Genomic DNA, 56,179 nt, shown 5'->3' with positions numbered 1-56,179 from the left:
GCCGTGCCGGTGGCCGGGATGCTCGAGATCGACCGCTACGCGATCGCCGCCATGGCCGAACTGCAGAAGGACATCGGCGCGCACTTCCAGCGCTACGAATTCCATCCGGTGGTGTCCCGCCTGCAGAACTACTGTTCGGAAGACCTGGGCGGCTTCTACCTCGACATCCTGAAGGACCGCCTGTACACCACCGGCATCGACTCCACCGCGCGCCGTTCGGCCCAGACCGCGCTGTGGCATATCGCCCAGTCGCTGCTGCGCGTGATGGCGCCGATCCTGTCGTTCACCGCCGAGGAAGCCTGGGCCGTGTTCGCGGACAGCCAAGCCTATGCGGACAGCGATGAGACCATCTTCACGCAGACCCAGTGGACCTTCCCGCCTCTAGCGGACGCCGAGGCGCTGCTGGCCAAGTACGCGGCCTTGCGCGACGTGCGTACCGACGTTACCAAGCAGCTCGAGGAAGTGCGTGCTTCCGGCGCCATCGGCTCCTCGCTGCAAGCGGAACTGAGCATCAAGGCGGCCGGCGACAAGTTCGCCCTGCTGTCGAGCCTCGATGACGACCTGAAGTTCGTCTTCATCACCTCTCAGGCCAGCGTCGAGCAGGTGGCAGACGCCGCCAACGAATCGGTTGCCGTGACCCCGTCTGAAGCGGCCAAGTGCGAGCGCTGCTGGCACTACCGCCGCGACGTCGGTCACGACCACGCGCACGCGGGCCTGTGCGGCCGCTGCACCAGCAATCTGTTCGGCAGCGGCGAGCAGCGCCGGTTCGCGTAACGAACCACCATCCCCTCACGGGGTCCACCGCCATGCCGCCTTTTGAAAGCGGCATGGCGGGTATCGACACATTTATCATGGCTACCAAAAAGAAAACCGCACCCCTGGGCGCCAAGCCCGTCTACAAGAGTTCGGCCAGCCTGCTGCCGTGGTTCGGCATCGCCCTGCTCGTCGTCCTCCTCGACCAGGTCACCAAGCTCACCGTCGAGCGCAGCTTCGCCTATGGCGAGACGCTGCCGATGACCAGCTTCTTCAACCTGATCAAGGTGTATAACCCGGGCGCGGCCTTCAGCTTCCTGGGCGACGCCGGCGGCTGGCAGCGCTATTTCTTCACCGGTATCGCGGTCGTCGCCGTCGGCTTCATGCTCTACCTGATGAAGAAGCACGCCAGCCAGCGCTTGTTCTGCTTCGCGCTGGCCCTGATCATGGGCGGCGCCATCGGCAACCTGATCGACCGCCTGGCCTATGGCCACGTGATCGATTTCCTCGATTTCTACTGGCAGGGCGTGGGCCACTTCCCGGCGTTTAACATCGCCGACATCGGCATTTCGATCGGCGCGGTGCTGTTCATCATGGATGAACTGCGGCGCGTGAACAAGTCGTAACCAGACCATTGTGAGCACGGAGGCAGCATGAACATGGACCTCAGGGGCACGAAGATCGTCCTCGGCCTGACCGGCGGCGTAGCCTGCTACAAGGCGGCGGAACTGTGCCGCGCCCTGGTCAAGCAGGGCGCGAGCGTGCAGGTGGTGATGAGCGAAGCGGCCACCCACTTCATCGGCGCGGTCACCATGCAGGCGCTGTCCGGCCAGCCGGTCTTCACCGACCAGTGGGACCCGAGGATAAGCAACAACATGGCCCACATCGACCTCACCCGCAACGCCGACGCGGTGCTGATCGCGCCCTGCTCGGCCGACTTCATGCGCAAACTCGCGCATGGGGCCTGCGACGACCTGCTCTCGACCCTGTGCGTGGCGCGCCCGCGCCACGTGCCGCTCCTGGTGGCGCCGGCGATGAACGTCGAGATGTGGGAGAATCCGGCCACGGCCCGCAACGTCGCCCGCCTGCGCGAGGACGGCATTTGCCTGTTCGGCCCCGCGGCGGGCTCGCAGGCCTGCGGCGAAACGGGCCTGGGGCGCATGCTCGAACCCGAGGAGCTGGTCGAAGAGCTGATCGCCTCCTTCCAGCACAAGGTGCTCGCCGGGCGGCGCGTCTTGATCACGGCCGGACCTACTTTCGAGCCGATCGATCCGGTGCGCGGCATTACCAATCTCTCGTCCGGGAAGATGGGCTATGCGGTAGCGCGCGCCGCGCGCGAAGCCGGCGCCGAAGTCACCCTGGTATCCGGCCCGACCGCTCTGCCGACGCCGCACGGCGTGCGCCGCATCGACGTGCTCACCGCGCAGCAGATGCACGATGCGGTCATGGCCGGGGTAGAGGGACAGCACGTCTTCATCGGCGTGGCGGCGGTAGCCGACTGGCGCGTGGCGAATGCCAGCGGCCAGAAAATGAAGAAGACGGAAGATGGCGCTGCGCCCCAACTGGAATTCGTCCAGAACGCCGACATCCTGGCCTCGGTGGCCGCCACCACCTCGCTCTCGGGCTGGCCGTATTGCGTGGGCTTTGCCGCCGAATCCGAGAACCTGGTGGAATTCGGCGCAGCCAAGCGCGAGAAAAAAGGTATTCCACTGCTGGTGGGCAATATCGGGCCGCAGACCTTCGGGCAGGATGAGAACACCATCATCCTGTTCGACGACACCGGCCACACCCTGTTAGAGCGCGCCGACAAGCTCACGCTGGCGCGCCAGCTGGTATCCGAAATCGCGAAGCGCCTGGAACGGCGCTCGCTCCTGACCTGAACGAACATAACAAGAACATGAAGAACATCGACCTCAAGATCCTCGACCCCCGCATGAAGGCGCTGCTCCCCAGCTACGGCACGCCCGGCAGCGCGGGCCTGGACCTGCGCGCCTGCGTCGACGCGCCGCTCACGATCGAGCCCGGCCAGACCGTGCTGGTGCCGACCGGCCTGGCCATCCACATCGGCGATCCGGGCTATGCCGCCATGATCCTGCCGCGAAGTGGACTCGGCCATAAGAACGGCATCGTTCTCGGCAATCTGGTAGGCTTGATCGACTCCGATTACCAGGGACAGCTGATGGTCTCGACCTGGAACCGCAGCCACTCCACCTTCACGCTGCAGCCGATGGACCGGCTTGCCCAGCTCGTGATCGTGCCGGTGCTGCAGGTAGGCTTCAACGTGGTAGACGAGTTCGCATCCAGCGAACGGGGCGCCGGAGGATTCGGCAGCACCGGCAAACAATAACAACATAGACGCACCAAGGAGGACCATGATCCGCATTCATCGCCTGCGCCAGGCTGCGTTGGGCGCCACGCTCGCCGCACTGCTGTCGGCCTGCGCCACGCAAGGCCCGACGGCCCCGGGCAGCCAGCCGGGCCCATTCGGCCCCGCTACCCCCGCTGCCACGCAGGTCACCCCGGAAATGACGGCGGCAGCCGAGACGCTGACCAAGATGGCGGCGCTACAAGACCGCCTGTACAAGGTCGCCGCTCCCCTGCTCATCGATAACGCGGAACTGTGCACCCGCCACGCGCGCAACCTGCTCGGCTTCACGGCCAAGAACCGCTACGCCTATCCGGGCCAGTACAACGAGGCCGCGCACACCGTGCTGGGCATGGGCGAGCGCCTGCAGGTCACCAGCGTGCTGGTGGGCAGCGGCGCGGCCAAGGCCGGCCTGCGCCAGGGCGATGAACTGCTGGCAGCGGGCGGCACGCCGCTGCCGCCCGGCCCCAACGCGCTGACCCAGGCGGGCGCCGTTTTCCGCCCGATCGTGGCCAAGCAGGCCACGCTGCCGCTGACGGTCGAACGCAACGGCAAGTCGCGCGACCTGAGCATCCCGGTCACCCGCGCCTGCGCCTTCGGCATCGAGCTGGGCAACGCGGACAACGTCAACGCCTACGCCGACGGCCAGCGCGTGATGCTCACCCGCGGCATGATGGGCTTTGCCCAGAACGACGACGAACTGGCCTATGTCACCGCGCGCACGATGGCGCATAACATGCTCGGCCACGCGGCCACGCAGCGCAATGCGGGCACCATCGGCGGCATTATCGAGAACCTCACGAACATCTCGCCGGATACCTCGATGCTGATCGGCAGCGGCGGCATCAAGCCAATGCCCACGGCGCTCGACGCGGCCGCCGACCGGCTGGCAATCTACCTGCTGGCGCGCGCCGACTACCGCATCGACGGCGCGGCCGCGTTCTGGAAGCGCTTCCTCGGCACCTATCCGGCCACGGTCCTGAACAGCCACACGGCGAACCATCCGGCGATGGCGCAGCGCATCGCGGCGATCGAGAAGGCGGTGGCCGAGGTCAAGGCCAAGAAGTCGGCGAAACAGCCACTGACGCCCTAAGTATCACCCTCGTGGACGCCTGCTACCGGCGTCCACGATCCCCTCTTGCCTCACCTCCCGCCGGCGCGCGTTCTGCCCGTCACCGGCAAGCATCCCCCATTTTTTGTATCATGGTCCATCTCACCACTGGCGCCGTGCATGCGGCCCGCAATCATGGACAGTATCGACCTCGACGTATTGAAGACCTGCGACGCCTGGCTCGCGCTGGGCCACCGGTGCCAGCTGGTCACGGTCGTCAAGACCTGGGGCTCGAGCCCGCGCCCGATCGGCGCGACCCTCGGCATCCGGGACGACGGCACAGTGGTCGGTTCGGTCTCCGGCGGCTGCATCGAGGACGACCTGATCGACCGCGTGCGCGCAAACGGCATCGAGCTGGCGGCGCCAAGGATCGTCAGCTACGGCATCAGCGCCGACGAGGCGCACCGCTTCGGCCTGCCCTGCGGCGGCACCATCGAGCTGGCCATCGAACCCCTATCGAGCGACAGCCGCATCCATGAACTCCTGGGGCGCCTGCGCGAGGGCGAACTGGTCGAACGGCGCGTGAACCTGGCTACCGGCGCGGTCACGTTAGAGCGCGCCGCGGGAAGCAGCATCCAGCGCGTCGAAGACGGCGTACTGGCCACCATCCACGGCCCGCGCTGGCGCCTGCTCATCATCGGCGCCGGGCCGCTGTCGCGCTTCCTGGCCCAGGTGGCCAGCGGCATGGATTACCGCGTCACCGTGTGCGACCCGCGTGAGGAATACCGCAGCGGCTGGAACCTGCCCGGCGTGGAGCTGGTGCACGCCATGCCGGACGACCTGGTGATCGAGGCACGCCTGGATGCGCGCAGCGCGGTGGTCGCCCTCACCCACGATCCAAAGCTGGATGACCTGGCGCTGATGGAAGCACTCAAGTCCGAGGCCTTTTATGTCGGCGCGATCGGCTCGCGCCTGAATAACGAGAAGCGGCGCGAGCGCCTCAAGCTGTTCGACCTCGACGACGCCCAGCTGGCGCGCCTGCACGGGCCGGTCGGCATCTACATCGGCAGCAAGACCCCGAGCGAGATCGCGATCTCGATTATGGCCGAGATGACCGCCGTGAAGAACGGCGTGCCGGCGGCGCTGCTGGTGCCGCATGCGGCGGCACTGGCGCCGCCCACAAACGCCGTCTGTGCGCGCGAGGCCTGAATCCGGCCATCGCGCCCGCCGCTAAAAAAATCGACCGCAAAAAACGGATGGCGTAGCGCGCGCCGCGCCCCCATAATCGCAGCTTCGCCCCGATTCCACCTTCCATGAACACCGTGAACATGTTGCGCCTCGTGGCGCTGGCCGCCATCTGGGGCGGCTCCTTCCTCTTCATGCGCATCGCCGCGCCCGTGCTCGGCCCGGCCGTGCTGATCGAATACCGGGTCCTGTTCGCGGCCCTGTTCCTGGCCGGCGTGGCTTGGTTCATGCGCCTGCGCGGCAAGGGCGCGCCGCTCGAGCTGCGCCGCAACTGGAAACACTACCTGATCCTGGGCTTCTTCAACTCGGCCCTGCCCTTCCTGCTGTTCGCCTTTGCCGCGCGCACCCTGAGCGCTTCGGTGCTGTCGGTGCTGAACGCCACCGCGCCGATGTGGGGCGCCCTGGTCGGCGCCGTGTGGGCGCGCCAGGCGGTACCTGGCCGGGCCGCGCTCGGCCTGCTGCTGGGGACCCTGGGGGTGGCGCTGCTGGTCGGCTTCGACCACGTGTCGGAGCGCCCGGGCGCCTTCCTCGCCATCGGCGCCGCATTGGTGGCGGCCTTCAGCTACAGCATCGCCAGCCAGTACGCGAAGTCGGCCAAGGCCGTAGCTCCCTTCGCCAATGCGCACGGCTCGATGTGGGCGGCGACCCTGTGCACCATCCCGGCGTTGGCCTTCTTCCCGTCTCCGGGCGAACCGACCGTCGGCATCATGGCCGCCGTGCTGGCGCTGGGCGTGGTGTGCAGCGGGATCGCCTACATCCTCTATTTCAAGCTGATCGAAGAGGTCGGCACCACCTCGGCGCTGACGGTTACTTTTCTCAACCCGATGTTCGGCATCCTGTGGGGCGCGCTCTTCCTGCATGAAACCATCGGCTGGCACACGCTGGTGGGTTCCGCCATCGTCCTGGCCGGCACGGCGCTGGTGACCGGCTACAAGCCCTCCTTCCTGCGCACACCTGCTACGGCCCAGGGCAAGTGATGCAAACGCAGTTCGGCATCGGCCTGCCCCCTGGCTACCGCACCCGGGACGTGCTGGCCTTCCACAGCCGCGATGCCGAAGGGCTCGCGGAACAGGTCGGGGCGCAGGGCTTGCGCAAGGGTGTGCTGTTCGATGGCGCGCCGGCCGTGCTGGACGTGGCCTTCGAGGCCGATAGCGCGCGCTGCACGGTCGACGCCGACGGAGCGCTCACGCCGGCGCGCTTGGGGCGCGTGCAGGAAGCGCTGCTCAACATCCTGGGCCTGCGCATCGACCCGACCGCGTTTGCCGCATTCGTGCGCGACGACCCGCTACTCGCGCCGCTGGTGGCGCGCCAGCCTGGCCTGCGCATCGTGCAATCTGCCACGGTCTTCGAAGCACTGACCTGGGCCATCATCGGCCAGCAGATCAATTTGCCCTTCGCCATTTCGCTGCGGCGAACCTTCATCCAGCTGGCCGGCCGGCCGCATGCGAGCGGCCTGTGGTGCTATCCGGAAGCGCAAGACGTGGCGCGCCTTGCCATGGAAGACCTGACTAGCCGCAAGTTCTCGCGCGCGAAAGCCGAGACCCTGCTGCGGCTGGCGCAGCTCGTTACTGAAGGCGCCGTCGTGCTCGATCGCGACCGCCCCGTCGCCGAGGTGGTTCAGGAGCTGCTGGCGGTCAAGGGCATCGGCCCCTGGACGGTCAACTACGCGCTGCTGCGCGGCTATGGCTACCCGGATTGCTCGCTGGAGGGCGACGTGGCCATCCGCACCGCCTTCCACCGCTTGCTGGGCGGCCAGGAACGTCCGGACATCCCGGCCACGCAGCGCCTGCTGGCACGCTATGCGCCGCACCGCACGATGGCGGCGGCCTACCTCTGGGCCAGCCTCAGCGACGAAGCGAGCTGAGCAAGCCGGGCAAGGTTCATCTGGCTAGTTCCACCGCGGCAGTCCATCGAACTGCTGCGCGCCCTCCCCTGAAAAACGAATCAGCTCCGGCAAGGGAACCGTCGCCAGGTTGTCGCGCCCATAGTGCCCGCCGAGGGCGCTGGGAATCTTGAGGCAATACTTGCGGTCGTCGGTCAGCGGCCCCAGCGTCGCTTCCGCAAGGTGCACGACTTCCGGCATATACCAGTCGTTCAGGAAATCCTGGTTATAGGAAAGTGCATCGAGTGCGTCGCGGCTGTCAGCCAATGGTTCGCAGCACAGGTCTTGCGGGCGCAGGCGCCAGTAGCGCCCTTCGTCGTCGCGGATGATGAGATTACCGAATGCATTGGCCCCAAGGACCTCGACGGCGGTCAAGCCGACCCAGCCCCAGGCCTCGTTGATGTCGTCTACGTTGATCATGCTTTGTCTGCCCCCTAGCGTCATCGGCCGGGATGACGCCGGCCGTCGTGTGTTCGACCGGGCTGATGGAGCAAGATTGCGGGCAGACGCCTCAGGTTTGACCTGCGTCGCAAGCAGTGGAAACAAGGGCGGGAAGCGCCAATGAAAAAAGCCGCTGGCTCTTGCGAACCAGCGGCTTCTTGAATGTGGTTGCGGGGACAGGATTTGAACCTGTGACCTTCGGGTTATGAGCCCGACGAGCTGCCAGACTGCTCCACCCCGCGGAATGAATTATACGCCGGCATGCCCGATTACGCAAATGCAATTCCTTAAAAGACTGAAATTGCAGTACAAGCCCGCTTCCGCCATGGGCGACGGGACGCTGCGCCAAGCTGCGCGGCATCTCATGTGAGCGGGATTTCAGTGTAAAGTAAGCACAATTCCAAGCTCCCGAGCCCCTATGAAATTCTGTTCCGAGTGCGCCCATCCCGTGGCCCTGGCCATCCCCGAAGGCGACAACCGGCCGCGCCATGTCTGCCCGCAATGCCAAACCATCCACTACCAGAACCCCAAGCTGGTGATCGGCACGCTTCCCGTCTGGGAACACGATGGCAAGCTGCAAGTGCTGCTGTGCAAGCGCGCGATCGAACCGCGCTACGGCTATTGGACCTTGCCGGCAGGCTTCATGGAAAACGAAGAGACGACCGAACAGGCCGCCATCCGCGAGACGGAAGAAGAAGCCGGCGCCGACATCGAACTCGGCCCGCTGTTTACCCTGCTGAACGTGGCCCATGTCCACCAAGTGCATCTGTTCTACCTGGCGCGCCTGCGCAGTCTCGACTTCGCGCCCGGCGAGGAAAGCCTGGATGTGCAGATGTTCACGCAGGACGAGATCCCATGGGATGACCTGGCCTTCCCCACGGTGCGCAACACGCTTGAACTGTTCTTCGCCGACCGCGTCAAAATCCGCGAGGGCGGCAGTTACGGATTCCATAGCCGGGACATCGTGCGCCCGATGCTGCCCCCCCGCGAACCCGACTGACCCATTGAAGGCCGCATGATCCCCTGGCTCGAGCCGACTTCGCCGTTTCCCGACGTATCCGAAGCCTTGACGGCGGACGCGCCGGGCCTGCTCGCGGCCGGCGCCGACCTGTCGCCCCAGCGCCTGCTGCTGGCCTACCAGAACGGCATCTTCCCGTGGTTCTCGGAAGGCCAGCCCATCCTCTGGTGGAGCACCGACCCGCGCATGGTGCTGCATACCGACCGCTTCAAGATCAGCGGCAGCCTCAGGAAAACGCTGAAACGCATCGAGCGCAGCCGCCTTAATGAAGTAACCAGCGGGCAGCGCTGGGACGTGCGCTTCGACAGCGCCTTCGAGGACGTGATGCGCGCCTGCGCCGCGCCGCGCCGGGATGGCCCGGGAACCTGGATCTCGGAAGAGATCATCGACGGCTATATCGGCCTGCACGCCATGGGCTATGCCCATTCGTCCGAAGTCTGGCTTGATGGCGAACTGGTGGGTGGCGCCTATGGGGTCTGCATCGGCCGCATGTTCTACGGCGAATCGATGTTCGCCCGGGTGCCGGACGCCTCCAAGGTAGCGCTCGCCTACCTCGTCGCCTTCCTGCGCCGGCACGGCGTGCGGATGATCGACTGCCAGCAGGAGACCGGCCACCTGGCCTCGCTTGGCGCGGCGCCGATCGCCAGGAGCGCCTTCCTGGCACACCTGGCAGAAGCCATTCGTGAGCCCGCCATCGCCCGCTGGGAGGTGGCGGCACCGTTGGCTGGGTAACGGTGGTGCGCTTTCCGAATTCGCTAAAATAGCTGCACCACGTCGTCCCGAGGCCTTTGCATGACGCATCTAAATGACCTGCCTTTTGCCACGCTGCAGTTCTACACGACGGCGCCCTACCCGTGCAGCTACCTCGATGCACGGCAGGCCCGTTCGCAGGTCGCGACGCCTTCGCACCTCATCAACGCCGACGTGTATTCCGAACTGGTGCGCAATGGCTTTCGCCGCAGCGGCATCTTCACCTACCGTCCCTACTGCGACGGCTGTCATGCCTGCATCCCGGTGCGGGTCAAATGCGACGATTTCACGCCCAACCGCACCCAGCGCCGCGCCTGGAAGCGCCATGGGGAACTGGTCGCGATGGTGGCCAACCTGGCCTTCTCGGACGAGCATTACGCGCTCTATCTGCGCTACCAGACCACGCGTCACGTCGGCGGCGGCATGGACCAGGACAGCCGCGACCAGTACGCCCAGTTCCTGCTGCAAAGCCGGGTCAACACCCGCCTGGTCGAATTCCGCGAGCCGGACGGCACCCTGCGCATGGTGTCGATCATCGACGTGCTGTCCGACGGCCTGTCCTCGGTCTACACCTTCTTCGACCCGGACCTGCCGGGCGCGTCCTTCGGCACCTATAACGTGATGTGGCAGGTGAGCCAGGCGCGCGAGCTGGGCCTGCAATACGTCTACCTGGGCTACTGGATCGAGCAGAGTCCCAAGATGGCCTACAAGATCAATTTCCGGCCGCTGGAAGCGCGCATCAAGGGCGAATGGGGCGTGCTCGACCGCTGAGGCCCGAGCCCCGCTACGCGCATTGTAAAATGGCGGGAGTCACATTCTTGAGTCCCCCATGTCCCTGTACACCATCGCCCGCCCGCTCCTCTTCTCGCTCGATGCCGAGACCGCTCACCACCTGACCCTGCCGCTGCTGCGCCGTGCCGCTTCGCTTGGCCTGACCAAACTGGCCAGCAAGCCCGCGCCAGACCCGCGCACGGTGATGGGCATCACCTTCCCGAACCCGGTGGGCCTGGCCGCCGGCCTCGACAAGGACGGGGCATATATCGACGGCCTCGCGTCGCTGGGTTTTGGCTCGATCGAAATCGGCACCGTGACCCCGCGGCCCCAAGGCGGCAACCCGAAGCCGCGCATCTTTCGCCTGCCGCAGGCACAGGGCATCATCAACCGCATGGGTTTCAATAACGGCGGCGTGGATGCCTTTGTCGCCAACGTACAGGCGTCCCGCTTCTACCAGGACAAACAGGGCGTGCTCGGCCTGAACATCGGCAAGAACGCCGACACCCCGATCGAGCGTGCGGCCGAGGACTACCTGCACTGCCTGCGCAAGGTCTACCCTTACGCCAGCTATGTGACGGTGAACATCTCCTCGCCGAACACGAAGAACCTGCGCCAGCTGCAGGGCGAATCCGAGCTAGACTCACTGCTGGCGCAACTCAAGCAGGAGCAGCTGCGCCTCGCCGATCAACACCGGCGCTACGTGCCGGTGACCCTGAAGATCGCCCCGGACATCGACGGCGATCAGGTGCGCAACATCGCCGGCGCCCTGCTGCGCCACCAGATCGACGGTGTCATTGCCACCAACACCACGCTCAGCCGCACGGCCGTACAAGGCATGCAGCATGGCGAGGAAGCCGGCGGCCTGTCGGGCGCGCCGGTGTTCGAGCTGTCCAATACCGTGATCCGCTTGCTGAAGGCGGAGCTGGGCGATGCGCTGCCGATCATCGGCGTGGGCGGCATCATGCGCGGCGAGGATGCGCGTGCCAAGATCGCGGCCGGCGCCCAGCTGGTGCAACTTTATAGTGGTTTGATCTACGCCGGCCCGGCGCTGGTGCGCGACTGCGCCGCCGCGCTGCGCCGCTAACAAGGAAGCCTCATGGACCGCAGGCAGCTGGGACAAAGCGATTTGATCGTGTCGAAGGTCTGCCTCGGCAGCATGACCTTCGGCGAGCAGAACACGGAGGCTGAGGCGCACAGCCAGCTCGACTACGCACTCGAGCGCGGCATCAATTTCATCGATACCGCCGAGATGTACCCGGTGATGGCACGCGCCGAGACCCAGGGCGCGACCGAGCGCTTCATCGGCAGCTGGCTCAAGGAAACCGGACGCCGCAGCGAGGTGGTGCTGGCCACCAAGGTCGCCGGGCCGAACACCAATATGCCGTGGATCCGCGGTGCCCGCCACAACCTCGATGCCACCAACATCCGCACCGCCGTCCAGGACAGCCTGCGCCGCCTGGACACGGATTACATCGACCTCTACCAGGTCCACTGGCCGAGCCGCAATTTGCCGATTTTCGGGGCCAACAGCTTCAATCCGCAAGCCGAGCGGCCGGCGGTGCCGATCGAGGACACGTTGGATGCGCTGGGCGAGATGGTCAAGGCCGGCACCATCCGCCACATCGGCATCTCGAACGAAAGCGCCTGGGGCGTGTGCGAGTACATCAAGCACGCGCAAGCGCGTGGGCTGCCGCGCATCGCGACGGTACAGAATTTATATAACCTGACGGCGCGGGCTTTCGAAACCAGTTTGATGGACGAAGCCTGCTATCGCGAAGGCGTGAGTTTGCTGGCTTACAGCCCGCTGGCCTTCGGGCAGCTCACGGCGAAATACCTGGATGATCCGCAAGCGCGCGGGCGGCTGACGGTGTTCCCGGCCGGCTGGAGCCCGCGTTATATGCGGCCGTCGGTGCTGGCCGCGGCCGCGGAGTATGCGGCGCTGGCACGTTCACATGGCTTGCTGCCGTCGCAGATGGCGCTGGCGTGGTGTTATTCGCGGTGGTTCGTGGGGTCGACGATTATCGGGGCGACGAGTCTTGCGCAGCTGAAGGAGAACATCGATGCGGCGGACCTGGTGCTGCCGGCCGAGGTGGTGAAGGGGATTGAGGCGATTCATGCGCGGTACACGAATCCGGGGCAGTGAGGGGCTGATTGAAATTCGCGACGTCGGATGAAAACCTGGGTTCCCGCCTTCGCGGGAAGGACGTGCTTATGTAGAGTCTTGGAGCAGTGTCCGTGAGCTGGCAACCTAAAAACCGTCGCCCCCGCGCAGGCGGGGACCCAATTTCGTACCGCAATCGTCAGCTCAACACCGCAGCCAAGAACGCACCCTCACTCCGCCGTCTGCAACGCCTTCTCAATATCCGCCCTCGTGTACCCCTGCGCAAACCTTTCGATGAAGTGAAAGGCATACGCACGCAGATAAGACCCGCGCCGCACCGCCAGCCGGGTCACGTTCGGCGCAAACAGGTGCGAAGCTTCCATCGCCCGCATGCCCTTGTCGCGGCCATGATCAAAAGCCATCGAGGCCACGATCCCCACGCCCATGCCGAGCGACACGTACTGCTTGATGACGTCCGAATCCATCGCGGTGAGCACGATGTCCGGCGCCAGGCCGGCTTCGCGGAAGGCGGCGTCGATGTGGCTGCGGCCCGTAAAACCGACGTCGTAGGTAATCAGGGGATACTCGGCCAGGTCTTCCAGCCGCAGCGGCGTGGCGGACGAAAAGATCGGGTGGCCTTCGGGCGCGACCACCAGGTGACTCCAGCGGTAGCATGGGAAGGAGACCAGGTCGGGGAAGGCCGACAGGCCTTCGGTGGCGATGCCGATGTCGGCCTTGCCGGATAACACCCATTCGGCGATGTGTTCCGGCGCGCTTTGCTGCAGGGCGATGCGCACGCCCGGGAAGGCATTGCGGAAGGACTGCACCACCTGCGGCAGCGCGTAGCGCGCCTGGGTGTGGGTCACCGCAACCGTGAGCGTGCCGCTGTCCTGCGCGGCGAATTCGGCGCTGGCCTGCTGCAGGTTTTCGGCTTCCACCAGCAGGCGCTCGACGATCTTGAGGATACCCTTGCCGGGCGGCGTCAGGCCCGTCAGGCGCTTGCCGTTGCGCTCGAAGATCACGACCCCGAGTTCCTCCTCGAGCTCCCGGATCTGGCGCGACACGCCCGGCTGCGAAGTGAACAGCGCGTTGGCGACGTCGGTCAGGTTGAAGTCGCGGCGCGCGGCTTCCCGCACGGAGCGCAGCTGCTGGAAGTTCATATTCCGTCTCCTGCATCCACGAATACTTCCATCCGGCGCGGCTTGACCACCAGCGTGTCGCCCTCCTTGAAACCGTGGCGCGCGAACATCTCGTTCGGCAGGACCGCTTCGATCAGCTGCTGGTTATCCAGCCGCTCCAGGTCGAGCTGGGCCAGCGGGCCGATGGCGTGCGCGCGGCGCAGCTTGGCGACCACGCCGCCGCTGTCGCCGGCGCCGGGGATGTAGCGCTCGACGTCGAGGTCGTGCGGGCGGACGTAGCCGATGCCGCTGCCGTTGCGCGCGCCCGCTTCCCCGGGCACCTCGAACTGCACGGCGCCGCTGGCCAGCACGCCGTCCTGCACGCGGCCGTGGAACAAATTCACGTTGCCGAGGAAGCCGTAGACGAAAGGCGAAGCCGGGTGGTTGTAGACCGCGTCGGGCGTGCCGAGCTGCTCGATGCGGCCCTTGTTCATCAGGACCACCTGATCGGCCACTTCGAGTGCTTCTTCCTGGTCGTGGGTGACGAAGATCGAGGTCACGTGCAGGTCGTCGTGCAGGCGGCGCAGCCAGCGGCGCAATTCCTTGCGCACCTTGGCGTCGAGCGCGCCGAAAGGTTCGTCCAGCAGCAGCACGCGCGGCTCCACCGCCAGCGCGCGCGCCAGGGCAATGCGCTGGCGCTGGCCGCCCGAGAGCTGGGGCGGGTAGCGGTCAGCGATCCAGTCGAGCTGCACCAGTTCGAGCAGCTGGCGCACCTTGTCGCGGATCTGCTGCTCGGATGGGCGGTCCTTGCGCGGCTTGACGCGCAGGCCGAAGGCGACGTTCTCGAACACGGTCATGTGCTTGAACAGCGCGTAGTGCTGGAACACGAAGCCCACCTGGCGCTCGCGCACATGGCGGTGCGAGGCGTCCTGGCCATCGAGCAGGACGGCGCCTGCATCCGGATGCTCCAGGCCCGCGATGATGCGCAGCAGGGTCGTCTTGCCGCAGCCCGAAGGGCCGAGCAAGGCGGTCAGCTGGCCGTCCGGAAACTGCAGCGAGACGTCGTCGAGCGCGGTGAACTGGCCGAACTGCTTGCGGATGTGTTGGACTTCGATGGTCATGCTAGCGCTTCCTGTTGTCGTTCGTCGGCGGCCGCCTTGCGGACCTGGTGCAGGCGCCATTCGATAAAGCTCTTCACCGCCAGGGTCACCAGCGCGAGCAGCGCCAGCAAGGATGCGATCGCGAAAGCGGCCGTGAAGTTGTATTCGTTGTAGAGGATCTCGACCTGCAGCGGCATGGTGTTGGTCTCGCCGCGGATATGGCCCGAGACTACCGACACCGCGCCGAACTCGCCCATCGCGCGCGCATTGCACAGGATGACGCCGTACAGCAGGCCCCACTTGATGTTCGGGAGCGTCACCCGCATGAAGGTCGACCAGCCGGAGGCGCCCAGCACCAGCGCGGCCTCTTCTTCTTCGGTGCCTTGCTGCTGCATCAGCGGAATCAGCTCGCGCGCCACGAACGGGAAAGTGATGAACACGGTGGCCAGTACGATGCCCGGCACCGCGAACAGGATCTTGATGTCGTGCTCCATCAGCCACTCGCCGAACCAGCCCTGGGCGCCGAACATCAGCACGTAGATCAGGCCCGCGATCACGGGCGAGACCGAGAACGGCAAGTCGATCAGGGTCAGCAGGATGCTTTTTCCCCGGAACTCGAACTTGGTGATGCACCACGCGGCCGCCACGCCGAACACGAGGTTGAGCGGCACCGAAATGCCGGCCGCGATCAGGGTCAGGCGAATGGCCGACAGCGCGTCCGGGTCGGTGATCGATTCGACATAGGTACCCCAACCCTTCTTGAGCGCCTCGGTGAATACCGCCGCCAGCGGCACGAACAGGAACAGGGTCAGGAAGCCCAGCGCCACCGCGATCAGGAGGTAGCGCACCCAGTCGGGCTCCAGCACGTTGGTGGACCGGCGCCGCCCCGGTGCAGCCGCCTTGGGCGCGGCCTTGATGTTGTCGAGGACCGCGCTCATGATTTGCCTGCCCGTTTGCGTGTCCAGGCCTGCAGCAGGTTGATCGTCAGCAGCAGGATGAAGGAGATCAGCAGCATGACCACGGCAATCGCCGTGGCACCCGCGTAATCGTACTGTTCGAGTTTGGTGATGATGAAGAGCGGCGTGATCTCGGAGACCATCGGCAGGTTGCCGGCGATGAAAATCACCGAGCCGTACTCGCCGGTGGCGCGCGCGAAGGCCAGCGCGAAGCCGGTCAGCAGCGCAGGCGTGATCGTCGGCAGCACCACGCGGGTGAAGGTGTGGATCGGCGAAGCGCCCAGGCTCGCGGCGGCTTCTTCGAGTTCACGCTCGGCTTCTTCCAGCACCGGCTGCACCGTGCGCACCACGAAAGGCAGGCCGATGAAGGTCAGCGCGACCAGCACGCCGAGCGGGGTGAAGGCCACCTTGATGCCGAGCTTGGCGAGCTGCTCGCCGATCAGGCCATTGTGCGAATACAGAGCGGTGAGCGTGATGCCGGCCACCGCGGTGGGCAGTGCGAACGGGAGGTCGACCAGGGCGTCGATGATGCGTTTGCCCGGGAAGGTGTAGCGCACCAGCACCCAGGCCACGATGCCGCCGAAAATGACGTTGATGAAGGCGGCGATCAGGGAGGTGCCGAAGCTGAGGCGATAGGACGCCATGACGCGCTCGGAGGTGACGGCGCTCCAGAAGGCTTCCCAGCTCATGGTGAAGGTCTTGAGGAAGACCGCCGACAGGGGAATCAGCACGATCAGCGCCAGGTAGAACAGCGTGAAGCCAAGCGAGATCCCGAAGCCGGGGATGACCCGGCCCGGTGACTTGCGTGGCTGAGCAAGCGATGTCATGGGAAGCCCTTATTACATTTTCTTCTTACGGGCTGCCATACTCCCACACAACCCGCATATTACAAACGAAGCAATCCTTATTTGCATAGACAGATCAGCTATTAGCTTTGGCGTAATTCGTTACAGCACCAGCTTGGCCGCGACGCCCGTGAGGGTCATCGCCAGCAAGGCGCGCAGGAAGCGTTCCGGCACCTTGCGCGCCATCATGGCGCCGAGCGTAATGCCCGGCACCGATCCTATGAGCAGGGTCGAGAGCAGCATCCAGTCGATCGAGCCCAGCCACCAGTGCCCGACCGCCGCGATCGCGGTCAGCGGCACGGCGTACGCAATGTCAGTGCCGGCCACCTCGGCGGAGCTCAAGCGTGGATAGAGCATGACCAGCAGCGTGGCGCCGATCGCGCCGGCGCCAATCGAAGAGACGGTGACCAGCACGCCCAGCACGGCCCCCGAGACGATGGTGGCGGTGGCCAGCTTGCGTCCCTGCAGCTGGCGCTCGGGATGGGCATTGATCCAGCCCAGCATGCGCGCGCGGAACAGCAGCGCGACGACGGTCAGCATGACGGAGACGGCGATCGAATACCGGATCACCTGCCCGATCTGCGGGTTGACGGTGCCGAAGCGGCTCAGGGCCAGCGTGGTGAGCAGCGCGGCCGGCAAGGCGCCCAGGCACAGGCGGCGCACGATCGGCCACTGGACGGTGCGGTTGAAGCGGTGGGTGATAGTGCCGACGCCCTTGGTGATCGAGGCGAAAGCCAGGTCGGTGCCGACTGCCACCGAGGGCGAGACGCCGAACAGCAGCGTGAGCAGCGGCGTCATGAGCGAGCCGCCGCCGACGCCGGTCATGCCGACCAGCAGCCCTACCCCGAAACCCGCCATTACATAAGTCATCGACATGCCAGTACCCCCATTCAGGGCCCAGCGTAAGGGGACTCAGCGGTTAAGGGAAGGACAGGTTTCTTATTTGCTTATGCGATCAAGCGCCGGACGGCAGGACCGTCCGGCGTGAAAACCGCCTTACTTATTCGGCTGCGGCGTGAGGCGGAGATAAGGACGCGGCGACGTATAGCCCTTCGGATACTTCTCCTCGATGACCGCAGGATCCTGCACGGTCAGCGGAATGATGACGTCGTCGCCATCGCGCCAGTTGCCGGGCGTGGCCACGGTGTAGCCGTCGGTCAGTTGCAGGGCGTCGATCACGCGCAGCACTTCGTCGAAGTTGCGGCCGGTGCTCATCGGGTAGGTGATGGTCAGACGCACTTTCTTGGCCGGGTCGATCACGAACAGCGAACGCACAGTCGCGGTAGCCGAGGCTTCGGGGTGGATCATGTCGTACAGCGTGGAGACCGAGCGGTCGGCGTCGGCAATGATTGGGAAGCCAACCACGGTCTGCTGGGTTTCCTCGATGTCCTTGATCCACTCGCGGTGCGTGCTGGCCGGGTCGACCGACAGGGCAATGGCCTTGACGTTGCGCTTGTCGAATTCCGGCTTGAGCTTGGCGGTCAGGCCCAGTTCGGTCGTGCAGACCGGAGTGAAGTCGGCCGGGTGCGAAAACAGCACCACCCAGGAATCGCCCGCCCACTCGTGGAAGCGGATCTTGCCGGCACTGGAATCCTGCTCGAAGTCAGGGGCGATATCGCCGAGGCGTAAGGTCATGTTCAACTCTCCATGGTAATGAAACTGCGGGGCAAACTGAGCGGTTTTACAAGCTTGCCCACCAGTCTAGGCAAACACGGCGCTGATGCAAACGACAAGTTAGTTATTTGCTTGTGCGCTGGCGGTGCTGAAAGATATGCAGTTCACATCAAGGCCAGCTTGATCTTGCTCGGTGGCTACCTCCCCCGCTACAGGTAGCGGGTGTACAGCACCACGGCCCAGGTCGCCACCGCCAGCAACAGGGTGAGCGCGACCGCGGCGCTGCCCATGTCCTTGGCCACTTTCGAGAGCGGATGGCGCTCGAGCGAGATGCGGTCGACGATGGCTTCGATGGCCGAGTTGATGATCTCAACGATGAGCACCAGCACCAGCACGCCGATCAGGGCCAGCTTCTGGAAACCGGACACCGGCAGCATCAGGGCGACCACCGCGGCCACGACGATGACCACGATTTCCTGGCGGAAGGCCGCTTCGCTGCGCCAGGCCCAGGCAACGCCGTCCCAGGTATTACGGAAGGCGGCGGCAATGCGTGCCAGGCCGCGCTTGGTCTTGAACTCGCTGATCGGTTGTTCCATCGTGGGTATGCGGATTGAGGTGGGTGAATGACAATATCGAACTGTCATTATGCCGTGCCGATGCAATATTGCACATCGAAGCCGGTCGGTTTGCATCTGCGTTTCACATCATGGTATAAAGAGGGTCAATACTGCACCGCACCAACCACATCATGAAAATGGAAACCCCAGAATTGGCAGCAGCATTGAGCCCGGCCAAGACGTCGATTCAGGTGATCGACCGCATGATGGCCTTGCTCGACGCCCTCGCCAGCTATTCCGATCCGGTCAGCCTGAAGGAATTGTCCAAGGTATCGGGCCTGCACCCTTCCACCGCCCACCGCATCCTGAACGACATGGTGGTGACGCGCTTCGTGGACCGCGTGGAGCCGGGCACCTACCGCCTCGGCATGCGCCTGCTGGAACTGGGCAATGTGGTCAAGAGCCGATTGTCGGTGCGCGAAGCGGCGCTCGACTTCATGCGTGCCCTGCACAAGAAAACGCAGCAGACCGTGAACCTGTCGGTGCGCCAGGGCGACGAGATCGTCTACATCGACCGCGCGTTTTCCGAGCGCTCGGGCATGCAGGTGGTGCGCGCGATCGGCGGGCGCGGGCCGCTGCACCTGACCTCGACCGGCAAGCTGTTCCTGTCGGTGGACGACCCGAAGGGCGTGCGCGCCTACGCCACGCGCACGGGCCTGGCCGGCCACAACAAGAATTCGATCACTGACCTGACACGCCTCGAGCGCGAGCTGAGCCTGGTGCGTTCGCGCGGCTATGCGCGTGACAACGAAGAGCTGGAACTGGGCGTGCGCTGCATGGCCGCCGGCATCTTCGACGACAGCGGCAAGCTGGTGGCCGGCCTGTCTATTTCGGCGCCGGCCGACCGCCTGCAGGAAGAATGGCTGGAAGACCTGGTGCAGACGGCCTCAAGCATCTCGTCGACGCTCGGCTACCGCCCTACTCCTGCTATTTAGTGCAGTGCGCCCGCACCGCTGGCCGCGCTCATCACCGGGACGGCGACCGAGCCGCCCAGGGTGCCCGGCGGCAGCACTTCGAGCTTGCCAGGGGCCAGCGCCTCGAGGAAGCGGCGCACCCGGCCCGCATCCGCCGTGCGCGACATTTTCCCTTTTGAATCCAGGAAGACCATGATCACGCTGCGGCCGTGGATCGCTGCCTGCATCACCAGGCAGCGCCCGGCTTCGTTGATGAAGCCGGTTTTCTGCAGGCCGATGTTCCAGTCCGGCAGCGCCACCAGGTAATTGGTGTTCGCATAGCGCGTCGGCCGGCCGCTGACCCTCACGATGGAGTTCGGCGTGGTGGAATATTCGCGCAGCAGCGGCTCCCCATAGGCCTTGGCCACCAGCCGCGCCAGGTCGCGTGCGCTTGACACGTTGCCGCTCGACAAGCCACTGGAATCGACGTAACGCGTGTCCTTCATGCCGAGCTCGCGCGCCTTGGCGTTCATGGCGGCAATGAAGGCGTCGATCCCGCCCGGATAGTTGCGGCCAAGCGCAGAGGCGGCGCGGTTTTCCGAACTCATCAGGGCAATATGCAGCAATTCGCGACGCGTCATGCGGCTGCCCACCGGCAGGCGCGAGCTGGAATACTTGTGGCGGTCGACATCGGCATCGGTGATGCGCAGCACTTCGTCGAGATCCTGGGTGGCCTGCACCACGACCAGGCCGGTCATGAGCTTGGTGATCGAGGCGATCGGCAGGGCGATATTGGCGTTCTTTTCGAACAGCACTTCCGAGCTGTCCTGGTCGAGCACCAGAGCGACGTTGGAGCGCAGCGACAGGGAATCGGCAGTGTGGTTCAGGCCGGCGGCGTCGCCGAAGGTGCGGGGATTGTAGGCAGCCACGCGCGGCACGGCCCTGCCGGCCCTGCGCACCACCTGGTAGGTGACCTTGCGCTTGCCGCGCACCATTTCCACGCGGCGCACCATGCGCTCGCGATTGTCGGCAGCGATGACATGCGCCAGGTCCTGGCGCTTGCCGCGGGCGGCCTTGCCACGGACGGCTTTCTTGCGCGCCGGTGTCTTGGCGACTGCCGTGCGCTTGTGCTTTTTCTTGACGCCCTGGCTCTTCTCGGCGCCGGCGCCGGCGCCTGCTCCGGCGGCGTGGACAGGCTGGAAGGCCAACAGCAGCGACACAATGGCAGCCAATGCAACTTTGAACATCTGGAAACCCTTCGACGCAAACTGATGAGGTACAAAATGCAGTTTAGCCGAACAAGGCGCCATCGCAAGTGAATTGTAAATTCCGTGCGGCAACAAAACGACATATTATTGCCGCCATGCGAAAAGACGAACGCCTTTATTCCAGGAACCGGGCGAAGTTCTGTGCAGGCTCGCGCTCGGTCACCAGGGAATTCTCGATTTTTTCGGGGTCGGCCCAGCCCAGCGCCATGCCGCACACGACCATTTCATTTTCCGGCAATCCCAGTTGTTGCGCAATCACGCGATGATATTGAGTGAAGGCCGCCTGCGGACATGTGTCGAGGCCGCGCCCGCGCGCCGCCACCATGATGTTCTGCAAGAACATGCCGTAGTCGAGCCAGGAGCCCTGCTCCAAGATGCGGTCGATGGTAAAGATCAGGCCGACGGGCGCATCAAAGAAAGAATAGTTGCGCGCATGCTGGGCGGTCATGCCCGCCTTGTTGTCACGGCTCAAGCCCAGCAGCGAATATAAATCCCAGCCCACCTTGCGCCGGCGGTCGACAAACGGCGACACCCATTCGCGCGGGTAGTAAGCATATTCCTCGGTGTGCTGGCGCGCCTGCTCGGGGTCGGCGTTCACGGCCAGGATGGCATTGCACAAATCCTGACGCGCCTGCCCCGTTACCACATAGACCTTCCACGGCTGGGTGTTGGTGCCGGAAGGCGCGCGCGCAGCCACGTCGAGGATGCGCTCGACGTCGGCCCGGTCTACCGGCTTGTCCAGGAAAGCACGGATCGAACGGCGCGACGTGATGGCCGCATCGACGGTTTCTTGCTGGGGGCTCTTGATCATGGGGGTCTCCTTATTTTTTGACGACGAATGCGACGCCCAGCACGGCCACCGCCATGCCGGCCAACGCGAGCACGCTGAAAGACTCGCCGAACAGCAGCCAGGCCATCACGGCGGTGGTAGGCGGCGTCAGGTACAGCAGGCTGGTCACCTCGAGCGCCTGGCTGCGGCGAATCAGGGTGAACAGCAAAAAGATGGCGCCGATCGACAGCGCGAAGATCGACCACAGCCAGGCCAGGATGAAGTCCAGGCTCCACTCGACGCTGGACAGGCGCAAGTCCAGGCCCTCCAACACGATGGCCAGCGGCAGCAGCGCCGCGACGGTGGCGGCGAACTGGATGACGGTGCCGGTGCGCAGGTCGAAGGACGGGCAATTGCGCCGCTGGTACATGGTGCCCGCCGTGATGCACAGCAGCGCAAACACGCACAGCCCCAGGCCGGCCGGGGTCAAGCCGTCCAGGTGGAGCTTGGCTACCACGACCAGCGCCACGCCGGACAGGCCCAGCGCCAGCCCGAGCCACTGGCGCGGCCGGACCCGTTCGCCGATCAGGGGCGCGGCGGCGGCAGTGAGGATGGGCTGCATGCCGACGATGAGCGCCGTGAGCCCGGCCGGCATGCCGAGCTTGATGGCAGCCCAGACGCCGCCGAGGTAGCCGGCTTGCAGCAGCAAGCCCGCCACTGCCACGTGCAGCATCCGGCCGCGCGGCCAGGGTGCGCGGAACATCAACACGACAGGCAGCAGAACGGCGAGCACGCCGAGGCAGCGCAGGATCAGGAAGGTCAGCGGCGGCGCGTAGGGCAGCCCCAGCTTGGCGACGATGAAGCCGGTACTCCACAGGAAGACGAAGAACAGCGGGACCGGCGACAGCCAGGAAGGTGCGGCGGCGGGGGCATTGGTGGGAGTGCCGGGCGACATGACAGGTGCTGCTCAGCAGCTTGAAAGAATCACAAGTAGCTAGTCTAGCATGGGCAGCCCAACCGCTCGGGCGTCGAGCTGATTGCTGTTTTGTTGCGATAAATCAAACGAAAACCGTTGAAATTTCTTGCAAACAATGCATTCCAGAATTTTATGCACATCGGATGGTGCAGCGCGTCAAAATCGCTTGACTCCCCTGTCCACTTGGGTGAAAATTCGCTCTGTTGCGGTGCACAAAAAGAGTTTCGTCGAAACCAAACGAATAAACCCTGCCTCACCGGTCAAAGCAACATTTCATCCACTTGTACTTTTTGAATTTTGGAGATCCACATGTTTGCAATCCCTGAGCAGTTCTCGAATGCTACCAAAGCCAACCTCGAATCGCAGTTCGCGCTGTTTTCGTCGCTGACCGCCAAGACCTTCGAAGGCATGGAAAAGCTGGTCGAGCTGAACCTCAACGCCGCCCGTACTTCGCTGGAATCGTCGCAAAACGTCGCCCGTCAGCTGCTGAGCGCAAAAGACCCACAAGAATTCTTCTCGGTCACCACCTCGCAAGCCCAGCCGACCGCCGAAAAGGCGATGTCGTACAGCCGCGAACTCGCATCGATCGCCAGCGGCACCAGCGCTGAATTCTCGAAAGTCGCTGAAACCCAGATCGTCGAAACCAACCGCAAGGTCATCGCCCTGGTCGACGAAGTGAGCAAGAACGCCCCGGCCGGTTCGGAAAACCTCGTCGCCGCCGTCAAGACCGCAATCAGCAACGCCAACGCTGGCTACGAGCAGTTCAGCAAGACCAGCAAGCAGGCTGCTGAAGCCATCGAAACCAACGTGAGCGCCGCCGTGAACCAGTTTTCGGCAAGCGCCCGCAAGGCTACTGCAAACGCTACGGGCGCTGCTGCCGCCGCCTAAGCTGCGACTCGTCAAGTGAAAAAGCCGGAACGGTGACGTTCCGGCTTTTTGTTTTTTGGCACGGGTGCAACTAACTGGCATACAAACAACAATAGCGGCGTGCAGGCTGCCAGTACGGGCAAGCTCCTATTCCCCCAAATACGCCGCCTGCACCCGCGGATCATTCAGCATCTCCCCCGCATTCCCCGTCATCGTCATCAGCCCCGACTCCATCACATAGCCGCGGTGCGCCGCCTGCAGTGCCAGCTTGGCGTTCTGCTCGACCAGCAGGATCGTGATCCCCTGCTGCGACACGTCGCGGATCACCTCGAAAATCTTCTCGACCATGATCGGCGACAGGCCCATCGACGGCTCGTCTAACAGCAGCAGGGTCGGATGGCTCATCAATGCGCGCGCCATGGCCAGCATCTGCTGCTCGCCGCCCGACAAGGTGCCGGCCAGCTGGCCCGAGCGCTCTTTCAGGCGCGGGAACACGCCGTACCATTTTTCGATGTCGAGCGCGATCCCGGCCGCGTCATCACGCGTGAAGGCGCCCATCTGCAGATTCTCGTGGATCGTCATGCGGGTGAATACGCCCCGCCCTTCCGGTACCATGGCCAGCTTTCGCTGCACCATGCGGAAGGACTGCGTGCCCTTGAGCGATTTGCCCAGGTAGGAAATCTCGCCTTCGACCTTGCAGGCCGGGAGGGTGCCGGTGATGGCCTTGAGGGTCGTGGTCTTCCCGGCGCCGTTGGCGCCGATCAGGGTCACCAGCTCACCCTTGTTCACTTCCAGGTCCACGCCCTTGACAGCCTTGATGCCGCCGTAGGCGACCTTCAGGCCGGATACTTTCAGGATGTTTTCGCTCATCAGTGAGCACCTCCCAGGTAAGCCTTGATCACGGCTTCGTTCTTCTGGATCTCGGCGGGCACGCCTTCGGCGATCTGCTTGCCGTATTCCAGCACCGTCATGCGGTCGCACAGGCCCATCATCAGCTTGACGTCGTGCTCGATCAGCAGCACGGTCTTGCCCTGGGCCTTGATCTTGACCAGCAGCTCGCGTAGTCCCAGTTTTTCGGTGGCGTTCATGCCGGCCGCGGGTTCATCGAGCGCCAGCAGCTGCGGGTCGGTCGCCAGTGCACGCGCGATCTCGAGACGGCGCTGGTCGCCGTAGGACAGGTATTTGGCGGTGCGGTTGGCAAACTGGCCGATACCGACAAAATCGAGCAGCTCCTGCGCGCGCTGCCGGATCGCCGCTTCTTCGATGCGCGCTGCCTTGTGGCGGAAAATCGCGCCCAGCACGCCCTGGCGGGTGCGCACGTGGCGACCCACCATCACGTTTTCCAGCGCGCTCATCTCGCCGAACAGGCGGATGTTCTGGAAGGTACGGGCGATGCCGGCTTTCGCCACTTCGTGCGGGGCCGAGGGCGAATACGGCTTGCCGCCCAGCTCAAAGCTGCCGCTGTCCGGCTGGTACAGGCCCGTGATCACGTTGAAGAAGGTGGTCTTGCCGGCGCCGTTGGGGCCGATCAGGCCATAGATCTGGCCGCGCTCGATGCGGATGCCGACGTCGGTCAGCGCCTGCAGGCCGCCGAAGCGTTTATTCACGCCGGCGATGTTCAGGATCAGGTCGCTCATGCTTTCGCTCCCTCTTCCTCATCATGCGCCAATGCCGCAGTCGGGCGCTCCTCCTTGTTCGGCGAGGGCCACAAGCCTGCCGGGTTGACCAGCATGATCAACACCAGCGCCAGGCCATACAGCAGCTGGCGCAGCACTTCGGCCTCGATCACGACGGTGCCGAACAGCGCCTGCTGCGCCGGTTCCACCACGTGGCGCAGCACTTCCGGCAGGGCCGCGAGCAGCACGCCGCCCAATACCACGCCGGGGATGTGGCCGATCCCGCCCAGCACCACCATCGCCAGCACGGCGATCGATTCGGTCAGCGAGAACGATTCGGGCGAGACGAATCCCTGGAAGGCGCCGAACATCGCGCCGGCCACGCCGCCGAAACTCGCTCCCATGGCAAAGGCGAGCAGCTTGACGTTGCGGGTGTTGATGCCCATCGCCTTGGCCGCGATCTCGTCTTCGCGAATCGCCACCCAGGCCCGGCCCAGGCGCGAGTGCTGCAAGCGGCTGGTGATGAAGATGGTCGCGATGCACAGGAACAGGAACAGGAAATAATACGCGTTCACCGAGGGCATGGAAAAGCCGCCGACATGCACCGTGGCCTGCGAGCCTGCCTCCCCTGCCAGCGACACCCCGAACACGCGGATCGGGTCGATCATGTTGATCCCCTGCGGCCCGTTGGTAAAGTTGATCGGGTCGTTCAGGTTGTTCATGAAGATGCGAATGATCTCGCCGAATCCCAGCGTCACGATGGCCAGGTAGTCGCCCCGGAGTTTGAGGGTGGGGGCACCCAGCAGCGCGCCGGCCAGGCCCGCCACTAAGCCGGCCAGCGGCACGATCGCCCACACCGACAGGTGGATGCCGTTCTGCTGGATCTCGGGCCCGAAGAAGGTAACCAGAGCTTCGCCCAGCGCGGGCGAATAATAGATGACCGATTCAAGCAGCGCCGCGAACTGGGGCGAGGAGAACAGGCCGACCAGGTAGGCGCCGACGGCGAAGAAGGCGATATAGCCCAGGTCGAGCAGGCCGGCAAAACCGACCACGATGTTCAGGCCCAGGGCCAGCATGATGTACAGCAGCGCGATGTCGATGATGCGCACCCAGGAGTTGCCGAACTGGGAGGCGACAAAGGGGAAGACCAGCATCAGCACCAGCACGGCGGCCATGCTTGCACGGGCCTGGCGCGGCTTGTGCTGGAGGTCGAAAGTAAGGAGTGCCATGGTGTCTGTCTCCTTGCCTCAGGCGCGGTCGGCCACGCGCTCGCCCATGATGCCGGACGGGCGCAGGGTCAAGACGAGGATCAGCACGACGAAGGCGAAGATGTCCTGGTAGTGGCTGCCCAGGAAGCCGCCGGTCAGGTCGCCGATATAGCCGGCGCCAAGCGCTTCGATTATGCCCAGCAGGACGCCGCCGATCATGGCGCCATAAATATTCCCGATCCCGCCCAGCACCGCGGCGCAGAAGGCCTTCATTCCCGGCAGCACGCCCATGGTGAAGGTGATCGAGGCATAGTTCGCGCCCCACATCACGCCGGCCACCGCCGCCAGCGCGGCGCCGATGGCAAAGGTGGCGACGATCACGCGGTTCGAATCCACGCCCATCAGCCCGGCTACGCGCGGGTTCTCGGCCACGGCGCGCATCGCGCGGCCCATCCGCGTGCGCTCGACCAGCAGCACCAGGCCGACCATCGCGATCGCAGCCAGCACCAGCAGCAGCACCTGGGTCTGCGAAATCAGGGCGCCGCCAATCGAGATCGGCTCCGGCGAGAGCAGCTGCGGGAACGGCAGCGGGCTGCGGCCCCAGATCATCATCGCAAAGGTCTGCAGCAGGATCGACACGCCGATCGCAGTGATCAGGGGCGCCAGGCGCGGCGCATTGCGCAGGCGCCGGTAGGCGACGCGCTCGATCAGGATATTCACCAGCATGGCGACCGGAATCGCACCGAGAATGGCGATGGCCAGCTGCAGGTAGCCCGGCAGGCCGGGGGCGTATGCGTCGAGGAGCTTCAGCAGGCTCAGGCCGACCATCGCGCCGATCATCAAGACGTCGCCATGGGCGAAGTTGATCAGGTTGAGCACCCCGTACACCATGGTGTAACCGAGAGCGACCAGGGCGTACATGCTGCCCAATACCAGGCCGTTGAGTATTTGTTGGATGAAGGTTTCCATCGTTTCGCTTGTCTAGTTTCCAAAAAACCGGGCCGGCTAGCAAAAAACGGCACTCCGGGAAACCCGCAGTGCCGCTCATGGCCGTGCTATCGCATGCTTGCTTTGTCTATGACGACGATTCCGAGCGCTGCCATCATAACTTGGCAATGTGAAAACCGGCAGCCGAAATACGCGCTTCCGAAAATTATTCCTGCGCCGGCCGCGCCCCGTCCAGGCCTTTCGGCAGCGGGAACACGACGTTTTCTTCCACGCCCTCAAGCGCGCGCACGCTGGCCGCGCCGAGTTCCTTGAGGCGGTCGATCACGGCCTGCACCAGCACTTCCGGCGCCGACGCGCCGGCGGTGACGCCAATACGCTTTTTGCCGGCGATCCACTGCGGATCGATGGCGGCGGCGTTATCGACCATATAGGCCTGGGTGCCCATCTTGTCGGCCACTTCGCGCAGGCGGTTCGAGTTCGAGCTGTTCGGGCTGCCGACGACGACCACGACTTCCACCTGCGGCGCGAGGAATTTCACGGCTTCCTGGCGGTTGGTGGTGGCGTAGCAGATGTCGCCTTTTTTCGGCTCGATGATGTTCGGGAAGCGTGCCTTGAGCGCCCCGATGATCTCGGCGGTGTCGTCCACCGACAGCGTGGTCTGCGAGACATAGGCCAGCTGGTCCGGGTTGTTCACCCGCAGGGTGGCGACGTCGGCCACCGTCTCGACCAGGTGCATGCCCTCTTCGGCCTGGCCCATGGTGCCTTCGACTTCCGGATGGCCGTCGTGGCCGATCATGACGATCTCGCAGCCCTGGCGGCGCATCTTGGCCACTTCGACGTGGACCTTGGTCACCAGCGGGCAGGTCGCGTCGAAAATGGTGAGGCCGCGCGATTCCGCCTCGTGGCGCACGGCCTTCGAGACACCGTGCGCGGAGAACACCAGCGTGTTGCCGGCCGGGACGTCGTCGAGGTTCTCGATGAAGATCGCGCCCTTGTTGCGCAGGTCTTCGACCACGTAGGCATTGTGCACGATCTCGTGGCGCACATAGATCGGGGCGCCGAACTGGTGCAGTGCGCGCTCGACGATCTCGATGGCGCGGTCCACGCCGGCGCAGAAGCCGCGCGGCTGGGCTAGCAGAATTTCGTTTTCCATGGCGTGTCCTGTGTTACAGCACCGAAATCAGTTTCACTTCGAATTGCAGGGCCTGGCCGGCCAGTGGGTGGTTGAAGTCGAACAGCGCGGATGTGTCGCGCATTTCCAGCAGCATGCCGGCGAAGCGGCCGCCCTTGGGTGCATTGAACTCGATCAGCTCGCCTACCTTGTAGTCGGCGTCCGGCACCGAATTCTCGGCCAGCAAGGCCTTCGAGACGGACTGGATCAGCTCGGGATTGCGCTCGCCGAACGCTTCGGCCGCGCTCAGCTCGAAGGTCTGGTGCACGCCTTCCGCCAGGCCGATCAGGCGTTGCTCGAGGAACGGTGCCAACTGCCCTTGGCCCAGCATCAAGGTGGCCGGATTGCCCGCAAAGGTAGTGATCAGATCAGTACCGTCGGCGGTGGCCAGCCGATAATGCAGGGTCAGGTAGGAGGCGTCGTTGACGACAGCAGCGGATGGGGACGACGGGACGTTGGACATGTTCGTTTGTGGTAACAGGCAGGCCTGTTGCAGGCAAACCGCTATTTTACCGCTACTCAGGCAAGGCCGGGCTTCCGCGCCGCAGGCCGCCCTCTTTTATGGCAAGGATCAGACATGGGAATTTGTGATTGGCCGGAGCAGCAACGCCCCCGCGAACGCCTGATGAGCGCCGGCGCGGGCGCGCTGTCGGACACCGAACTGCTGGCAATCTTCCTGCGCGTGGGCGTGGCCGGCAAGAGCGCCGTGGCACTGGCGCGCGACATGCTCGACCATTTCGGCTCGCTGCACCGGCTGCTGCACGCGACCGCGGGCGAGTTCGGGCAACTGCATGGTCTGGGCCCGGCCAAGTATGCCCAGCTGCAGGCAGCCATCGAACTGACGCGGCGCGCGGTAGCCGAGAATTTCGAGCGCAAGGCCCTGTGCTCGCCGGACGCCGTGCGGGAATACCTGCGCAACCAGTTCGCCCTGCAGCCCTACGAATCCTTTCTGGTGCTCTTCGTGGACGTGAAGAACCGCCTCATTAATTACGAAGAAATGTTCCGCGGCACGCTCACCCAGACTAATGTGCTCCATCTGCGAAACAACTTTTCCGTTATATCAGCGTAGCAATACTGCCAAATAGCTCGCTTAAATGCATGAGGTTTTCACGCGTATGACGGTGGTGCATATAGCTGTCGAACAATCAATTGCATATTATGGTCATGCTGACCATATTCGCCGGTGGAGCCTGACTATCTGCTGGTCACTCTGACTGACGTCTGGCCGCTTGCGGCTCAACACTGCTGTAAGCGGTGGCAGGAAGCAGAGTTCGCCGAGCCACGCCACCTTCGGCTAAGACAATGTCCCACATGAAGGGCAGGCCGCGCAAACGGCCGCAGAATTGTGTCCACGAACTGGTGCTGTGCATCTTGAAAGTTGCACCCGTGTTGCGCATTACACCGTATATGTTTAGTCTGTACAGATGAAACCTGTATTCGCAACATATCTGCTTTCCGATTTTTTTAAATCGAAGGGCTTCACGTCGATTGGCCTTGAGTTGAACAGCAAGTCCATCGCGCTTGGCCTGCCTCGCCAGCTAATGAAGTATGTAATCGGCGCTTACTTCGACGAAGTCAAGCCCGCAGGGGCGAGGAATTTGTACCCCAACCCAAAACGGGTGGGAATGCTCGGCCGACACGGCTGGAGAATCGAAGCGGTGATTCAGCCGTTCGAGCTGCATCTGGTTACATGGGAGCAGGACTTGCGCGACCGAGTAGCCAGCTTCGACGAAGCGCTCGACCTACTTGATGAGCTTCAAGGTTCGCTTGAGGATGAGCCCGAGATACGCTCCGCAACGATTCGAGAAGTGATTGCAGGTGCGCCAAGCCTAACTGATGAGCAGCGTGCTGAGTTGGTTGCATACGGCCGTGCTGCGGGCATGTGGGATACCGGCTCATATTGAGTTTGATGAGAGGCGAGCCCTGGGTTACTGCGTCTTAACTTCGGCTCGGCCAACAACCTTAGCTATAGGCCGAAATTTCATTGGCCGAAACATTCAAGCATGTGAGCCCTTGCTCTACAAGCAGCACTGGGTGATGGTCGCATCCGCCCGTGCTGGGGGCATGACGTTATCGGTCGCAGTCATTACCCGGTCCTGGTTCACATGCGCAGTCAGAGGCGCTATACCAATACAACAGGACTAAATTAAACGTAGTGAATAATTTGGTGGGCTTCTCCCCCCCCCTGCGCGTGCCGCGGGTCTAACGCCCCTTTCTATGATGCAACGTTCGCAAGCTTGTACCTTGCACAAACGTGGCATTTAGGCCAAACCAACGTGGAAATCAGGCTGTGCAGTTTTGCTGATAGGAGTAAAAGTCCGGGCGGCGTGCGAACCGCCCGGTTTCCTATTTCGCGTTACCAAAGCGGCATTTCTTGCCACATTGTGGGGTAACACTGAAGTGCTCGCACCTGAGATGAGCGTTACGCCGCAACTGAGGCTATCGCCGTTGCAGCAAGGTCGAGGCTGCTGCGGGCGAGTCCGTGCGTAACGATTGCGATGGTGACCGGGACACCAGGCCGTCAACCTGCTGCGTCTGCTGCGCCCCGTCCAATGCGCAGTCATAGAAATCTAGTAGTACAGCGCTAGACCCGTGAGGTCGACACCCAGCTTCTTCAGCTGCGGGATTCGTCGGACAAGAAGCTTGCTGTCGACGACGGTACCGTACGTGTCGTTTACCATGCCAAATTCGTGCCCGTTTTTCAACACCAGGATGCCTAGATTGTTCAGTGACCGCGCGCTGTCGATGAGTGTCCGCACGCTATTCAAGTCGCAATCGGGTGCCAAGTCAGGAGCGCTAATCCACTCCCGCATGGTTTTTCCCGCCAGCTCGTAATGGAGCACGAGCTGGCGCGCTTATTCCGTCAGCGCGGCTTGGTTCGTCGGCACCGTGGCCGCAGCGGCGTCTTTCATCCTCGTTGAGGAGGCCTGTCGGTCCTTCCCCTTAAACTCACTACCACCAACCAAGCGCAACATTTAAATCCTTGTCCATCACAACATAAGCCTATCAGTTTGCCTGACCGCAAGTTTGGCGGCCTGGGCGGGCGGAAACAAGTATTTCAGTACAGAGCCAAGCCAGCTAAGTCGATATTTAGCTTCTTCAACTCCGGAATGCGACGCACAAGGAGCTTGCTGTCTACTACAGTAGCGTACGAGTCTAACGTCAGTCCCGCATCGTGCCCGCCGCTGGCCAATATAATGCCGAGGCGAGTCAAGGCTATACACCCGGTGCTGAACGCGGTCATTGATGCCAGGCGAGCGGCTCGGTCACTTGAGTCCGCTGGCACGTCGGAGGCTTCAATTAATTCCCGTACGGTTTTGCCTGCAATCTGGTACCCAAGGACCAGCTTACGAGCATAGTCCTCCTGGGCCGACAAGGTCGCTGTCACCGCTGCACCCGGCGTCTTTATCTCTAAGGCGGAACGCTCTCGGTCCATATTCTTTACTTCAGTACCTGCTACCAAGCGCAACATATCAAATCCTCTTCATCGACAAACGTACCACCCGTGCCCAGAACCATGCCCGCCAAAGTTTCCTTACGGAAAATTTCGGCATTATATCTGTTCGCCTAGGCCATTGCGAGCGGCGTGTGCCCAAATATCGGCACTGGGCCAGCGCAATAGCAAGTCGTCCCAGGCGACGGTGCCAACACATTTCCAACCTCTCGGTATGCCCCCCATCGGCAGGCCTCCGCTGAGCCGTGTATAGCTCCATCCAACGCCCAGCTGCGGGCATGCAATGGGATGGGTAGCGTGACTCGACGGCGGCCTGCAAAGCCACCTAGGCCAGTTGCAGCGGCACAGGGTTTGTGGAGACGCTAGCAGGGGCGCAAGTGCCTGGCCGAAGGCTTGGCGCGCGCAGGCGCGCCAGCGCCGAAGCACAGCACCCGAAGGGCCACGGAGCGCTCTCGCGCGAAGTGGTGTCTGGCCGCCCACGGCCAGACATGCCATCAGGGGGAGCCAGAATCAGGTGGCGGTCCTCGACCGCCAGGCGTCCTAACGCCGACCTGATTTTGGGGGACGAAGTCCACGGCCCCGAGGCACTCGGGCAACCGGGTACAGACGGGCACCGACCCGGGCCCCCGCTGCCGGCTTGACGGCAGATGGGGAGGGAGGTGAGTCCACGGGACCGCGTAACCTTTCAGGTGTAGCGCCGGCTGTAGCCGGTTGCCCGAGCGTCGAGGGGCCGCAGTGACACAGCCCCCCTAGGGGCTGAGTCTTTTTTAGGGCGTCCAGCCCGTGAAAAAAAAGACGCTGTCACGTAAGGGAGATTTATCTCCCGCGCAGCCCACATAGTGGGCGAAGGGTAAGGTCGGAGACCTTACCTACCCTACACAAAATTCATGTTCCTGCCGGCGGCGCTATACGGAGATACATACACTCCGGAGCGCAACATGAACAAACGAGAACAAGGAATGCAGTATCGAGTGCATACGATGAGAGCACTGGCACGCCTGGGCTATGCAACGACTCGGCAGCTGGCGAAGGTTGTCTGGCGGCGCTGCGACGGGAGCACCCGAAAGATGTGTGGCCGGACACTGCGCAATCTCCTTGAGAGCGGCTACATTGTCACCCGGCGAGATGCCAATAGCGTCAACGGCGAGCAGCTCGCAGCCGTCACCGTCGCAGGCGCCACATGGTTAGCCGAGCACGGAGACCCTCTACCCTACGGCAAAGCGCATGCGCGGGACTGGCTGCGGCACGCGCACAGTCACCGCACGGCCTGCAACTCCGTCTACGCCGCGACCGCCGGTCTGTTCCCCAATACGCGTGCCTGGTCGGAGCTGGAGATTAGGGCCGGCCTGGCGCCGTTGGGGCAGCTGGCGTACAGCTTCGACGGAGCCGTCCTGGGCAAGATACCGGATGTCCTGCTGGAGCTGACAGGCGGCCTCGCTTTTATAGAAGTGGAGAACAGCTGGCGCAGCGACAAGGACTTGGCGAAAGTCGTGGCGAGCATGCGGGCGATGGTAATCGACAAGCGCGTCGTTGAAGTGCACTTCGTCATTACCGCGTCAGGGGCCAAGAGCATCGGCGCGCGGCTGCGCAAGGCGCTGACGCATGGCCCCGAGTCTGGTTGGCCGCGCCAGGTGAAAGAGCTGGACGCGCGAATTCTCGCGCAGTACGTGAAGGTTTTCACGCTGAACAGCGAAACCCTGGAACTGTCGCCTGTGGCGTTTTAAGGCTATCGCTTAATTATCCGGATCAGCGTGACGCTATTACTGAAACGACAATGACCGAATGTATTTTGCGGCTAGCCGTCAGTCCGCCAAGAGGGGCTCGTGGCAATCGCCACGAGAACCCTCGTTATTATTTCCGTGACGCCATCACGGAAAGGGCGGCGTAGTTCGTTGCGGACGGCCTGCGCCGATTGGCCGCCATTCGCCTGGACAGCTCGGCACTGACGTACCGACCTACACAGAGGTGTTCGTGCTGGCCACTTTTGACTGGACCAGGTCCGGCACGTCTAACACCGGGACGCCTTGGAGGAGCGCTCAAGCGTATCGCCCAGTCACCAGGGTGAGGGTTGAGCGGAGTGCGGCGCAGGCAACCCTGCGGTTGTCTTAGAGATAACCCAAAGACTGCTTTGCAGTTGAAGACAAAAGGAATCCGACCCAGAGTCCGACCCAACGGGCAATTTCGGTCCCTTGTCTTTCTTGTCTTAACCCAACAGGACCCTTCGGTCCGAACCCATGGTTCCCAACGATGCCGCCGCGTAAGCTGGCAAGCCGGCGGGCAACCAGGGCGGAATGGTGATAAGCGAGGCGCCATAGTAAATTTCGATTGAGCATCTACCTCCGACCCCGCCAAAACGGGCCAGGAACGCCTAGGAGCGCAAAACGCGCCCGGAGACGACCCCAAGCTCCTCCTGCGCCAGAAAACGCCCCCTGGAGCCTCTAGGCTTGCCAAACCCCAGAGAGACCTGCGCCTTCAGGGGCCAATGGCAACCCGGGAGGGCACCTGGGCACCGAGGTGGAATGGTGATGCGCGAGGCGCTGTAGGAAATTGCGATTGAGCATCTAACCCCAAACGCCGCCAAAACGCACCAGGAACGCCTAGGAGCGCAAAACGCGCCCCGAGATGACCCGAAGCACCTACTGCACAGAAAAACGTCTCCTGGAGCCTCTACGTTCGCCAAGCCCCAGAGGGACCTGCGCTTCAGAAGCCAATGGCAACCCGGAAGGGCACCTCAGAATTACGTTCGAGGAGCACCACGACGCCGACCTGGGCGTAGAGAGGACGCCTTCCCGCAACCCTGCTTCCCTGGCTGCCCGTGCCGAAGGCACATACGGGTCGCCTACCATCATCCACATACCAACGGCTCAGACCTGTGCAGCTCATCAACAACAAGGCGATGCTATCCGCGCTCGCGCTATGCTTACGTAAGCATATGTTTATTTATGATGAGCATATCCTTAATTAAGAATATATAAGCTACTCCCTAGTAAGCATATGCTTTTAAAGGTCGGAGAGGTCACCTACCCTACTGCTTTTGCCCCGTCCCGGCGGGTGGTTGTCGCGAAGCGTTAGTCGAGGCCCCGACACATAATTTAAGTAGAGCCCACCTTCTTACACCCCCAGGACATATCTCATCAAGTTGCATAATGCGCCTGCGACTATGGCATATCGGCCAATCTTCGCAGGCCCACCTTCCAGGCTGCTTCCTTGGCTGCCCGTCCGTATTGGGAGGATGCCCGCTCGCTTCAGTTAGTTCGACGGTTTGTCATCATCCAGTCCCAAGCTGGAGTCAGGTCCATCCAGTCAAACTCCGCACCTAGGCTCCCATTGTCGTTGACGATTCGAAGCTTGCTGTCATCACGGGTGATGAATAACACTTTGTCGTAGATTTTCGGAGTGCGCCTCGCCTTTCGGCTCGCGTCCTTAGTGCTCTCCTTTGTTTCAACTAAGCGAATTTCCGGCGGACGACCGATGGGATGCTCTAGGCAAACAATAAAGTCAGGATAGAAGTAGTTGCGATGCTCGCCGCGGACCACCCGCACCGCCCACGGCTTATTCCGCGGATTTCGGTGCCACCACACAACATGCTTGTCGCGGTCAAGAGAATCGATGAAATCGTGTTCCTCGTTGTTCACTGCTGACGTCCAGTCGTAGCCACTCACGGTGAGTTGGCCGCTTTGATGTACTACTTTAGGCGCGGCCATCGAACTGGCCGCATCCATGCCCAAGTCGCCCTTCTCGTCGGCGAGCTTACTTTCGAACGGAGGAACGACTCCATACAGGTTCTTCTTAGAGTCCTTCAGGGCATGCTTCAGCGGATACAGCATCGCATCTGGCAACGGTTCGGCATGGTCTACGGTCGCGAACTCAGAAACGGCGTCTTGGATAGCTTCAGCCAGCCGTTGAGCCTCGCGCCGTATCACCCAGCAGGCAGCGTCGCGCGCCAGGCGGTTGAGTTCTTTGTCGCCCACTACTTTAGCCACGTCATCGGATGGCGGTACTGCTACATGCTCACGCAAACGGCTGGCTAAGGTGCTGATGATAACCCGGATGTCTTCGTCTTCAATTTGCGGAATCTTGCGCAAAGCCGCTACTACTTCACGGGTTACTGCGTTGCGGTCGGTGACAACCATAACGGTCTCTTCCGTAGATGTACCCTGAGTCAGCTCAGTATGTAATTCCTTTTCGTCCAGCAGATTGTAAGCTGCACGCACAGCAAAACTAACGAGCGACTCGTTCAGAATGAGTTCTTCTGCTGCCTTAGCTGACACCTTGGCCATATCAGCCATTTGCGGCCGAGTTTCACGCTTGAATGCCGTCGGTACACCTTGCAGCTGAACGTTGCGCATGTACGCTTTTAAACCTTGGGCCTGAAGGCGTTCCAAGACCTCAGTTTCATTAACTGGCAGAGTGCTTACCGCCGCCGGACTCGGCACCACCTTATCCCATTGCATAATAACGGTGCCTGGGTCGATGGGTTCTAACTTCCCACCTCCAAAAAACAGGTCTATTTGAGTCGACTCGGTGGGCGCGACTGGCGTCTCGTCTTCGTCTTCGTCGTCGTCCTCGACGTCGGGCAGGACGCGAGTTTCTTCATATGTAACCGGTAGCTGCGGCGTGGTACGGCTAGTGATGACTGTGGCCCCGGAGGCGGTTTTCTTAATCACCATTTGTTCGGTTTGACCTTCCAACTCGCTCTTCACTGCCCCCACAGTATTTACTGCTGACTGGAAACCTTGCTGAGCATTTGCATCGGCCAAATATATGAATGCAGTGTCAAGCTCTGGCGGAATTAATGTAGGCTTAGGAAATGTCTCGCGGACTTGATTGGCAACACGCATTACACGGCCAATGAACTGCATGGCGAAGTCAGCGTCGTTGACTAATTTGGTAGATGCCAATATAAAGGCACGCGGTGCATCGAAGCCGGTACCGGCTGACTGCTTAAAGATAAGCACTTCTTTGGTGTAGTCGTTGGCGATAGCCGCCATCAACACTGGGTCGGGAGCGTCAGAAGAGTGCATGCCAATTTTGCCCGGCGGCACCCGGCACAGACGGACGAGGTCGTCGCGAGCCTCTTCCACTGCCTTATCACCGTTCGAGACTTGGACAAGGAGCAATGGAGTAAGGTTAATGCCTGCAGCCGACAACAACTTCTTGAGCTGCAATTGCTTTTTCCACGCTTGGCGCAATACAGTTCTTTTGAGGTCGGTTACAGTGGCAATAGTCCGCTGGAGGTCATATATAACCGCCTCGATGTATCGCTTATTTAAGCGCGCTTCTACCGCTTCAGCTCTGCTGACTGTGAAGCTAGTGCGTGCGCCTTTACCTGCCTGAGTGAGGAACTGGTCTAAGACAGCATCCTTTGGTGTGGCCGAGGCCATAACCAAATAATCAGGGTTAAGCCAATGTGCGAATTTACCGAACTCGGTACCGCTATTCAAGCCGATGTGTGCTTCGTCGACTACTAACCCAATCTTTAGTTTACGAGCGCGCGCCAATTCCACAAACTCGTTCAATGCTCGCTCGTCATCGTCCATATCGTTGGAGTAGCCAGACTTGCGGTCCACCGCCCTGGCTACGCCCTGTGCCGTCGACAACAAAACCATCCCAGTGCTCGGCTCCTGGTTGCGCCCGCGTGCCAACATGACCGGAAACAGCTGGCCCGCAGCATTTGCCAGAATGGAGTCTTCCGTCTGTTGGACCAAGTTAACAAATGGGACGAACCATAGCCAGACCGTATCCTGCTCTGCTGATACTTTCGCCAAAGCGCGCACTAGCATGAATGTCTTGCCCGACCCGGTAGGAGAACGAAGAAGACATGGCGGCGAGGGATGACTCAGCAACGCTCGAGTCAAGTTGTGAATGATTTCACGCTGAAACCCAATCGGTTCCAACGAGTCTGACTGTGCGGCAACAAAATCCATTGCTTTCATGCCTGCCCCCTTGCCTGCCCGTTAAGTAATGCGTCGTGCAGGCTATGGCAATTGGCCTCTACACCCCTTGCCTCCAGCATTTCTTGGAGGGCTATCGGACGTTCACAATAGACGGCCAAGCGCCCCGCACCATGTGCTTCCGGCCATGTCGCTAACGCCTCGACAGCAGCTTCATTAACTTCCCTGCAAAACAGGATGTCGCAGTCGCCTGAACGGGCGATACGCTGCACCGGAGCGTCACTACTGCTCCATATCCCATGTGCCAGCCGGAGACACAGCAAGGCCCATGCGTTTTCGAAGCCTGCCTCAAACGGTAGGTCTGCCGTAGACACCTTGTCAAGTTGAAGATAGGCAAACTCGCCACCCTGCTCCAAACTATAGCCCGGTTTGCCAGCATAGCCTTGGCTTACCCGCCGTAGGCGCCGAGCTGTAATGTCGCGGCAAATGTTCTTAGTTGGCTCCTTTTCAGTCACTTCAGTGCTAGAGCACAAAATGTACCGTCTCTTCCCGCTCGGGCCATCCTCTGCATTTAACTCCAGCACAGCTTGGCCAGTAGTACCAGAGCCAGCAAAAAAATCTAATACGATGTCATCTTTATGCGTGGCCTGAGAAAGCAAGCCTTTAATTAACGACAGTGGCTTGGGGAAGGAAAACGCTTTGCTGCCCAAGATTTCTTTCACTTCATCTGTCGCGACGCCGCCGCGTGTGCTTCTCATAGTAAAGGGCGCTTCCAAATCTTCGTCTGGAACGTCCTCTTTCAAACCCGCAATCCAGCTACTAAAGGGTGCAATGCGCTCCGATTCCGGTTTGGCTACCCAATGCTCTTTACGCGATGGCCGGCCAGATGCAATCGGTTTTCCCACCCAGAAATCCAGGTCAGGCAAATCAGCTCGCAGCAACGGAGTTTTCTTCTTTGGCGAAATAGGGCCGCGGCCCGATTTAATCGCACTCAACAACTCCTCCTTAGTTTGGAACAAGAACACCTCATCTGGCTTACATGGGGGGAAGTAAATCATCTTATCCCTAATCATTTGTTCCATTGTGTCACTTCGAAGCGCGTCAATCGCAGCCGCAATTGCTTCTTCACTACCGTTGAGCCTGTTACGAATTCCCATTTCAGACGCGTAAGCCCAAACCCTGTCTGGGTCACATGGATACCAGAGGCCTGTTTCCGGGTTTTGGATGGGATAGTAAGTATTTTCTCGGTCTATGTAAGAGTGAGCTTTAGTCAATGGCTGTGCTGACCAATCGCCGCGAGGGTCTTTATCGGTATTGCGGAACTTACTACGGTCCGTCGGCTTGCCGTTAAAGACAAAACCAGGGTTGGCATAGGCTAAAATGTGCTCATGAACATGGCTGAGGCGCTGCGAAATGTCGTTACCAGTATCCTTGGTTCGCCAAACGAAGCTACCCAGTCTCTGTCTAGGGAAAACTTCGTCCATTAGCATTTCCAGCCTAGCTCGGTTCTCGTCGTTAATGGACACCAGAATCACCCCATCTGGCGTCAGTAGGTCACGAGCCAGCAACAACCGCTGGTACAAAAACTCCAGCCACATAGAGTGGCGCCAGCGGTCGGTTTTGCCAACGTAGTGGTCGTTATAGACCCAGTCCTTCTCTCCCGTGTTATACGGAGGGTCAATGTAAATGACCCGCACGCGCCCGGCATAGGTAGCCTTCAGCAGGCGCAGCGAATCGAAATTATCGCCTTCAATGATGAGGTTGCGGTGAACAAATCCGTCGGCAGCGCCACTCGGCGTGAGACTTAACTCTGGGACCAAGCGGGGGAGCACGATGTCAGCGCTCAGTGCCTCGTCGTGCTCGATGGCATTGCGCTCCCAAGTCAAGCCGAGCTTGCGCTTGGTTAAGTGTTCGACCAGCAAGCGTCGCAGTTCTTGCGCGCTGAGATTGTTGAGCCTAGACATCAAATCAGACGGCGTCTTTCGGTCGGTCATATTGTATGTTTCCAATTTTCAATTGGCTTGGATTCTCTCACACTGGTTCGACTAGGCTCAAGATTTCTGCCACGCGCTTGCTACGTCGATAGGAAAAATTCAACAACGTCCTGAGAGGCCAGCCTAGAGTGCACTTTCAGTCTTCGTGTCTTCTTGCCTCAACTACGGGACCCTTCGGCCCGAATCCCACAGCTCCCGAAGAACACTTCGGGTTAGGCCGGCAAGCCGGCGGGCAACCAGGGTGGAATGATGATGAGCGAGGCGCCATGGCAAATTCCGAGCGAGCATCCATCTCCGAGTGCGTCCGAAACGCACCAGAAACGCCCAAGAGCGCAAAACGCACCTCGCGATGAGCACGTGAACTTGCTGCACAAAAACTCTTTCCTAAGCCTCTACGCTCGCCCCGTCAAAGACACGTCCCTTCAGAAGCCCCGGCCAGGTCGAGCCGGTCGCTAGCGGCCGACGTCCTGCCTACGATGTAGCTGCCCATGGCCCGAATGCAATCTGGAGGGAGAATGCGGTCACCAACCAGGCGGCTCCGGACGCGACAAAAATTTTTGGCTAACCGTAACACTAAAAGTCTTTTCAACTAAGCAAGATGATATTCTGATGCCTTTGGCCAAGTTCGGCCAGGTGCCGACGTTCGAATCGAGCGCCCAAGTTATCCAACATTGAAGCTCTAGGTGAAATGGTTTTGCTGGAGACAAAACCGGCGCAGAGGTTATCGGAAAGGGTGCTCACCAGGTAATAATTCACTCATTGCCTCGATTCTCTTCCAGCAACACTAGAAGTTATTCTTAAAAATAATCAAGGCTTATGTGATGATTGAGAAACTTGATATTACGAACTTTGGCTCGTTCACCGGATTTCAGTGGGACACAGAAGTTCGCGAGAACCACGGCGCTATCAGCAAGTTCAAAAAGCTGAATATCATTTATGGACGTAATTATTCGGGGAAAACGACGCTGTCCCGTGTTTTTCGTTCATATGAGGTTGGCCAAACTCCAGCCAGATTCGATAACCCTGCGTTTAAAATTAAGACCACCGGTGGCCTCTGGACCCAAGCGCAGCTGACGGTACAAGGTCCGCCAATTCGAGTCTATAACAAGGATTTTGTAGAGAGTAACCTTGCGTTTCTTCGCGACGAAGATGGGCATATCCAACCATTCGCCGTTCTAGGGTCTAAGAATAAAGAGCTGGAGCTTCAGATAGAGGACATCCGCACGAAACTTGGCAGCAAAGATTCCGATTCGGGTCTGCGCGCGGCCTATGCAAAAAAGAAGGATGAAGTAGCAAAAGCCCAACGCTTGGGAAACGAAAAGACCGAAGCTTTGAATAAAAAGTTGGTTGACAAGGCCAACAGTAAGCCTAAAGGTATTAAACACAACCCGCTCTACAAAAACCCGTATTACGATGTACGGAATTTGGGTGCTGACATATCTTCAGCGGCTGCGCAGAACATAATTCCCATGGAAGATGCGGAGCGGTCAGAAAAGGTCAAGTCATTAACTGAAAAGGCACTTGGAGAAATCAGAGGCCTGTTCGTATTTCGTCCTGCAATTGAGAATCTGTGGGAAAAGGCGAAAGAGATTGCTGGCATCAAAATTAAGCCAAGTGCTCCGCTTCAAGACCTGTTGAATTCTGCTGTTCTGACGCAGTGGGTCAGAGCTGGCAAGGGGCTTCATGCAGCTCGCGATACATGTGCCTTTTGCCGGCAGCCTCTGCCAGCCAGTCTCTGGGAATCTCTGAACAAGCATTTCAACGAAGAGTCTGAAAGCTTGCAACGAAAAATTGAAGAGGTTTTCGTCCAAATCGAGGTGGAGAGAACGAAACTGACTCAACTTCGTTTACCCAATCGACTGCAGTTTTATTCGGCGTTCCATGAGAAGCACGATGAGCTCGCGACGCGGCTTGATGCAGCGTTATTGGAGTACCAGATAGCGCTCGATGGGCTTGCAAAGGTCATCCGCGAGCGGTCAGAGAATATTTTCGTCGACAAGCAGCTGGACGCGGTCACCTATGAGTGCGCGCCCAGACTCACAGAAGTGTTAGATGAGGCCAGCCTACTGGTTAACTCCAGTAATGCACATACCGCTCAATTAGATGCGACTCAGAAAGCACTGCGTGAGGAACTCAGACTTAGCGAGGTCGCAGCATTCATCCTCGATAGTGGATTGGAAGTAGCAAAGGAAGACATAGAGGCTAACAAGGAACGCGAAAAAAACTTAGTGGCAGAGCTAAAAGCTTTAGAAGCCGAAGGTAAACAACTTAACGCCAAGCTGGAAGCTCTCCAAGCGCAGCTAAGGGACGAAAAACGGGGTGCTGAGCAAGTGAACTGTTACCTTGGCCACTCACTTGGCGGGACAAATCTTCGGCTGGTGGCCGAGGAGCAGGAAGGTCAGTCGACATATCGGTTTCGAATCATGCGAGGAGAGCAGGCTGCATACAACTTGAGCGAAGGTGAATGTAGCCTTGTCTCGTTCTGCTATTTTCTGGCAAGGCTTGAGGACATTCAGACAAAGGGCAGCAACCCGATTATCTACATCGACGACCCGATTTCAAGCCTGGACAGCAATCACATATTCTTTATATATAGTTTGATTGAGGCGTTCATCGCAAAGCCGCTTCGGGGCGAGGACGGCAAAGACTTAAAAGACGCGGCAGGAAGAAAGATATTTAAGTATGAGCAGCTTTTTATTTCCACCCACAACCTGGACTTTCTCAAGTACCTAAAGAAATTGAGCAAGCCTGAAGAGGTCGAAAAGTTCATGATTGTCCGGAAAGCAGCTTCAAGTTCCATTGGGCTGATGCCTAAATATCTAAGAAACTACATCACGGAGTTGAACTACCTCTTCGGCGAGATTTACACCTGCGTGGACGAGATTAATTCAAACAAAAGCTACCATAGTTTTTATAATTTCGGGAATAATCTAAGGAAGTTTTTGGAGGCGTACTTGTTTTTCAAATACCCAAGCGCTGACGTAAATAACGATGGTAGGCTGCGCCTCTTCTTCGGTGATTCGGACAGTTCGATGGACTTCGTAAATCGGCTTGCGAATGAACACTCGCACTTAGAGGAATTTGTAGACAGAGGAATGGTACCTATCGACTGCGCCGAAATATCGAGGATGGCTATTTTCGTGCTTGAGGCAATGCGGCAGAAGGACCCCGCGCAGTACGAGCACTTTGTGAAGAGCATAGGAGCTGACGTTCCATTGCCTGCTGTACCGGCATAGTACACGACAGCCGTCTCACAGGGTAGCTATAAGGCGAGCATCGTAGCTAAGCAAGCGGTGGAAACTTCGCATCAGGGAATAGTTCTATGTCTCGCGCCTCTATACCAACACTAGAAAGTAGCCAATCAAAGGAGCACCCGTCAAGCTGGCCGTCAGGCTTCATCGTCATAGGGTGCGGCACGCCCTCAGATGGAATGAATCTCCCCGGACAACCGTGTGACGATTGAAAGCCGCATCCATTTGGTATCCCATATTTTCCAAATGCGCATTCAATAGTTCCCGACTGGCGCGCCGTTGATGATATATCGCCAAATATCTGGGCGGCAAGGGCTTGGTATTGCAGCTCGAACACTACCTCCCCGCCAGATACTCCGGCCTCCCCAAAGGTTCCCGGTCTATTCCCAATAACGATAAAAGGTGCCTTAAAACGCTCGAACATTGTGTACATAAGTTCCAATTCCGTTGGAGGGTTTACGGTACACCAAGGTTGTTTTTGTCTAAACTCGATGCCGTCTTTCATTAGCGTCTCAACGCTCATCAATTCTTTTTTCCGTGCCAGCGCAGCGAGACGCTCTTCGAAAATCTCATCCAGTTGAGAAAATTCGCATATGCGTAACAATTTCTCGCAAAATTCTGAATAATTCTTTGGCCAATTTTGGGGTAGTCCCAGTGATAAAGCGGAGTTCTCTGCAAGAGCACGAGTCAGCGCAACAAAGCGCCAAGACGGATTGGATGTGCGCCATTCCTTTTCGCTTTTCGGAATAACCGGCTTCCAACTTATTTGCAAGGCAAGGTCGCAAATAGCTGGGAATTCTTCGCGACGAGAAATCCCGCACTCTTGAATGAACCAGTCATAGGCCGCTGTGTATTGGTCTGGCAAGCCCTCGCGGGACCATGCAACTTCATGGTCTACATCAGCAACTTTCTCTAAAAAAGTTCGCTCCACAAAGTGCGCATGACCTTCGAGTAAATCCTTGGTCTGAAGACAGCGTTGCTTTCCGCTTATTTCAATGACCGGATTTGCGGTCCAATCATGTTTCAAGAGGAATGACCCGCACTCTTTTAAGGTCAATGTGCCGAACTGCATGCTAAAACGAGCCCTGGCCATCCTCATTTGCTCCATCGCGGTTTCGTACAACCATCGACTCGTTTTTTCTACTTCCTGGTTAATCCCGCAGCTTGCCAGAGGTATCCTAGCCTTTCCATTCATTAAAGGAATTAATTTCCTCCACTCGGAAACAAGAAACGCAGTCATTTGACGATGACTGCTCCACTGAATTTGCCCATATCCCGTAAAGATAGTTTGAAAGAAATGCATGTGCTCATGGACATAGGTCGCCAAGGGGAGAGTTCTTACAGAGTCCCGTTGATAATCTTCCCAGCTGCCCGCTAAGCGCATATCCAGACGGGTACTTAAAAACGTTCCAAATGTGGCATCCAGATTTTCCAAAATATTCCTTGTTTTCTCTACCAGTGCATCCAGGTGCCTGGGTTGCAGACTCAATTCTTCATAAGAGGGGCAGCGTGTTGAGGCAGGTGTCCCACAGCACAAGAGAATACTACGGAAGTTTCGCAGGTCCCAGAAAACGATGAGTTTCGGTGCACGCGCCGGTTCATCGCCATCAGGCCAAGCTATACCCTTTCAGATGTCCAACATCTACTTCAACAATCAACATCTGAAAAAGGGTACGTATGACGACGATTGCGTATGCTCGTGTGAGCACAATTGAACAGACGCTCGACCTGCAGCGCGACGCGCTGCTGGCAGCGGGAGCAGCAATCATCTATGAGGACAAGGCCAGCGGCAAGACCGCTGACAGGCCTGAGCTTGTTCATTGCCTGAAAGCCTTACGGGGCGGCGACACCCTCGTCGTCTGGCGCCTGGACCGGCTGGGTCGCAACCTGGAAGACCTTATTCGCATCGGCAGGGAGCTCGAGGCGCGCGAGGTCAAGTTCAGATCGCTCAAAGAAGCCATCGACACGAGCGGCCCCGCGGGAAAGCTCGTCTTTCATATGTTTGGCGCATTAGCCGAGTTCGAACGCGAACTGCTCCGGGAGCGGACCTTGGCTGGCCTGGCTGCGGCTCGGGCACGCGGCCGAGTAGGCGGTCGACCACCTATTCTTGACCTCAAGCAGCGGAAGGCGGCGTTGGCGATGATGCGGGACCGGGAGATGTCTGTCTCTGAGATTGGCCGGCACTTCGGCGTATCTCGCTCCATGCTTTATAGCCTGCAAGCGGCCAGCAAACAGCCGAACCAATAACGTCAAAAGGCGGCGGACAATGGCTTGTCAGTCTTCAATAGACCGCAAAGCCATCCAGCTCGACTGCCAGTTTCATGAGTGCAGCAATCTTCGGGTGAGCAGCAGCACCGAAGTGCGGTGTCGAGGAAACGCCGACCACCTGCCAGTTAAAACTTGACAGAGCGCAATAAAAAGTATCTACTTATAGATAGATTTTCCACCAACCCTGAAGAGACACTCATGGATGACTTCGACCAACCCTTCGACAATCACTTCCATAACCACTTCGATAATCACTTCGACCAATCGTGTTACGAGCCAGCGGATTATTCCATCGACCCTATGGCGTTTGTTCCGGGGGCCGCTTTGGACGCTTCAAAACCATCCTGGGGCGCTTCATTGGCCATCCAGCAGGGGATTGAGGCCTTGGAGGCTTCCCGCGCTCAGGCGCAGGCGCACGCTCACCCCTACGATGGCGAACACGCACGCCGTCAGCAGGCCGACGGGCATGCTTACGACCAGGATGGCGGACAGGATTATTACCGGGCGCCGGCGCAGACTCGCGAATTGCCGCCCCCGGATGTGTACCCGGCATACATGACGCCGACCGCCCTGTCTGCACCGGCACACTTCTACCCGAAGGAGGATGCCTACGCCGACAGGACTGACCTCACCGCTGACGGGAAGCAAATGCTGCGCGACGCCGATGCGCTGCTCCTAATGCTGAGCGGGTGTTATGGTGAGGACGAAAAAGAGGGTCAAAAAGTTTCACACAAGAAAAACGGGGAGGACATCCAGGCTTCAAACCTAGCCGTTACCCCCCTGCCCACCAAAGGTCGCTTCGACAAGGAGTACCTGTGGAATCCAAAGGGTATCTTTCAGTTCACCCGGGATTTTCTCACTGGGTCCCTACGCTTTCGCCACTGATGCACCGTGGAGGACCGCCTGAGGTAGCCGCTGTGCATCTGGAGGGCCCCTGACGGATGACGGAAGCCCGGCCAGAGGCAGCACAGCGCTTCCGCGCATGGACAACCTGGAGTTGCCGGCAGCAGGCTGCGGTACAGCGTTTGGACCCACGCTCCGGGTTCTTTTCCGTTTCAGGCGCCAAGCGCGTTGCAGTAAGCCCGCAGCTCGTGGAGCATGACGTTCTTGGGCTGAAGCGAGCTGACGTCCGCGCCGGTCATCTCTGCGATTGTCACCTCCATCAGTTGTGCCTCACACCCCTCCTTAATGAAGCGAACTAGGTCCAGACGAGCTTGCGCCGGCACGGCTGACACGTCGTCTAGTACGTTAAGCACCCTGTCGAGCGCTAGAGCGCTCGGGTCAGCGTAGAGCAGCTCAGGGGCCATCACAGCAGCCTCGGGTTCGCCTTCCAGATGTACAACCCGCAGTCTGAAGACGTCATGGATACGCTGCAGGTGGCACCACGAGTAGCGCTTTTCATCCTCGGCCGTCGACCAGAGCACGATGCAGCTGAGCTCGTCGCTAAGTTCGGCCAAGTGCTTCGACAGGAAGCGGAACGCGGCGCGCGAGTGCTTGCAGTGCGACATCCATGTATCAAGCGGGGTACTCGTCGCCGGAAATTCGTGAAATTCGGTGGTCATTCCAACAGTTTACATCAGTTGCCGCCGAAATTCATGCACTTGTAGATAAGATAGCTTAATCTATGGAGACTATCTAAATGTGATGTATTTGCAATGACTGACACCGACCTGAAAAGCGCAGCGGATGAGCTGCTGTTGAAGACGAAAATTGTGCTGAAGCTGGACCCTGTGTTATCCGTGTCCACCGTTGCCTGCTTGCTGTACATAGCAAGTCATCCGGACTGCACCGCGGCCGACCTGGTGCGCAACATAGGCCTTGCTCAGCCTGCAGTAACCCGACACCTGCAGCGGTTGTCTTCAGGTAGCCCAGGGGATTCTGGTGCCGTCGGCAGGGGCCTGGAGCTGGTGTCTTGGGGTACTGACCCTGAGAACTCCCGGCGTCGCCTATACGCGCTCAACGAGGCCGGCCGGGAGTTTGTCATTTCGCTGGTCCAATAGCCACCGTCAGGCAGCTTCGGGGTACTCTTCCTCGTCAGCGTACTCGAGGAGCAGCGGCTTGACCTTTCTGCTTAACGCCACTGTCTTGCGCGCTTCAGGGAGCTCCAGCTCACCGGCCATTGCGGCCTTCCAGTAGAGCTTCGCACGCTCTGGCTTTTGCGTCGGCGGCTTGTGGTATTTCGCGGCCGGGTTGACGCGCGACGGGAGCTGTTTGTGAGGCAGGGCCACGGGCTGCAGCACGGAACTGTCTTTGTACTTGATGACAGCCAAGTCATACGCGAACAGCCAGATGGTATCGACCACCCGGGAAATCTTCAGGTGCAGCTCCGCCCGCTTCTCCTTTGCTGTCTCGTCGTCTGGCTTGTACAGAAAGCCCATTGCTTCAGTGATGAACGTTTCGTCGAAGACACTGCCTGGTGCTTGAATTGCCTGCTCTTCTTTCGCCTCCAAGAGCTGCTGCTGAAGCGCTTCGACCTCTTCGGCCAGGGTGATAGACAACGAGATGAGCGCCGGCACCCGTCCTTTGGACTGGGCGATGGCTCGAGCGATGTTCGTGGCCTCCGACTGCTTCTCCGTAATCGCACCTTCTAGGGCTGCCAAGTCCGCCTGCACGACGGCACGCTCATCAGTTCCGAGCACTTCGATAGCGTACTCGTAGATTGCGGTTAGGACGGCTGCGTCTGCGCGGTTAGCGGACATCGTTTTACACGTTGTTTTGCCAGCCACTTTGTCGCTGCACTGCAGCTGCGCATGGCTGTGACCCGTGCGTTCACTTTTACGGTGAATAGGCGCACCGCAGAGCCCGCAATACATCAACCCTGAGAAGATGTTGTAGTAGTGCGCATCACGCCGCTTTGCGACTGCACGCGAGCGAACGGACGCCCTAGCCCGGTTCCACAAGTCATCGCTCACGATGCGGGGGTAGTAGTTCTCGATTGGTGTTCCCGTGATAAGACCCTGCCAATGCTGCGCATGAGCATCATGCGTCCGAATGCGGTGCTGGAGTTCGCCAAGGACAGCGCGATTCCGGAGCAGCTGACCCGCCATTTGCGCGTGCCAGCCAGCTTCCTGCTTGCCCAAGCGTGTCACGACCGGCCATTTTTCCGTATTTGCTTTGTGGGCAATCGCTTTAGAGCCGAACCCTGCCGCAGACAGTTCGAAGACTCGACGCACAACAACAGCCAGCTCTTCTTTGACCTTCCACGGCGTCTTTTTGTCGTCTCGTGTCAGCCACCCTGGCGCGCTGCCGAACGCTTCCTGTGACCCTGTCTTCCGATGCTTTTGGAACGTCTTACGCAGTCGCATCGACTTGTACTCGGATTCTTGGTGTCCGCGGTAGAGTGTCACCACGCTCATCATAAATGAGCCCAGGTCGTTCATCGCTTTCTTGTCCCACACCTTTTCGTCTGACAACGTGACAATGACGAGCCCCTTATGCACCAGGCTCATCATCAAGGTAATAGCCTCAGACAGGCTTTGCCGGGTAATCCGGTCGAGAGCTTCTACGATGAGGATAGTTCCCGGCTCAATCTCGCCGCTGAGGAGCTTGTTCTGGATGACAGACAGGTCGCCCACGGTCGCATTCTCACCCGAGTAAGCGCTGCGCCCCTCGTCTTTGAACTGGTCGCCAGCCTCGAGCGTGTAGCCGTTCTTCGTGCACCACTCCGCCGCAGCTTCCACTTGGCGCGACAGACTGAGACCCTTGGCTTGCTTGCGGGAGCTGAAGCGGGCGTACGATATGACACGCGGCATGTCAGTTTCCTCCTTGAGTCGCTACTGCGCTGGAATGGGAATCGTCGGGGAACATTGAGACGACGCTCATCACGAATTGACAGAAGTTCTCAAGAGCAGCCGGATTCCAGAGCTTCCCATCACCCAGGGTGACTAGGAGAAGCCCATGCTGCATCAACTTCATCAGCAGGGTAATGACCGGCGCGCGCGCTTCACGTGGTATTCCGTTAAGCGTTTCCAGGATTAAGACAGTGCCAGGCGCGATGTAACCGCGCTCGAGCCGGTGTTGCACTAGGTGAAGGCAACCAAGGATAACGGACGAGCCAGAGAACGCGGCGATACCAGTGCCCTCTCGCTCAGGGTACTGCTCCAATGTGTAGCCATTACGCTGGCTCCACTGTTGAGCGGCATCGATACAGCGCGTAGTGAGTTTGTTGCGCTGCTGACCGGCAGTGCAGAACGCTGCGAAGGAGATAGCGAATTGACTCATTTTGCGGCCTCGCGGTTGGTGCTGCGGTCAATCGCGCCGCCTTTGAAGCATGCATCCGGATTCAGCTGATTGGGGCGGCGCCAAACCATGTGGGCGTCCATTACTTCGACCGTTACCTCCTCGAGAGCTATCGAACCGACATGTCCCAACCAGTCGACCGGATTAGCTTTCAGTTTCTTTCCAGTCTTCTCTAGTCGACGCCAGATGGTCGACGACATTTTTGCTGCTCTTCGCAGTTCGTCGCCCCGCTTAAGAGCGGCAGTCGAGATTCCGAGTCGGACCAAGCCGCCAGCCACCCTGTACATTTCTTGCACAGTCAGTAAGCGGATGATATTTCCATACGCGTCGCCCAGCGGCTTGCGAGCCGTTGGCTCATACGTTGGATGAGTTGAGAACCAGAGAATAGGTAGCTCAGGAGGAACAACACCGATGTGGGCAGGTAGTAAGAGCCCGCTTTGTTTGATGAGGTGGTATTTTTGCGCTGTCGTGTAGTGCCAAGCAATCATTTCAATCTCTTTTCTTCATCCATGGGTTAGCCAACCCGAAGTCGAACAACATCGGGGCGGAAAAATGGATAAAGAGACTGAGAGAGGAACGCCGGGAGCGCGCCTCAGATGCCAGCTGACTGGAAAATGAATATTACCTCATGGAAACTTACATTGCAACCGCTTTTGCGCCCTGATAGCTAAATTGCATCTAAGGACTTAAGGCAGTCACAACTGCAGCACACTATTCTTACGCCTGCTGTGGCAATCCGCCATGCTTCTGGGTTACCGCACGAGGCAGGAGCTGCGCGTATGCAGCCAAGAGTCAAGTGTAATCTCCCACCCAACGCGCTCATATGTACATCATTCGTACGCTGGCCCCAGCAAAGGTTGCATTATGGCGTTGTAAGCTTCAAATTTTCGACCGGCGCGAGCTTAGTAGGTAAACTTTTTATATAGTCACCAACATATACCCCTGCAATCACAGCGCCGACCCCACAAGCTAGGGTAACTGGCAAAGCAGCTACAGGCATCGCAACTGCAGTCGCCAGACCGACTTCTACGCAGAGACTAAAAGTAAAACGAGTTAGCATGTCCCCCGCTACCTTACCGCCGACAATCGCTGACGCATTAATAACACTCTTTAGTCCCTTATCGAAGTCCTCGTCATTTACTGCAGTATAAAGGTCGTAGACGCTCGGTGCGATTTCAACTGCGAGTAGCACTTTATCAAACCTATCAAGTGCTGCGCTCAGTTTTTTCGGCAACACGAGGACGCTATCTGAGTTGCGAAAGTGAACTTGTTTATTCGACGCCAACGCTGGGTTTTTAAATAACTCTTTTCGTGAATAAATTTGTGTCGTTGGTTTGCTAAGCTGACGATTGGTGCCCTTTGCCCAAGGTTGGGTAACCGCACCAAACTGCAGCGAAACTCCGCCTTGCGATAGCAACCGAAACGAACGGGTCTGCATACGGGTATTCGACAATGATGCCAACGCGGCTGCCTGCGCCGCTTCGACGGCACCGCGTACTTCTTTAGTTACTTTTCCGCCCGACTTTTCGTATAAATTTGCTGCTGCGATAAGGTCTCTTCTCAGTTTTTCCGCAATAGCGCGCATTGCCGTATGCGTACCTAAGACTTCTGCGTCAACAAATCCTTTTGCGTATGAAGTAGGCTTGGAAGCATCGTCCTCAAATCGATTTAGGTAGGATAGTAAAGCCTCAATAGGCATATCTGGCAGCTCGTACGGGCGTCCTAGAGCGCTGTTCGACACTGCCTCGAGAAGGTACATTTTCTCATCCTCCTCTCGCGGGTCTAGCCCAGGCGGCGAGATGAGCTCATCAGCCACACAAATCTCGTTTGACGGTTCCATTTCACACCACGAACGGAAGAGAAAGTTTACTATCGGGATGGAACAAGGCGCCTATGTTCCTATTTTGCGGGTCAAGCCAAGGTTGGTCTGACTCAAATTCCAGTTTGTAGTCAAGTATGCTTTTATCTTTGACTTCGAACGTAATTTGAACCACGCCATCAGTTAGAAGTAGCCAAGTTCCCACCGGAAGCACCCCAATAAAACTAACTTCGGCGGTTTGAAGATTTTCGCCTTTTCGCACTATTGCTACCAGCTCCGGCGGCTTCGCAACAATTGAATTGGCGATGGCTTCCATCTGTTGTGCGCGCGCTAGTATTTCCCGATTTTCCGCCTGGCGCCGCTCGAGCTCGACATTGCGCAGATTGTTAGTGTATTCTTCCAGCCCAGTAGACGGTGATGGAACGGTAGTCATAAACAGCCCGGCACAGGGCCCGTCCACTGGGTCGGCGTTATTGAGAAGATTCTTTTTGCTCATTGTAAGCTTTCTGAATCCATTTTCTGCTAGGTCGATTGCCGTTTCGACGTCAGTCGCATCTTCGATAGCTTTTAAGCACTCTATCGCTTTTTCTACACTACCTTCAATTTCAAGGTTATATTGATATAGAGAAGCCACAATCTTATTTAAAATTTCTTTGTAATATGCAGCAAGCGCCGTTTTCTTATCGATTTTAAAGTGTATCGGTAAGGCTTCCGGTGACATGGCTTTTAAAATACCGTTAACTTCTCCTAGGGCGAACTGTCTCGGGAGCGCAAATTCTGCTGCAAATAGTGTTTCTGTGCATGGGTGGACTGTTACACTTAATTCTGATAGGTATAATTCTCTAGCATATCGGTTTGTAAGCTGACTGAGAAAGAGCGTTAAAGCACAACCTTGATTAATATTTTTGAACGAGACTGTTGTAGAGTCACGAGTTGTCGTAGTAGCTTTATAGCTAGCCATGCTCGAAACTTCATAGCGGGTGCGAGCAGTAAGGGAACTAGCTGCTTTTTGCGTGAGTTTTGATAGCGTTTTTGCAAACTCGGTTGTCGACTCGTTCCATGTCTGCCCGCCAGCCGCCTGGCCGCTCGCGTTGAAAATGCCCCAGTTGGCTCCGCCGCTGGTAGCTGCGCTCCAGTTAGAGGAATGGGTTCCATCACGCGAACGACGAGATTCGGCTTCAACTTCGGAGACGAATTCCCCCTTTGATTCGCTAGCGATGTCTAAAGAAGAGGTGGCAGTCGTGCGTGTTTCACGCTCTATCACCGTTGAACGCTCCATGACCAATGTCCGTTCTTCGCCTGGAGCTAGAGTAATACTTTCTACTACCTCGCCGACCGCTGCGCCACACCAGCGCAGAACCATTCGATACTTTTCTTCAATAAATAAACTAGGTAGCTGGATAGGCATTCGACCAATTTGTGGCCGGTAAGCTGTGATAACACCGGTTAGCTGTTCGCCCGTATTCACACCTAAGTCATACAATGGAATACTTATATTTTCAAACGTAGAGTTGATGGCCCATGCGTCAAGTTGGGACAATACATCGTCAAGGCTTTGCCCAGTGGCCGCAAAAAACTGGCTCCCACGGCGCTCAAATAGTCCTTCTCTCAGGCCGACAGCTTGGCTTAATGCCTCTGCCAGGGAATATTCCTTGGCCCCCCAGTCCGGCTCAAGCTTGAAGCGCCCCGGTCGTTCATTGATTACCTTATATTTATATGTTTCTATACCCAACTCGTCAACTTTCTCTATCCTGGATGCGTGATGAGTAGGTATATATGAAGTTTTTAGTCTAGTTAACTGAACGATTTTACCCGTCTCTGCATCCAACTTATATCCAAGTGATTCGGCTTTTTTCTGCAGCTCACGCATCCTTGAGCGCGCTTCCTGATATGCCACCTTCATATCCATTGCACGGCGCAATGACGCCCGGTAAGAGTTGTCTAGGCCATTGCTATCAACAGCTTTAGCTAGCAATTCGTCTGCCTTCTCGATAAATACTGATGTGGCATCGACCTCAGATTTTAACTGTTCATACCGTGCAGCAATTTCACCTGCAAGTAAACTCGAAACAGTAACTGTACACTCGGAATCTATGTTTAGAATTACGCTGCCTACTTTTTCCCGCCACATGGCTATATATTTCTCCGGGGTGGAGAAGTCTTGTTCATCAAACTCCAATGTATCCTTTGCCGACACGTTCCAATTTTTAAACGGAAGCGTTCGTGTTTTTACTCCTTGGGTTACGTTTAATAATTTCGCAAGATTCTCAACCCCCTGTTGCGTAGGATTTCCGTCCCCTCCTAGGCCAATTCCTGTCGATTTCTCTAAGGGCCGCCGAATGTGCTCGAAGCCAGTAGCAGTTCCAATTTCGAACGCCGAACTGAAAAGCATGTGCCAATCAAGTTCAACTCGAAAACTGCGCTGGATTCGGTCTAGCGCCACATCTTCAGCAGGCGCGCCGCTCACTGCATTGATAGTTGGGGATAAATAATTTGTTGCATAAGGGAACGTCGGAATATGCGGCAGGCCAGGGAAGGGAATTGGAATGGTCCCTTGGTTCTTTCCCACTGTCGCTTCCGCCTGAACAGCTGGCCACTGAAATACTCGACCATTGAATAAATTATCAGGATTTTGAGTTGAAACCGGTGCAGGCCGGGAATTACTTGGTGCTATTTCTTTCGTCATGACGGTCCCCGATGTTGATTTTTGTAAAAAAGTGCTGTGTCCCCGCCTTCAACGTAATGATGAGAACCGGGTAAATTACGTGGCGCTCTCAGCGTATCGGAACAATTCTCATGGTCTATTGATTAAAGTCAAAGAAAAATGGTTTCGTTCGACATTGCTCACTGGTGAAATGCTGAGGCGGAAAGGCGTGTATGCGAATGCGGAGGAGAGCTTCGAGCGGGTGCGCTCTGCGATTGTGTAGCTCGCGGCAACGTAAGCTGCGAAAAGAAGGCTTTTCGCGGGGCCGGATGCATTATGCTATTTGCTCTCAGTCGAGAACACCACGGTGCCGCCATGCTATTGCCCGGCAATTTGCTGTCGACCTTGTTATGGACAGTCGGAGCAGCTCTCGACTATTGGCACGCCCGAAGACGTAGTAAGCTGACGATTCGTTGAGGGCTTGCCCGCCAGCCGGCGGGCGTACTCACTCCGGGTGGCGATGCTGAGCTGGTACAGCGGGTTACCGGGCCGTTGGCAAGGGTCTTGAGCTGCTGGCCGTTGGCGGCATATCGGAGGACTCCCGGCGACGCCTCGTGCAAAGGAGTTATTCCTCAGTTGGTATCCGTCAGCCCATACCAGCGTCTACCCGCGCGAGGTTGTCAAGGCAGCGCTCAGGCGCAATGCCGCCGCCGTCATCCTGGCGCACAACCACCCGTCCGGCGAGCCCGAGCCCAGCGACGCGGACCTGCGCCTGACCGCGAGCCTGGTACAGGCGCTGGCGCTCATCGATATCCGGGTGCTGGACCATTTTGTGGTCGCGGGCACACAGGTGCATTCCTTCGCCGAACACGGACAGTTGTGAACAGTTTACGGCGTGTAAACAGGCTCTTAGCTCACTCAACATCAATTGTTAAATATATGAGCTATGTTAAGACACAATTGTTTTCTGCAAGTGATTGATTTGGCGTCGGTTTTCGCGCTATACTCTCGTTTTTCCAGTCCGGAATATTATTTAAGGAGTGCACTATGGCACGTGTCTGCCAAGTTACCGGCAAGGGTGTGATGGTTGGCAACAACGTCTCCCACGCTAACAACAAAACCAAGCGTCGCTTCCTGCCTAACCTGCAGAACCGTCGCATCTACGTGGAATCGGAAAACCGCTGGGTCTCCCTGCGTTTGTCCAACGCCGGTCTGCGCGTGATCGACAAGCTCGGCATCGATGTCGTGCTGGCCGACATGCGTGCCCGTGGCGAAAAAGTTTAATTAGGGAGCTATCATGGCAAAAACTGGCCGCGACAAAATCAAGCTGGAATCGACCGCAGGTACCGGTCACTTCTACACCACCACCAAGAACAAGCGCACGATGCCGGCGAAAATGGAAATCACCAAATTCGACCCTAAAGCACGTAAGCACGTGATCTACAAGGAAACCAAGATCAAGTAATCGATCTTGCCTCCGAAAAAGCCGCCCGTTTCGACTGGCGGCTTTTTTATTTGTACGGCGCCCTGCCATTGGCCCCTGCCTGCGCACCGTTCGTCCATGCCCGCTGTCGATTCACCGGTTCTGGCGTGCATCCATCCGCCCCACCAGGCCATAGTGGCGCTTCCACAGACAGGAGGGATGCATGAACAAGGGATTCGTAGTTGCCGGGCTGATCGCCGCAATGGCCGCAGGGGTGGCAGCAGCAGCAGCCTCGAAAGACCCTGCGCGGGTGCAACTGGAAGCCGAGATCACGGCCGCCGATGCGCGCCTGTTCGGCGGCCTGAACGACCGCGACATCGGCCCCATGAAACAGGGTTTCAGTCCGCGCCTGGAGTTCTATCACGACCGCGGAGGACTGAGCGACTACGCCGCCAACATCGCCATTTTCGAAACGAATTTCAAGGCTGCCGGCCGCCTTCGGCGCGAAGCCATGCCTGAAACCGTGGAAATCTTCCCGGCAGGCCCGAACCACGCCATGCATATCGGCCAGCACCGTTTCTGCAACAAGCCTGCGCCCACGGAACCGGAAGGCTGCAGCGTGTACCGCTTCTCGATGGTCTGGGAGCGCGAGGGCGGCCAGTGGAAACTGCTGCGCGTGCTCAGTTACGATCATTGAACAGCGCATTCCCCCGTAAAAAAAGCTCCCGAATGAACTGACCCCGTAAAGTTGGACGGTTGGTTTAATGAGCGGCCAAGGGCTGGGTTCTGTATTGCACAGGACTCAGCCCTTTTAGTTTCATCTTGATGCGGTCGTGATTGTAATAGC

At 59.5% G+C, this 56,179-nt stretch carries 52 protein-coding genes, 1 tRNA gene and 2 pseudogenes (1 of these 55 cut by a window edge); 26 read left to right on the top strand and 29 right to left on the bottom strand.

Going from position 1 to position 56,179, the window contains the following annotated elements:
• From ileS to AC56K1_RS20935, 8 genes are all read left to right on the top strand, one after another.
• Window positions 1-774, top strand: the end of a protein-coding gene (gene ileS, locus AC56K1_RS20970) for an isoleucine--tRNA ligase (RefSeq protein ID WP_497159720.1). It extends 2,118 nt beyond the left edge of the window; 774 of the gene's 2,892 nt are visible here — the last part of the coding sequence; the start codon falls outside the window, past its left edge; the stop codon is at window positions 772-774.
• A gap of 77 nt (window positions 775-851) precedes the next feature.
• Complete coding sequence (gene lspA / locus AC56K1_RS20965; RefSeq protein ID WP_497159719.1) at window positions 852-1,379, top strand: signal peptidase II; 528 nt, start codon at window positions 852-854, stop codon at window positions 1,377-1,379.
• Between the two features lie 33 nt (window positions 1,380-1,412).
• Window positions 1,413-2,633, top strand: a complete 1,221-nt coding sequence (gene coaBC, locus AC56K1_RS20960) for a bifunctional phosphopantothenoylcysteine decarboxylase/phosphopantothenate--cysteine ligase CoaBC (RefSeq protein WP_497159735.1) — start codon at window positions 1,413-1,415, stop codon at window positions 2,631-2,633.
• 17 nt (window positions 2,634-2,650) lie between these two features.
• On the top strand, window positions 2,651-3,100 hold the full coding sequence (gene dut / locus AC56K1_RS20955) for a dUTP diphosphatase (protein ID WP_497159718.1): 450 nt from the start codon (window positions 2,651-2,653) through the stop codon (window positions 3,098-3,100).
• 25 nt (window positions 3,101-3,125) lie between these two features.
• On the top strand, window positions 3,126-4,211 hold the full coding sequence (locus AC56K1_RS20950) for a M48 family metallopeptidase (protein WP_497159717.1): 1,086 nt from the start codon (window positions 3,126-3,128) through the stop codon (window positions 4,209-4,211).
• A 153-nt stretch (window positions 4,212-4,364) separates the two neighbouring features.
• The gene (locus AC56K1_RS20945; RefSeq protein ID WP_497159716.1) at window positions 4,365-5,378 is read left to right on the top strand and encodes an XdhC family protein; all 1,014 of its coding nucleotides are present in this window, start codon (window positions 4,365-4,367) and stop codon (window positions 5,376-5,378) included.
• 104 nt (window positions 5,379-5,482) lie between these two features.
• Window positions 5,483-6,391: a DMT family transporter gene (locus AC56K1_RS20940; RefSeq protein ID WP_497159715.1), complete on the top strand. Its 909-nt coding sequence runs from the start codon at window positions 5,483-5,485 to the stop codon at window positions 6,389-6,391.
• Window positions 6,391-7,278, top strand: a complete 888-nt coding sequence (locus tag AC56K1_RS20935; protein WP_497159714.1) for a DNA-3-methyladenine glycosylase family protein — start codon at window positions 6,391-6,393, stop codon at window positions 7,276-7,278. The genes AC56K1_RS20940 and AC56K1_RS20935 overlap by 1 nt, the downstream gene beginning before the upstream one ends.
• Window positions 7,279-7,302: 24 nt before the next feature.
• On the opposite strand, the gene AC56K1_RS20930 is transcribed toward AC56K1_RS20935, so the two are convergent.
• The gene (locus AC56K1_RS20930) at window positions 7,303-7,716 is read right to left on the bottom strand and encodes a T6SS immunity protein Tdi1 domain-containing protein (protein WP_497132977.1); all 414 of its coding nucleotides are present in this window, start codon (window positions 7,714-7,716) and stop codon (window positions 7,303-7,305) included.
• A 186-nt stretch (window positions 7,717-7,902) separates the two neighbouring features.
• Window positions 7,903-7,979: transfer RNA gene (locus AC56K1_RS20925), tRNA-Met, on the bottom strand.
• Window positions 7,980-8,155: 176 nt separating this feature from the next.
• Here AC56K1_RS20925 and AC56K1_RS20920 point away from each other — a divergent pair.
• From AC56K1_RS20920 to AC56K1_RS20900, 5 genes are read left to right on the top strand one after another with little or no spacing between them, the layout of a single operon-like run.
• Window positions 8,156-8,737: an NUDIX hydrolase gene (locus AC56K1_RS20920; protein ID WP_497159713.1), complete on the top strand. Its 582-nt coding sequence runs from the start codon at window positions 8,156-8,158 to the stop codon at window positions 8,735-8,737.
• Between the two features lie 15 nt (window positions 8,738-8,752).
• Entirely contained in the window at window positions 8,753-9,487 is a 735-nt protein-coding gene (aat, locus tag AC56K1_RS20915; protein ID WP_497159712.1) for a leucyl/phenylalanyl-tRNA--protein transferase, read from the top strand.
• A gap of 60 nt (window positions 9,488-9,547) precedes the next feature.
• Window positions 9,548-10,276, top strand: coding sequence for an arginyltransferase (locus tag AC56K1_RS20910; protein WP_497159711.1), 729 nt, complete (start codon window positions 9,548-9,550; stop codon window positions 10,274-10,276).
• A 58-nt stretch (window positions 10,277-10,334) separates the two neighbouring features.
• Window positions 10,335-11,363 (top strand): quinone-dependent dihydroorotate dehydrogenase, encoded by a 1,029-nt coding sequence (locus tag AC56K1_RS20905; RefSeq protein WP_497159710.1) that lies wholly within the window; start codon window positions 10,335-10,337, stop codon window positions 11,361-11,363.
• A 12-nt stretch (window positions 11,364-11,375) separates the two neighbouring features.
• Window positions 11,376-12,422 carry an aldo/keto reductase gene (locus tag AC56K1_RS20900; protein ID WP_497159709.1) on the top strand — a complete coding sequence of 349 codons (1,047 nt, stop codon included), beginning with the start codon at window positions 11,376-11,378 and terminating at the stop codon, window positions 12,420-12,422.
• Window positions 12,423-12,610: 188 nt separating this feature from the next.
• Here AC56K1_RS20900 and AC56K1_RS20895 read toward each other — a convergent pair whose 3' ends face one another.
• From AC56K1_RS20895 to AC56K1_RS20865, 7 genes are all read right to left on the bottom strand, one after another.
• Complete coding sequence (locus AC56K1_RS20895) at window positions 12,611-13,540, bottom strand: CysB family HTH-type transcriptional regulator (protein WP_497159708.1); 930 nt, start codon at window positions 13,538-13,540, stop codon at window positions 12,611-12,613.
• Complete coding sequence (locus tag AC56K1_RS20890) at window positions 13,537-14,619, bottom strand: sulfate/molybdate ABC transporter ATP-binding protein (RefSeq protein ID WP_497159707.1); 1,083 nt, start codon at window positions 14,617-14,619, stop codon at window positions 13,537-13,539. Before AC56K1_RS20890 ends, AC56K1_RS20895 begins: the two co-directional genes overlap by 4 nt.
• Window positions 14,616-15,536, bottom strand: coding sequence for a sulfate ABC transporter permease subunit CysW (gene cysW, locus AC56K1_RS20885; protein WP_497159706.1), 921 nt, complete (start codon window positions 15,534-15,536; stop codon window positions 14,616-14,618). The genes AC56K1_RS20890 and cysW overlap by 4 nt, the downstream gene beginning before the upstream one ends.
• Entirely contained in the window at window positions 15,533-16,381 is an 849-nt protein-coding gene (gene cysT, locus AC56K1_RS20880; RefSeq protein WP_497159705.1) for a sulfate ABC transporter permease subunit CysT, read from the bottom strand. The genes cysW and cysT overlap by 4 nt, the downstream gene beginning before the upstream one ends.
• 120 nt (window positions 16,382-16,501) lie before the next feature.
• Window positions 16,502-17,275: a sulfite exporter TauE/SafE family protein gene (locus tag AC56K1_RS20875; RefSeq protein WP_497159704.1), complete on the bottom strand. Its 774-nt coding sequence runs from the start codon at window positions 17,273-17,275 to the stop codon at window positions 16,502-16,504.
• Between the two features lie 120 nt (window positions 17,276-17,395).
• On the bottom strand, window positions 17,396-18,034 hold the full coding sequence (locus AC56K1_RS20870; protein ID WP_497159703.1) for a peroxiredoxin: 639 nt from the start codon (window positions 18,032-18,034) through the stop codon (window positions 17,396-17,398).
• A gap of 188 nt (window positions 18,035-18,222) precedes the next feature.
• Window positions 18,223-18,609, bottom strand: a complete 387-nt coding sequence (locus tag AC56K1_RS20865) for a diacylglycerol kinase (protein WP_497159702.1) — start codon at window positions 18,607-18,609, stop codon at window positions 18,223-18,225.
• A 152-nt stretch (window positions 18,610-18,761) separates the two neighbouring features.
• Between AC56K1_RS20865 and AC56K1_RS20860 the strand changes: the two genes are divergently transcribed.
• Window positions 18,762-19,565: an IclR family transcriptional regulator gene (locus AC56K1_RS20860; RefSeq protein WP_497159701.1), complete on the top strand. Its 804-nt coding sequence runs from the start codon at window positions 18,762-18,764 to the stop codon at window positions 19,563-19,565.
• Here AC56K1_RS20860 and AC56K1_RS20855 read toward each other — a convergent pair.
• The 3 genes from AC56K1_RS20855 to AC56K1_RS20845 form a co-directional block, all read right to left on the bottom strand.
• Entirely contained in the window at window positions 19,562-20,770 is a 1,209-nt protein-coding gene (locus tag AC56K1_RS20855) for a serine hydrolase (protein WP_497159700.1), read from the bottom strand. The two genes, AC56K1_RS20860 and AC56K1_RS20855, sit on opposite strands and share 4 nt — an antisense overlap.
• A gap of 136 nt (window positions 20,771-20,906) precedes the next feature.
• Window positions 20,907-21,602 (bottom strand): nitroreductase, encoded by a 696-nt coding sequence (locus AC56K1_RS20850; protein ID WP_497159699.1) that lies wholly within the window; start codon window positions 21,600-21,602, stop codon window positions 20,907-20,909.
• A gap of 10 nt (window positions 21,603-21,612) precedes the next feature.
• On the bottom strand, window positions 21,613-22,515 hold the full coding sequence (locus tag AC56K1_RS20845) for a DMT family transporter (protein ID WP_497159698.1): 903 nt from the start codon (window positions 22,513-22,515) through the stop codon (window positions 21,613-21,615).
• 330 nt (window positions 22,516-22,845) lie between these two features.
• Here AC56K1_RS20845 and AC56K1_RS20840 point away from each other — a divergent pair, with 330 nt between their 5' ends.
• Complete coding sequence (locus AC56K1_RS20840) at window positions 22,846-23,424, top strand: phasin family protein (protein ID WP_497159697.1); 579 nt, start codon at window positions 22,846-22,848, stop codon at window positions 23,422-23,424.
• Window positions 23,425-23,550: 126 nt separating this feature from the next.
• Here the strand turns inward: AC56K1_RS20840 and AC56K1_RS20835 are convergent, their stop codons facing one another.
• The 6 genes from AC56K1_RS20835 to AC56K1_RS20810 form a co-directional block, all read right to left on the bottom strand.
• Entirely contained in the window at window positions 23,551-24,273 is a 723-nt protein-coding gene (locus tag AC56K1_RS20835) for an ABC transporter ATP-binding protein (protein ID WP_497159696.1), read from the bottom strand.
• Window positions 24,273-25,040: an ABC transporter ATP-binding protein gene (locus AC56K1_RS20830; RefSeq protein WP_497159695.1), complete on the bottom strand. Its 768-nt coding sequence runs from the start codon at window positions 25,038-25,040 to the stop codon at window positions 24,273-24,275. Before AC56K1_RS20830 ends, AC56K1_RS20835 begins: the two co-directional genes overlap by 1 nt.
• A complete protein-coding gene (locus tag AC56K1_RS20825; RefSeq protein WP_497159694.1) occupies window positions 25,037-26,248 on the bottom strand; it encodes an ABC transporter permease subunit in 1,212 nt (403 codons plus the stop codon). The genes AC56K1_RS20830 and AC56K1_RS20825 overlap by 4 nt, the downstream gene beginning before the upstream one ends.
• Window positions 26,249-26,266: 18 nt before the next feature.
• Complete coding sequence (locus AC56K1_RS20820) at window positions 26,267-27,196, bottom strand: branched-chain amino acid ABC transporter permease (protein WP_497159693.1); 930 nt, start codon at window positions 27,194-27,196, stop codon at window positions 26,267-26,269.
• 184 nt (window positions 27,197-27,380) lie between these two features.
• The gene (gene ispH, locus AC56K1_RS20815; RefSeq protein WP_497159692.1) at window positions 27,381-28,328 is read right to left on the bottom strand and encodes a 4-hydroxy-3-methylbut-2-enyl diphosphate reductase; all 948 of its coding nucleotides are present in this window, start codon (window positions 28,326-28,328) and stop codon (window positions 27,381-27,383) included.
• A 13-nt stretch (window positions 28,329-28,341) separates the two neighbouring features.
• Window positions 28,342-28,809, bottom strand: coding sequence for an FKBP-type peptidyl-prolyl cis-trans isomerase (locus AC56K1_RS20810; protein ID WP_497159691.1), 468 nt, complete (start codon window positions 28,807-28,809; stop codon window positions 28,342-28,344).
• A 114-nt stretch (window positions 28,810-28,923) separates the two neighbouring features.
• On the opposite strand from AC56K1_RS20810, the pseudogene AC56K1_RS20805 reads away from it, so the two are divergent.
• Together AC56K1_RS20805 and AC56K1_RS20800 are read left to right on the top strand one after the other, a co-directional pair.
• Window positions 28,924-29,376, top strand: a pseudogene (locus tag AC56K1_RS20805) (UPF0758 domain-containing protein); the annotation flags it as partial.
• A gap of 394 nt (window positions 29,377-29,770) precedes the next feature.
• Window positions 29,771-30,250 (top strand): hypothetical protein, encoded by a 480-nt coding sequence (locus tag AC56K1_RS20800; protein ID WP_497159690.1) that lies wholly within the window; start codon window positions 29,771-29,773, stop codon window positions 30,248-30,250.
• A gap of 666 nt (window positions 30,251-30,916) precedes the next feature.
• Here the strand turns inward: AC56K1_RS20800 and AC56K1_RS20795 are convergent.
• On the bottom strand, window positions 30,917-31,189 hold the full coding sequence (locus AC56K1_RS20795; protein ID WP_497159689.1) for a hypothetical protein: 273 nt from the start codon (window positions 31,187-31,189) through the stop codon (window positions 30,917-30,919).
• Between the two features lie 1,549 nt (window positions 31,190-32,738).
• Here AC56K1_RS20795 and AC56K1_RS20790 point away from each other — a divergent pair.
• Window positions 32,739-33,524, top strand: a complete 786-nt coding sequence (locus tag AC56K1_RS20790) for a hypothetical protein (protein WP_497159688.1) — start codon at window positions 32,739-32,741, stop codon at window positions 33,522-33,524.
• Between the two features lie 1,521 nt (window positions 33,525-35,045).
• Here AC56K1_RS20790 and AC56K1_RS20785 read toward each other — a convergent pair.
• Together AC56K1_RS20785 and AC56K1_RS20780 are read right to left on the bottom strand one after the other, a co-directional pair.
• Window positions 35,046-37,736, bottom strand: a complete 2,691-nt coding sequence (locus AC56K1_RS20785; RefSeq protein WP_497159687.1) for a DEAD/DEAH box helicase — start codon at window positions 37,734-37,736, stop codon at window positions 35,046-35,048.
• Window positions 37,733-39,688 (bottom strand): site-specific DNA-methyltransferase, encoded by a 1,956-nt coding sequence (locus tag AC56K1_RS20780; protein WP_497159686.1) that lies wholly within the window; start codon window positions 39,686-39,688, stop codon window positions 37,733-37,735. The genes AC56K1_RS20785 and AC56K1_RS20780 overlap by 4 nt, the downstream gene beginning before the upstream one ends.
• An 821-nt stretch (window positions 39,689-40,509) precedes the next feature.
• Between AC56K1_RS20780 and AC56K1_RS20775 the strand changes: the two genes are divergently transcribed.
• On the top strand, window positions 40,510-42,924 hold the full coding sequence (locus AC56K1_RS20775; protein WP_497159685.1) for an AAA family ATPase: 2,415 nt from the start codon (window positions 40,510-40,512) through the stop codon (window positions 42,922-42,924).
• Between the two features lie 46 nt (window positions 42,925-42,970).
• Here AC56K1_RS20775 and AC56K1_RS20770 read toward each other — a convergent pair whose 3' ends face one another.
• Window positions 42,971-44,428, bottom strand: coding sequence for a hypothetical protein (locus AC56K1_RS20770; RefSeq protein WP_497159684.1), 1,458 nt, complete (start codon window positions 44,426-44,428; stop codon window positions 42,971-42,973).
• Window positions 44,429-44,616: 188 nt separating this feature from the next.
• Between AC56K1_RS20770 and AC56K1_RS20765 the strand changes: the two genes are divergently transcribed.
• Together AC56K1_RS20765 and AC56K1_RS20760 are read left to right on the top strand one after the other, a co-directional pair.
• The gene (locus tag AC56K1_RS20765) at window positions 44,617-45,186 is read left to right on the top strand and encodes a recombinase family protein (protein ID WP_497159683.1); all 570 of its coding nucleotides are present in this window, start codon (window positions 44,617-44,619) and stop codon (window positions 45,184-45,186) included.
• A 219-nt stretch (window positions 45,187-45,405) separates the two neighbouring features.
• Window positions 45,406-46,092: a hypothetical protein gene (locus AC56K1_RS20760; RefSeq protein WP_497159682.1), complete on the top strand. Its 687-nt coding sequence runs from the start codon at window positions 45,406-45,408 to the stop codon at window positions 46,090-46,092.
• Between the two features lie 170 nt (window positions 46,093-46,262).
• Here AC56K1_RS20760 and AC56K1_RS20755 read toward each other — a convergent pair whose 3' ends face one another.
• Window positions 46,263-46,769 carry a hypothetical protein gene (locus AC56K1_RS20755; protein ID WP_497159681.1) on the bottom strand — a complete coding sequence of 169 codons (507 nt, stop codon included), beginning with the start codon at window positions 46,767-46,769 and terminating at the stop codon, window positions 46,263-46,265.
• Window positions 46,770-46,862: 93 nt separating this feature from the next.
• On the opposite strand from AC56K1_RS20755, the gene AC56K1_RS20750 reads away from it, so the two are divergent.
• Complete coding sequence (locus tag AC56K1_RS20750; RefSeq protein ID WP_497159680.1) at window positions 46,863-47,207, top strand: winged helix-turn-helix transcriptional regulator; 345 nt, start codon at window positions 46,863-46,865, stop codon at window positions 47,205-47,207.
• Between the two features lie 6 nt (window positions 47,208-47,213).
• Here AC56K1_RS20750 and AC56K1_RS20745 read toward each other — a convergent pair whose 3' ends face one another.
• From AC56K1_RS20745 to AC56K1_RS20725, 5 genes are all read right to left on the bottom strand, one after another.
• Complete coding sequence (locus AC56K1_RS20745; protein ID WP_497159679.1) at window positions 47,214-48,959, bottom strand: recombinase family protein; 1,746 nt, start codon at window positions 48,957-48,959, stop codon at window positions 47,214-47,216.
• A 1-nt stretch (window position 48,960) separates the two neighbouring features.
• Window positions 48,961-49,428 (bottom strand): hypothetical protein, encoded by a 468-nt coding sequence (locus tag AC56K1_RS20740; protein ID WP_497159678.1) that lies wholly within the window; start codon window positions 49,426-49,428, stop codon window positions 48,961-48,963.
• Window positions 49,425-49,934 (bottom strand): hypothetical protein, encoded by a 510-nt coding sequence (locus AC56K1_RS20735; RefSeq protein ID WP_497159677.1) that lies wholly within the window; start codon window positions 49,932-49,934, stop codon window positions 49,425-49,427. The genes AC56K1_RS20740 and AC56K1_RS20735 overlap by 4 nt, the downstream gene beginning before the upstream one ends.
• A 374-nt stretch (window positions 49,935-50,308) precedes the next feature.
• A complete protein-coding gene (locus AC56K1_RS20730; protein ID WP_497159676.1) occupies window positions 50,309-51,205 on the bottom strand; it encodes a hypothetical protein in 897 nt (298 codons plus the stop codon).
• Window positions 51,206-51,287: 82 nt separating this feature from the next.
• The gene (locus AC56K1_RS20725) at window positions 51,288-53,951 is read right to left on the bottom strand and encodes a hypothetical protein (RefSeq protein WP_497159675.1); all 2,664 of its coding nucleotides are present in this window, start codon (window positions 53,949-53,951) and stop codon (window positions 51,288-51,290) included.
• A 610-nt stretch (window positions 53,952-54,561) separates the two neighbouring features.
• On the opposite strand from AC56K1_RS20725, the pseudogene AC56K1_RS20720 reads away from it, so the two are divergent.
• The 4 genes and pseudogenes from AC56K1_RS20720 to AC56K1_RS20705 all read left to right on the top strand — a co-directional run.
• A pseudogene (locus tag AC56K1_RS20720) lies at window positions 54,562-54,792 on the top strand (JAB domain-containing protein); the annotation flags it as partial.
• 164 nt (window positions 54,793-54,956) lie between these two features.
• Complete coding sequence (gene rpmB / locus AC56K1_RS20715) at window positions 54,957-55,193, top strand: 50S ribosomal protein L28 (protein ID WP_123069134.1); 237 nt, start codon at window positions 54,957-54,959, stop codon at window positions 55,191-55,193.
• A 13-nt stretch (window positions 55,194-55,206) separates the two neighbouring features.
• Complete coding sequence (gene rpmG / locus AC56K1_RS20710) at window positions 55,207-55,374, top strand: 50S ribosomal protein L33 (protein ID WP_005665735.1); 168 nt, start codon at window positions 55,207-55,209, stop codon at window positions 55,372-55,374.
• Between the two features lie 181 nt (window positions 55,375-55,555).
• A complete protein-coding gene (locus tag AC56K1_RS20705; RefSeq protein WP_497159674.1) occupies window positions 55,556-56,029 on the top strand; it encodes a nuclear transport factor 2 family protein in 474 nt (157 codons plus the stop codon).
• 64 nt (window positions 56,030-56,093) lie between these two features.
• On the opposite strand, the gene AC56K1_RS20700 is transcribed toward AC56K1_RS20705, so the two are convergent.
• On the bottom strand, window positions 56,094-56,179 hold an 86-nt coding region (locus AC56K1_RS20700; protein WP_497159595.1), incomplete at its 5' end, for an IS3 family transposase.

The organism is Telluria sp. ZB4P37, from assembly GCF_059685855.1.
Note: the sequence above shows the minus strand (reverse complement) of the source record. Positions and strands in the feature narration are given on the sequence as shown.

What these genes read in the sequence shown, in the direction of transcription:
- AC56K1_RS20820 (WP_497159693.1), bottom strand. Translation starts at nt 27,196, where the DNA reads ATGGAAACCTTCATCCAACAAATACTCAACGGCCTGGTATTGGGCAGC.
- AC56K1_RS20860 (WP_497159701.1), top strand. Translation starts at nt 18,762, where the DNA reads ATGAAAATGGAAACCCCAGAATTGGCAGCAGCATTGAGCCCGGCCAAG.
- AC56K1_RS20775 (WP_497159685.1), top strand. Translation starts at nt 40,510, where the DNA reads ATGATTGAGAAACTTGATATTACGAACTTTGGCTCGTTCACCGGATTT.
- AC56K1_RS20865 (WP_497159702.1), bottom strand. Translation starts at nt 18,609, where the DNA reads ATGGAACAACCGATCAGCGAGTTCAAGACCAAGCGCGGCCTGGCACGC.
- AC56K1_RS20900 (WP_497159709.1), top strand. Translation starts at nt 11,376, where the DNA reads ATGGACCGCAGGCAGCTGGGACAAAGCGATTTGATCGTGTCGAAGGTC.
- AC56K1_RS20875 (WP_497159704.1), bottom strand. Translation starts at nt 17,275, where the DNA reads ATGTCGATGACTTATGTAATGGCGGGTTTCGGGGTAGGGCTGCTGGTC.
- AC56K1_RS20755 (WP_497159681.1), bottom strand. Translation starts at nt 46,769, where the DNA reads ATGACCACCGAATTTCACGAATTTCCGGCGACGAGTACCCCGCTTGAT.
- AC56K1_RS20830 (WP_497159695.1), bottom strand. Translation starts at nt 25,040, where the DNA reads ATGAGCGACCTGATCCTGAACATCGCCGGCGTGAATAAACGCTTCGGC.
- AC56K1_RS20840 (WP_497159697.1), top strand. Translation starts at nt 22,846, where the DNA reads ATGTTTGCAATCCCTGAGCAGTTCTCGAATGCTACCAAAGCCAACCTC.
- AC56K1_RS20745 (WP_497159679.1), bottom strand. Translation starts at nt 48,959, where the DNA reads ATGCCGCGTGTCATATCGTACGCCCGCTTCAGCTCCCGCAAGCAAGCC.
- dut (WP_497159718.1), top strand. Translation starts at nt 2,651, where the DNA reads ATGAAGAACATCGACCTCAAGATCCTCGACCCCCGCATGAAGGCGCTG.
- AC56K1_RS20705 (WP_497159674.1), top strand. Translation starts at nt 55,556, where the DNA reads ATGAACAAGGGATTCGTAGTTGCCGGGCTGATCGCCGCAATGGCCGCA.
- AC56K1_RS20855 (WP_497159700.1), bottom strand. Translation starts at nt 20,770, where the DNA reads ATGTTCAAAGTTGCATTGGCTGCCATTGTGTCGCTGCTGTTGGCCTTC.
- AC56K1_RS20790 (WP_497159688.1), top strand. Translation starts at nt 32,739, where the DNA reads ATGAACAAACGAGAACAAGGAATGCAGTATCGAGTGCATACGATGAGA.
- AC56K1_RS20930 (WP_497132977.1), bottom strand. Translation starts at nt 7,716, where the DNA reads ATGATCAACGTAGACGACATCAACGAGGCCTGGGGCTGGGTCGGCTTG.
- AC56K1_RS20935 (WP_497159714.1), top strand. Translation starts at nt 6,391, where the DNA reads ATGCAAACGCAGTTCGGCATCGGCCTGCCCCCTGGCTACCGCACCCGG.
- AC56K1_RS20760 (WP_497159682.1), top strand. Translation starts at nt 45,406, where the DNA reads ATGGATGACTTCGACCAACCCTTCGACAATCACTTCCATAACCACTTC.
- AC56K1_RS20905 (WP_497159710.1), top strand. Translation starts at nt 10,335, where the DNA reads ATGTCCCTGTACACCATCGCCCGCCCGCTCCTCTTCTCGCTCGATGCC.
- AC56K1_RS20810 (WP_497159691.1), bottom strand. Translation starts at nt 28,809, where the DNA reads ATGTCCAACGTCCCGTCGTCCCCATCCGCTGCTGTCGTCAACGACGCC.
- AC56K1_RS20895 (WP_497159708.1), bottom strand. Translation starts at nt 13,540, where the DNA reads ATGAACTTCCAGCAGCTGCGCTCCGTGCGGGAAGCCGCGCGCCGCGAC.
- AC56K1_RS20750 (WP_497159680.1), top strand. Translation starts at nt 46,863, where the DNA reads ATGACTGACACCGACCTGAAAAGCGCAGCGGATGAGCTGCTGTTGAAG.
- AC56K1_RS20850 (WP_497159699.1), bottom strand. Translation starts at nt 21,602, where the DNA reads ATGATCAAGAGCCCCCAGCAAGAAACCGTCGATGCGGCCATCACGTCG.
- AC56K1_RS20785 (WP_497159687.1), bottom strand. Translation starts at nt 37,736, where the DNA reads ATGAAAGCAATGGATTTTGTTGCCGCACAGTCAGACTCGTTGGAACCG.
- AC56K1_RS20725 (WP_497159675.1), bottom strand. Translation starts at nt 53,951, where the DNA reads ATGACGAAAGAAATAGCACCAAGTAATTCCCGGCCTGCACCGGTTTCA.
- AC56K1_RS20945 (WP_497159716.1), top strand. Translation starts at nt 4,365, where the DNA reads ATGGACAGTATCGACCTCGACGTATTGAAGACCTGCGACGCCTGGCTC.
- aat (WP_497159712.1), top strand. Translation starts at nt 8,753, where the DNA reads ATGATCCCCTGGCTCGAGCCGACTTCGCCGTTTCCCGACGTATCCGAA.
- rpmB (WP_123069134.1), top strand. Translation starts at nt 54,957, where the DNA reads ATGGCACGTGTCTGCCAAGTTACCGGCAAGGGTGTGATGGTTGGCAAC.
- lspA (WP_497159719.1), top strand. Translation starts at nt 852, where the DNA reads ATGGCTACCAAAAAGAAAACCGCACCCCTGGGCGCCAAGCCCGTCTAC.
- AC56K1_RS20950 (WP_497159717.1), top strand. Translation starts at nt 3,126, where the DNA reads ATGATCCGCATTCATCGCCTGCGCCAGGCTGCGTTGGGCGCCACGCTC.
- AC56K1_RS20835 (WP_497159696.1), bottom strand. Translation starts at nt 24,273, where the DNA reads ATGAGCGAAAACATCCTGAAAGTATCCGGCCTGAAGGTCGCCTACGGC.
- AC56K1_RS20920 (WP_497159713.1), top strand. Translation starts at nt 8,156, where the DNA reads ATGAAATTCTGTTCCGAGTGCGCCCATCCCGTGGCCCTGGCCATCCCC.
- cysT (WP_497159705.1), bottom strand. Translation starts at nt 16,381, where the DNA reads ATGACATCGCTTGCTCAGCCACGCAAGTCACCGGGCCGGGTCATCCCC.
- AC56K1_RS20735 (WP_497159677.1), bottom strand. Translation starts at nt 49,934, where the DNA reads ATGATTGCTTGGCACTACACGACAGCGCAAAAATACCACCTCATCAAA.
- ispH (WP_497159692.1), bottom strand. Translation starts at nt 28,328, where the DNA reads ATGGAAAACGAAATTCTGCTAGCCCAGCCGCGCGGCTTCTGCGCCGGC.
- AC56K1_RS20780 (WP_497159686.1), bottom strand. Translation starts at nt 39,688, where the DNA reads ATGACCGACCGAAAGACGCCGTCTGATTTGATGTCTAGGCTCAACAAT.
- AC56K1_RS20825 (WP_497159694.1), bottom strand. Translation starts at nt 26,248, where the DNA reads ATGGCACTCCTTACTTTCGACCTCCAGCACAAGCCGCGCCAGGCCCGT.
- coaBC (WP_497159735.1), top strand. Translation starts at nt 1,413, where the DNA reads ATGGACCTCAGGGGCACGAAGATCGTCCTCGGCCTGACCGGCGGCGTA.
- AC56K1_RS20730 (WP_497159676.1), bottom strand. Translation starts at nt 51,205, where the DNA reads ATGTACCTTCTCGAGGCAGTGTCGAACAGCGCTCTAGGACGCCCGTAC.
- AC56K1_RS20740 (WP_497159678.1), bottom strand. Translation starts at nt 49,428, where the DNA reads ATGAGTCAATTCGCTATCTCCTTCGCAGCGTTCTGCACTGCCGGTCAG.
- cysW (WP_497159706.1), bottom strand. Translation starts at nt 15,536, where the DNA reads ATGAGCGCGGTCCTCGACAACATCAAGGCCGCGCCCAAGGCGGCTGCA.
- AC56K1_RS20890 (WP_497159707.1), bottom strand. Translation starts at nt 14,619, where the DNA reads ATGACCATCGAAGTCCAACACATCCGCAAGCAGTTCGGCCAGTTCACC.
- AC56K1_RS20765 (WP_497159683.1), top strand. Translation starts at nt 44,617, where the DNA reads ATGACGACGATTGCGTATGCTCGTGTGAGCACAATTGAACAGACGCTC.
- rpmG (WP_005665735.1), top strand. Translation starts at nt 55,207, where the DNA reads ATGGCAAAAACTGGCCGCGACAAAATCAAGCTGGAATCGACCGCAGGT.
- AC56K1_RS20940 (WP_497159715.1), top strand. Translation starts at nt 5,483, where the DNA reads ATGAACACCGTGAACATGTTGCGCCTCGTGGCGCTGGCCGCCATCTGG.
- AC56K1_RS20910 (WP_497159711.1), top strand. Translation starts at nt 9,548, where the DNA reads ATGACGCATCTAAATGACCTGCCTTTTGCCACGCTGCAGTTCTACACG.
- AC56K1_RS20870 (WP_497159703.1), bottom strand. Translation starts at nt 18,034, where the DNA reads ATGACCTTACGCCTCGGCGATATCGCCCCTGACTTCGAGCAGGATTCC.
- AC56K1_RS20800 (WP_497159690.1), top strand. Translation starts at nt 29,771, where the DNA reads ATGAAACCTGTATTCGCAACATATCTGCTTTCCGATTTTTTTAAATCG.
- AC56K1_RS20845 (WP_497159698.1), bottom strand. Translation starts at nt 22,515, where the DNA reads ATGTCGCCCGGCACTCCCACCAATGCCCCCGCCGCCGCACCTTCCTGG.